Origin of the sequence: Streptomyces sp. 35G-GA-8, from assembly GCF_023534745.1 — a bacterium.
Lineage (GTDB): Bacteria > Actinomycetota > Actinomycetes > Streptomycetales > Streptomycetaceae > Streptomyces.
This window is the reverse complement of record NZ_JAMHJQ010000010.1, coordinates 227359-284070: the sequence shown is the minus strand read 5'-3', so window position 1 is coordinate 284070 and position 56712 is coordinate 227359. Positions and strand designations below refer to the sequence as shown.

The 56712-nt window shown below is 70.1% G+C and carries 48 protein-coding genes and 1 pseudogene (2 of these 49 cut by a window edge); 24 read left to right on the top strand and 25 right to left on the bottom strand.

The window, feature by feature from the left end:
- The 3 genes from M1203_RS24470 to M1203_RS24460 all read left to right on the top strand — a co-directional run.
- Nucleotides 1–340: the 3' portion of a cell wall protein gene (locus M1203_RS24470; RefSeq protein WP_249951938.1), read on the top strand. Its footprint begins 278 nt before the window's first position; the window shows 340 of its 618 coding nt (coding positions 279–618); its start codon lies off the left edge, out of view; it ends in the stop codon at nucleotides 338–340.
- 29 nt (nucleotides 341–369) lie between these two features.
- Nucleotides 370–1272: a MauE/DoxX family redox-associated membrane protein gene (locus tag M1203_RS24465; RefSeq protein WP_249951937.1), complete on the top strand. Its 903-nt coding sequence runs from the start codon at nucleotides 370–372 to the stop codon at nucleotides 1270–1272.
- Nucleotides 1273–1736: 464 nt separating this feature from the next.
- Nucleotides 1737–2195 carry a hypothetical protein gene (locus tag M1203_RS24460; protein WP_249951936.1) on the top strand — a complete coding sequence of 153 codons (459 nt, stop codon included), beginning with the start codon at nucleotides 1737–1739 and terminating at the stop codon, nucleotides 2193–2195.
- A gap of 76 nt (nucleotides 2196–2271) precedes the next feature.
- Here M1203_RS24460 and M1203_RS24455 read toward each other — a convergent pair whose 3' ends face one another.
- Nucleotides 2272–3513: a saccharopine dehydrogenase family protein gene (locus M1203_RS24455; RefSeq protein WP_249951935.1), complete on the bottom strand. Its 1242-nt coding sequence runs from the start codon at nucleotides 3511–3513 to the stop codon at nucleotides 2272–2274.
- A 157-nt stretch (nucleotides 3514–3670) separates the two neighbouring features.
- On the opposite strand from M1203_RS24455, the gene M1203_RS24450 reads away from it, so the two are divergent.
- The 4 genes from M1203_RS24450 (at nucleotide 3671) to M1203_RS24435 (ending at nucleotide 7292) form a co-directional block, all read left to right on the top strand.
- Nucleotides 3671–4381, top strand: a complete 711-nt coding sequence (locus M1203_RS24450) for a TetR/AcrR family transcriptional regulator (RefSeq protein WP_249951934.1) — start codon at nucleotides 3671–3673, stop codon at nucleotides 4379–4381.
- A gap of 150 nt (nucleotides 4382–4531) precedes the next feature.
- A complete protein-coding gene (locus M1203_RS24445) occupies nucleotides 4532–6007 on the top strand; it encodes an FG-GAP and VCBS repeat-containing protein (protein ID WP_283958965.1) in 1476 nt (491 codons plus the stop codon).
- 221 nt (nucleotides 6008–6228) lie between these two features.
- Nucleotides 6229–6609, top strand: a complete 381-nt coding sequence (locus M1203_RS24440; protein WP_249951933.1) for a VOC family protein — start codon at nucleotides 6229–6231, stop codon at nucleotides 6607–6609.
- A 233-nt stretch (nucleotides 6610–6842) separates the two neighbouring features.
- Nucleotides 6843–7292 (top strand): spore-associated protein, encoded by a 450-nt coding sequence (locus tag M1203_RS24435; protein ID WP_249951932.1) that lies wholly within the window; start codon nucleotides 6843–6845, stop codon nucleotides 7290–7292.
- A 188-nt stretch (nucleotides 7293–7480) separates the two neighbouring features.
- Here M1203_RS24435 and M1203_RS24430 read toward each other — a convergent pair whose 3' ends face one another.
- Complete coding sequence (locus tag M1203_RS24430) at nucleotides 7481–8038, bottom strand: dihydrofolate reductase family protein (protein ID WP_249951931.1); 558 nt, start codon at nucleotides 8036–8038, stop codon at nucleotides 7481–7483.
- A 166-nt stretch (nucleotides 8039–8204) separates the two neighbouring features.
- On the opposite strand from M1203_RS24430, the gene M1203_RS24425 reads away from it, so the two are divergent.
- Nucleotides 8205–8756 carry a YciI family protein gene (locus tag M1203_RS24425; RefSeq protein ID WP_249951930.1) on the top strand — a complete coding sequence of 184 codons (552 nt, stop codon included), beginning with the start codon at nucleotides 8205–8207 and terminating at the stop codon, nucleotides 8754–8756.
- 159 nt (nucleotides 8757–8915) lie between these two features.
- On the opposite strand, the gene M1203_RS24420 is transcribed toward M1203_RS24425, so the two are convergent.
- Complete coding sequence (locus tag M1203_RS24420) at nucleotides 8916–10493, bottom strand: DUF1349 domain-containing protein (protein ID WP_249951929.1); 1578 nt, start codon at nucleotides 10491–10493, stop codon at nucleotides 8916–8918.
- A 113-nt stretch (nucleotides 10494–10606) separates the two neighbouring features.
- Here M1203_RS24420 and M1203_RS24415 point away from each other — a divergent pair, with 113 nt between their 5' ends.
- The 4 genes from M1203_RS24415 (at nucleotide 10607) to M1203_RS24400 (ending at nucleotide 16090) form a co-directional block, all read left to right on the top strand.
- Nucleotides 10607–11761 (top strand): HAMP domain-containing sensor histidine kinase, encoded by a 1155-nt coding sequence (locus M1203_RS24415; protein ID WP_249951928.1) that lies wholly within the window; start codon nucleotides 10607–10609, stop codon nucleotides 11759–11761.
- A gap of 4 nt (nucleotides 11762–11765) precedes the next feature.
- Entirely contained in the window at nucleotides 11766–12440 is a 675-nt protein-coding gene (locus tag M1203_RS24410) for a response regulator transcription factor (RefSeq protein WP_249951927.1), read from the top strand.
- A 282-nt stretch (nucleotides 12441–12722) separates the two neighbouring features.
- On the top strand, nucleotides 12723–13445 hold the full coding sequence (locus M1203_RS24405; protein ID WP_249951926.1) for a dienelactone hydrolase family protein: 723 nt from the start codon (nucleotides 12723–12725) through the stop codon (nucleotides 13443–13445).
- Between the two features lie 587 nt (nucleotides 13446–14032).
- A complete protein-coding gene (locus tag M1203_RS24400; protein WP_249951925.1) occupies nucleotides 14033–16090 on the top strand; it encodes a SpoIIE family protein phosphatase in 2058 nt (685 codons plus the stop codon).
- Nucleotides 16091–16200: 110 nt separating this feature from the next.
- Here the strand turns inward: M1203_RS24400 and M1203_RS24395 are convergent, their stop codons facing one another.
- Nucleotides 16201–16665, bottom strand: a complete 465-nt coding sequence (locus M1203_RS24395) for an SRPBCC family protein (RefSeq protein WP_249951924.1) — start codon at nucleotides 16663–16665, stop codon at nucleotides 16201–16203.
- A gap of 55 nt (nucleotides 16666–16720) precedes the next feature.
- Between M1203_RS24395 and M1203_RS24390 the strand changes: the two genes are divergently transcribed.
- From M1203_RS24390 to M1203_RS24375, 4 genes are all read left to right on the top strand, one after another.
- Entirely contained in the window at nucleotides 16721–17320 is a 600-nt protein-coding gene (locus M1203_RS24390) for a TetR/AcrR family transcriptional regulator (protein ID WP_249951923.1), read from the top strand.
- A 130-nt stretch (nucleotides 17321–17450) separates the two neighbouring features.
- A complete protein-coding gene (locus M1203_RS24385) occupies nucleotides 17451–17999 on the top strand; it encodes a PadR family transcriptional regulator (protein ID WP_249951922.1) in 549 nt (182 codons plus the stop codon).
- Nucleotides 17989–18804 (top strand): ABC transporter ATP-binding protein, encoded by an 816-nt coding sequence (locus tag M1203_RS24380; RefSeq protein WP_249951921.1) that lies wholly within the window; start codon nucleotides 17989–17991, stop codon nucleotides 18802–18804. The genes M1203_RS24385 and M1203_RS24380 overlap by 11 nt, the downstream gene beginning before the upstream one ends.
- A gap of 2 nt (nucleotides 18805–18806) precedes the next feature.
- Complete coding sequence (locus M1203_RS24375) at nucleotides 18807–20582, top strand: FtsX-like permease family protein (RefSeq protein WP_249951920.1); 1776 nt, start codon at nucleotides 18807–18809, stop codon at nucleotides 20580–20582.
- A 125-nt stretch (nucleotides 20583–20707) separates the two neighbouring features.
- On the opposite strand, the gene M1203_RS24370 is transcribed toward M1203_RS24375, so the two are convergent.
- The 10 genes from M1203_RS24370 to M1203_RS24325 all read right to left on the bottom strand — a co-directional run bounded on the left by M1203_RS24370 (nucleotide 20708) and on the right by M1203_RS24325 (nucleotide 36765).
- Nucleotides 20708–21904 carry an ROK family transcriptional regulator gene (locus M1203_RS24370; protein ID WP_249951919.1) on the bottom strand — a complete coding sequence of 399 codons (1197 nt, stop codon included), beginning with the start codon at nucleotides 21902–21904 and terminating at the stop codon, nucleotides 20708–20710.
- A 121-nt stretch (nucleotides 21905–22025) separates the two neighbouring features.
- Complete coding sequence (locus M1203_RS24365) at nucleotides 22026–25154, bottom strand: glycoside hydrolase family 38 C-terminal domain-containing protein (protein ID WP_249951918.1); 3129 nt, start codon at nucleotides 25152–25154, stop codon at nucleotides 22026–22028.
- On the bottom strand, nucleotides 25147–27135 hold the full coding sequence (locus tag M1203_RS24360; RefSeq protein WP_249951917.1) for a DUF2264 domain-containing protein: 1989 nt from the start codon (nucleotides 27133–27135) through the stop codon (nucleotides 25147–25149). The genes M1203_RS24365 and M1203_RS24360 overlap by 8 nt, the downstream gene beginning before the upstream one ends.
- A complete protein-coding gene (locus M1203_RS24355; protein WP_249951916.1) occupies nucleotides 27132–28763 on the bottom strand; it encodes a substrate-binding domain-containing protein in 1632 nt (543 codons plus the stop codon). The genes M1203_RS24360 and M1203_RS24355 overlap by 4 nt, the downstream gene beginning before the upstream one ends.
- Nucleotides 28764–28765: 2 nt before the next feature.
- Nucleotides 28766–29710 carry a carbohydrate ABC transporter permease gene (locus M1203_RS24350; protein WP_249951915.1) on the bottom strand — a complete coding sequence of 315 codons (945 nt, stop codon included), beginning with the start codon at nucleotides 29708–29710 and terminating at the stop codon, nucleotides 28766–28768.
- A complete protein-coding gene (locus M1203_RS24345) occupies nucleotides 29707–30684 on the bottom strand; it encodes a sugar ABC transporter permease (protein WP_249951914.1) in 978 nt (325 codons plus the stop codon). The genes M1203_RS24350 and M1203_RS24345 overlap by 4 nt, the downstream gene beginning before the upstream one ends.
- A gap of 125 nt (nucleotides 30685–30809) precedes the next feature.
- On the bottom strand, nucleotides 30810–31766 hold the full coding sequence (locus M1203_RS24340) for a hydroxyacid dehydrogenase (protein WP_249951913.1): 957 nt from the start codon (nucleotides 31764–31766) through the stop codon (nucleotides 30810–30812).
- 135 nt (nucleotides 31767–31901) lie between these two features.
- Nucleotides 31902–34934 (bottom strand): glycoside hydrolase family 38 C-terminal domain-containing protein, encoded by a 3033-nt coding sequence (locus M1203_RS24335; protein ID WP_249951912.1) that lies wholly within the window; start codon nucleotides 34932–34934, stop codon nucleotides 31902–31904.
- Between the two features lie 68 nt (nucleotides 34935–35002).
- Nucleotides 35003–36106, bottom strand: coding sequence for a Gfo/Idh/MocA family protein (locus M1203_RS24330; protein WP_249951911.1), 1104 nt, complete (start codon nucleotides 36104–36106; stop codon nucleotides 35003–35005).
- Nucleotides 36091–36765, bottom strand: coding sequence for a ThuA domain-containing protein (locus tag M1203_RS24325; RefSeq protein ID WP_249951910.1), 675 nt, complete (start codon nucleotides 36763–36765; stop codon nucleotides 36091–36093). The genes M1203_RS24330 and M1203_RS24325 overlap by 16 nt, the downstream gene beginning before the upstream one ends.
- A gap of 888 nt (nucleotides 36766–37653) precedes the next feature.
- Between M1203_RS24325 and M1203_RS24320 the strand changes: the two genes are divergently transcribed.
- Nucleotides 37654–39318, top strand: a complete 1665-nt coding sequence (locus tag M1203_RS24320) for a glycosyl hydrolase family 28-related protein (protein ID WP_249951909.1) — start codon at nucleotides 37654–37656, stop codon at nucleotides 39316–39318.
- Between the two features lie 96 nt (nucleotides 39319–39414).
- On the opposite strand, the gene M1203_RS24315 is transcribed toward M1203_RS24320, so the two are convergent.
- The 4 genes from M1203_RS24315 to M1203_RS24300 all read right to left on the bottom strand — a co-directional run bounded on the left by M1203_RS24315 (nucleotide 39415) and on the right by M1203_RS24300 (nucleotide 44813).
- The gene (locus tag M1203_RS24315) at nucleotides 39415–39828 is read right to left on the bottom strand and encodes a Dabb family protein (RefSeq protein ID WP_249951908.1); all 414 of its coding nucleotides are present in this window, start codon (nucleotides 39826–39828) and stop codon (nucleotides 39415–39417) included.
- Nucleotides 39825–40052 (bottom strand): hypothetical protein, encoded by a 228-nt coding sequence (locus tag M1203_RS24310; RefSeq protein WP_249951907.1) that lies wholly within the window; start codon nucleotides 40050–40052, stop codon nucleotides 39825–39827. The genes M1203_RS24315 and M1203_RS24310 overlap by 4 nt, the downstream gene beginning before the upstream one ends.
- Before the next feature lie 240 nt (nucleotides 40053–40292).
- Nucleotides 40293–40952, bottom strand: a complete 660-nt coding sequence (locus M1203_RS24305) for an MSMEG_1061 family FMN-dependent PPOX-type flavoprotein (protein ID WP_249951906.1) — start codon at nucleotides 40950–40952, stop codon at nucleotides 40293–40295.
- Between the two features lie 195 nt (nucleotides 40953–41147).
- Nucleotides 41148–44813: a hypothetical protein gene (locus M1203_RS24300; RefSeq protein ID WP_249951905.1), complete on the bottom strand. Its 3666-nt coding sequence runs from the start codon at nucleotides 44811–44813 to the stop codon at nucleotides 41148–41150.
- 243 nt (nucleotides 44814–45056) lie between these two features.
- Between M1203_RS24300 and M1203_RS24295 the strand changes: the two genes are divergently transcribed.
- Nucleotides 45057–46205 carry a helix-turn-helix domain-containing protein gene (locus M1203_RS24295; protein WP_249951904.1) on the top strand — a complete coding sequence of 383 codons (1149 nt, stop codon included), beginning with the start codon at nucleotides 45057–45059 and terminating at the stop codon, nucleotides 46203–46205.
- 38 nt (nucleotides 46206–46243) lie between these two features.
- Here the strand turns inward: M1203_RS24295 and M1203_RS24290 are convergent, their stop codons facing one another.
- Together M1203_RS24290 and M1203_RS24285 are read right to left on the bottom strand one after the other, a co-directional pair.
- Complete coding sequence (locus M1203_RS24290; RefSeq protein WP_249951903.1) at nucleotides 46244–47179, bottom strand: SDR family NAD(P)-dependent oxidoreductase; 936 nt, start codon at nucleotides 47177–47179, stop codon at nucleotides 46244–46246.
- A gap of 65 nt (nucleotides 47180–47244) precedes the next feature.
- A pseudogene (locus M1203_RS24285) lies at nucleotides 47245–48131 on the bottom strand (SDR family NAD(P)-dependent oxidoreductase).
- 71 nt (nucleotides 48132–48202) lie between these two features.
- On the opposite strand from M1203_RS24285, the gene M1203_RS24280 reads away from it, so the two are divergent.
- The gene (locus tag M1203_RS24280; protein WP_249951902.1) at nucleotides 48203–49132 is read left to right on the top strand and encodes a LysR family transcriptional regulator; all 930 of its coding nucleotides are present in this window, start codon (nucleotides 48203–48205) and stop codon (nucleotides 49130–49132) included.
- A gap of 48 nt (nucleotides 49133–49180) precedes the next feature.
- Here M1203_RS24280 and M1203_RS24275 read toward each other — a convergent pair whose 3' ends face one another.
- The gene (locus M1203_RS24275; protein WP_249951901.1) at nucleotides 49181–49942 is read right to left on the bottom strand and encodes a DeoR/GlpR family DNA-binding transcription regulator; all 762 of its coding nucleotides are present in this window, start codon (nucleotides 49940–49942) and stop codon (nucleotides 49181–49183) included.
- Nucleotides 49943–50329: 387 nt separating this feature from the next.
- Here M1203_RS24275 and M1203_RS24270 point away from each other — a divergent pair, with 387 nt between their 5' ends.
- Complete coding sequence (locus M1203_RS24270; RefSeq protein WP_249951900.1) at nucleotides 50330–50476, top strand: hypothetical protein; 147 nt, start codon at nucleotides 50330–50332, stop codon at nucleotides 50474–50476.
- 25 nt (nucleotides 50477–50501) lie between these two features.
- Nucleotides 50502–51134: an HAD family phosphatase gene (locus tag M1203_RS24265; protein ID WP_249951899.1), complete on the top strand. Its 633-nt coding sequence runs from the start codon at nucleotides 50502–50504 to the stop codon at nucleotides 51132–51134.
- A gap of 109 nt (nucleotides 51135–51243) precedes the next feature.
- Here M1203_RS24265 and M1203_RS24260 read toward each other — a convergent pair whose 3' ends face one another.
- Both M1203_RS24260 and M1203_RS24255 read right to left on the bottom strand, forming a co-directional pair.
- Nucleotides 51244–51894 carry a tetratricopeptide repeat protein gene (locus tag M1203_RS24260; RefSeq protein ID WP_249951898.1) on the bottom strand — a complete coding sequence of 217 codons (651 nt, stop codon included), beginning with the start codon at nucleotides 51892–51894 and terminating at the stop codon, nucleotides 51244–51246.
- A gap of 134 nt (nucleotides 51895–52028) precedes the next feature.
- Entirely contained in the window at nucleotides 52029–52868 is an 840-nt protein-coding gene (locus tag M1203_RS24255) for an SDR family oxidoreductase (RefSeq protein WP_249952013.1), read from the bottom strand.
- A 91-nt stretch (nucleotides 52869–52959) separates the two neighbouring features.
- On the opposite strand from M1203_RS24255, the gene M1203_RS24250 reads away from it, so the two are divergent.
- A complete protein-coding gene (locus tag M1203_RS24250) occupies nucleotides 52960–53331 on the top strand; it encodes a helix-turn-helix domain-containing protein (RefSeq protein WP_249951897.1) in 372 nt (123 codons plus the stop codon).
- 69 nt (nucleotides 53332–53400) lie between these two features.
- Here M1203_RS24250 and M1203_RS24245 read toward each other — a convergent pair whose 3' ends face one another.
- Together M1203_RS24245 and M1203_RS24240 are read right to left on the bottom strand one after the other, a co-directional pair.
- Nucleotides 53401–54309, bottom strand: a complete 909-nt coding sequence (locus M1203_RS24245) for a M56 family metallopeptidase (RefSeq protein WP_249951896.1) — start codon at nucleotides 54307–54309, stop codon at nucleotides 53401–53403.
- The gene (locus tag M1203_RS24240; protein WP_249951895.1) at nucleotides 54306–54674 is read right to left on the bottom strand and encodes a BlaI/MecI/CopY family transcriptional regulator; all 369 of its coding nucleotides are present in this window, start codon (nucleotides 54672–54674) and stop codon (nucleotides 54306–54308) included. Before M1203_RS24240 ends, M1203_RS24245 begins: the two co-directional genes overlap by 4 nt.
- A 321-nt stretch (nucleotides 54675–54995) precedes the next feature.
- Here M1203_RS24240 and M1203_RS24235 point away from each other — a divergent pair, with 321 nt between their 5' ends.
- Nucleotides 54996–56033: an NlpC/P60 family protein gene (locus M1203_RS24235; RefSeq protein ID WP_249951894.1), complete on the top strand. Its 1038-nt coding sequence runs from the start codon at nucleotides 54996–54998 to the stop codon at nucleotides 56031–56033.
- 567 nt (nucleotides 56034–56600) lie between these two features.
- A protein-coding gene (locus M1203_RS24230) for a hypothetical protein (protein WP_249951893.1) crosses the window boundary here: on the top strand, nucleotides 56601–56712 show its beginning. It continues 227 nt past the right edge of the window; only the first 112 of its 339 coding nucleotides appear in the window; its start codon is at nucleotides 56601–56603; the stop codon falls past the right edge of the window.

Genomic DNA, 56712 nt, shown 5'->3' with positions numbered 1-56712 from the left:
CCGGGCCGCCACCGCCGCGGCGATCGAGATCGGTGACGGGCTCTACGCCCGTGGTGTGCCGATGCCCGATGGCACCATCGCCGCCGACGCGGTGTGGGTGAACATCGTGAACCTCGACACCCGGATCCGCGGCATCGCGAAGAACCGGCTCCACCTCGCCCACGGTCAGCACGAAGTCGTCGGCAACGTCCTTCCGGACACCACGAACGCCTCGTACGCGGGCCGCGCGCTTACGTCCGACCTGTCCCGGTTGCGCATCGGGCAGAGCGCCCAGGTTCTCGGGGCCTGGCGGCCGTCCGACAACTCCGTGGATGTCGTCCGTATCTCGGTCGGGCACTGAACAGCGGGAGTGAGGTGGAGGACGGAGAGATGCTCTCACTGACAACGGGCCTCGCCCCGCTGGTCCTTGCCGGTCTGCTGGGCTGGACGGGTGGGGTCAAGCTGTTCGGCCGCCGCACCGCGCTCCAGGCACCCAAGACGGCGCTGGCCCGCATGCTGAGCAGCAGCGAGCGAGCGGCGATGGCGCTGCGCGGTGTCGGCGCCGGAGAACTGCTGATCGCCGCAGGGCTGCTGGCCCTACCGGCGAACCCGGTGCCGGGCGTGGCCGCCGCCCTTCTGGGCGCGGGCTTTCTCGGCTATCTCTGCTACGGACGGGCACTCGCCCCCGAGTCCTCGTGCGGCTGCTCGGCGAACGAGGACACGCCGATCACCTGGCGCGCGTTCGCACGCGCCGGGGTGGTGCTGGTGGGCGGTGTGGCGGCGGCCGTGGCGCACGACAGCTGGTGGTCCACGGTCTCCGGGCAGCCCGCCGGGTCGCTGGGATTGCTGGCCGCCGCCGCGCTCGTACTGATCGCGCTCTCGGCGGATCTCGACCGGTGGTGGCTGCTGCCGCTGCGTCGGGCGCGGCTGCGTGTCTTCGGGCATCCGCTCTTCGGCACCGGGGCGGGAGACCGTGTGCCGGTCGCCGCGAGCGTCGAGCTACTGGAGAACTCCCTTGCCTGGCAGGCGGCTTCACCCGTGGTCCGGTCGGCTCTGCTGGACCACTGGGAGGAGGACGGCTGGCGCATTCTCCTGTTCTCGGGTGTGTACGGGACTGCGGAGGAGGCCCGGCCGGTCTCCGTGGTGTTCGCACTCGACGCGACATTCAGCCGCGACACTCCCGGCGATCCCGTCGTCCGCGTCAGTTTCGTCGACGCGGACAGCGGGGAGCCGGTGGGAGCGGAGCTGCTGAGCGCGGTGCCGTCGCGGAAGGCCCTGCCGCTGGCTAGCTGACGCGGCCTCAGAGCGGTCATGGAGGGGATCCGGGGGCGTCCCATACGCTCGCGGGTCCCTTCCCGTGTTCGCAACTGATGATCGGCGTCCGGCCGGCCTGCTCGCGGCCGGCCTGCTCGCCGACCCGAACGGCCGACTCCACGAACTGGTACGCCGCCAGCTCACCCACTGATCACATCGACCACCGCACCGGCAGCGGGGCAACGGCTGTCCGCCCGCCCCCGGTTGACGACGGACGCGGGTCGGGTGCGCGGCGGATCACGCCGTCGATGCCGCGACCCTCCAGGAAGCGGGCTGATACGGCGACGCGCCTGGCCGGCGAGCCCCTGCCGCCATTACCTCGCACGTAATCGACGCCTCCCGCTTCACTCGGCACCCTTGCGGTACCGGAACCCGGGCGGCGCACTCCGTCCGGGTACCGGCTCCCCGCCGGCCCGTATGACCTCGATGGAGGCTGTCCCGCCATGTCCGCAACTCTGCTCTCCGGCATCGCCCGCACCACTGAGCCGCAGACGATGCTGCGCCGGTTCCTCGCCCTTGACGCCTTCACCACCGGCGCCAACGGACTGGCGTACGTCGTGGCGTCCGGGCCGCTCGGTCGGCTCCTCGGGGTCGATGACACCCTCCTGCTCGGCCTGGGCGTGTTTCTCGCTCTGTTCGGGGCCGGAGTCGGCTTTCTCGCCACCCGTCGACAGCCGCCGCGGCTACCCGTGAAGGTGGTCGTCGAGGCGAATCTGCTGTGGGCCGCCGTCAGCATCGCCGCGCTCGCGCTCTGGCTCGACCCGACCACGGCCGGCGCCGTCTGGATCCCGGTGCAGGCGCTGACCGTCGCCGGTTTCGCTGTCCTTCAGTGGTCCGCGCTGCGCGCCGCCACGATCGACGCCGGGAGGAATCCGCTTCCGCGGGCGCGCCAAATGGGCTGATGTCGAACCTGAACCGCGTCACGGGCCCCGATCGAAGCCTCCGGAGCCGCTGCCCCCCTCCGCTCGCGGTGCCCGTTCAGTCCTGCTGCTCGGACCCGTGCTCGCGGATCCCCCACGGGGAGCCGTACGCGGTCAGCAGGTCCAGGAACGGGCGCGGCGGGAGAGCCTCCGGGCCCAGGACGCCGGCGCCCGCCCACACCCCGCCGGCCACGAGCTCAAGTGCGACAACCGGGTTGACCGCGGTCTGCCACACCACGGCCTGGGAACCGTACGTCCGCATCGACCACTGGTTGTCGACCACGTGGTACAGGTACACCTCGCGCGGTTGGCCGTTCTTGACGCCCTTCACCCAGGTGCCCGCGCAGGTCTTGCCCGTCATCCGCTCGCCGAGCGTGGCCGGGTCCGGCAGGCAGGCGGCGACCACGTCACGCGGGGAGACCCGCACCTGCGCGCCGTCCGCGTCGCGGACCGTGACCGGCTCGGTCGCGTCCAGGCCCAGCGCGTGCAGGGTCTTCAGCTTGTCGATGAAGTCGTCCCCCAGCCCGTACTTGAAGGTGACCCGCCGGGCGTCCACCCAGCGCGGCACCAGCAGCACCTCCTCGTGTTCGACGTTGACGCACTCGACCGGGCCGATGCCGTCGGGGAAGTCGAAGACCTCCGGTTCGCTGAACGGTTCGGTGGTGAACCAGCCCCGCTCGCGCTCGTACACCACCGGCGGGTTCAGACATTCCTCGATGGTCGTCCAGATGTTGAAGGACGGGGCGAAGTCGTATCCCTCGACGGTCAGATTCGCTCCGTCGCGGATGCCGATCTCCTCGATCTCGTCGAACAGTTCGTCGGCCGCGTACCGGGCGAAGACATCCGACAGCCCGGGTTCCACCCCCATGCCGACCAGCGCCAGCCGGCCCGACTTCCGCCACGCGTCGGCCCGCGCGAACTGCTCGTCGCCCAGCTTGACCCCGCACCGCGCGTACGGTTGCGCGGCGTGCGGCCGGGACAGCGACATCGCCATGTCCACGTAGTGGCTGCCCGCCGCGAGAGCGGCCTCGAACAGCGGCATCACGAAACGCGGATCGGTGGCGTTCAGCAGTACGTCGCACCTCTCCTCGGTGAGGAGGGCGATGACCGCGGCCTGGTCGGAGGCGTCGATACGGCGTGCGACGAACCGGCCCGCACGGTCGTCCAGCGCCGCCACGGCCGCCTCGGCGCGCGCGAGGTCGTAGTCGGCGACCACGAAGTGGCCGAAGAAGTCCCGGCGGGCCGCGATCCGGGTGATCGCGGTACCGACGCCACCGGCGCCAACAAGCAGAACACGCATGACGAAACCTTCCCTCGGTGAGGTACGCGCGGTCCGCGCCCCATGGGAGGGGATGAAAGCCGGGCGCACGAGTTAAGGTCAATGGTGTTGGCATAAGGACGCCATACCGGCCCGGCGGGGCGGGACCGTCCGTCCTGCGGCACGAGAGGCAGACACGATGGCCAAACAGGTGGTACCCGAAGAGGCACGCAGACGGCGGCGCCCCACCCGGCAGGGAACCGTCCTGTCCGAACGGCTGATCGTCGAGACCGCCCTGCGAATGCTGCGCGAACACGGCAGCGCCGGGCTCTCCGTCCGCCGCCTCGGCACCGCACTCGGCGCCGACCCCAGCACCCTCTACCGGTATTTCGACGGCATGGACGGCCTCACCCTCGCCATCGGCGAGGAACTGATCGGCCGAGCCCTCGACGGCTGGACCGCCACCGGGGACTGGCGCACCGACCTGCGTGAACTCGGCCGGCGCATCCACGGCGCCTACCTCGACCATCCGCAGGCCGCCATGCTCACCGCCGGTCGGGTGACCGGCCGCGCCCGCGAGATCGCCGCCGACGAGACAGTCCTCGGCATCCTGCGCACCGCCGGCTTCCCCGACGCCGACGCGGTCCTGGTCTTCCACGCCTTCATCGACCAGAGCCTGGCCTTCGCGGCCCTCGACGCCGGCACCCTCGCCCTGGCCGAGACCTCCCGTACCTCCGACGAACGGCAATGGGAGTCCACCTACGCCCGGCTGCCCGCCGAGAAGTACCCGCACATCGCCGCAACCGCCCAGCTGCTCGCCGCACGCATGAACCACAGCGCCTACCCGGTCGCTCTGGACATGCTGCTCGCAAGCGCGGACAGCCGGCTCCAGGCGCTGCACGCCGGCTGACCGAGCGAGTGGCCGACCGCCGACCGGGTCCGTGTACGTGTCGGAGTTGCCGACCGGCCACGACCGCGTGATCACCATGCCGGTCGAGCTCGCCGACCTGCTGCTCAAGCCCGGCACAACCATTCGTGGGCGGCCCAGGTCCAACTCCGCATGAGGAAACGACTTGTCACGGCCCTGGCTCTGACGGCGGTAGCCGGCTGCGGGGGCCCCGGGGTCGTACCCGACTCCACCGTCTCACCTGGCTTGACGCGGACGGCCACGGCCCCGGAGCGGCCCCCGGCCGACCCCGACACCGCCGGGGCCCACGCCGACCCCGACACCGCCAGGACCCACGCCGACCCCGACACCGCCGGGGCCCACGCCGACTTCGACGGCGACGGGAAAGAGGATCTCGTCATCACCGAGACCTCGGCCACGGTCAACGGTAAGTACGCCGCCGGCTACGCGGTCGTGGTGTACGGCTCGACGGCCGGCGCCGACACCCGGCGCCGCCAGGTGATCACCCAGGACAGCCTCGGTCTCGGCAAGGCGGGCGCTGGTGGCCGCTTCGGCGGCGCCGCCATCTCGGCCGACCTCGACGGCGACGGCCGCAGCGATCTGATCACGCAGGCAGGCAGCAACACGGTCTTCGTGGTCTGGGGCGGAAAGAAGAAGCTCTCCGGAGCGGCCGAACTGACCGGCGCCACACCGGTCGCCGGCGACTTCGACGGTGACGGCCACGCCGACCTCGTCACGAGCGGAAGCACGGGCTCCGAGGCGACGGTACGGTTCGGCCCGTTCACCCGGGCGGGCGAGCCCGCCCGTACCAAGCCGCTCGACCTCACGCCCGACACCTCGTCGTACTACACCCCGCGGCCCACCGGCGTCGGCGATGTGAACGGCGACGGCAAGGACGATCTGGTGGTCACCTGGTCCCACGTGTTCGGGGACGAGATACCGACCCCCCGTGCCACCGTCGTGTACCGCGGAGCGGCCGATGGCGAACTGATGAAGGGCCCGCGTCTCAAGGACGCGCGCGGCAAGGACATGTACGGCTCGGTCACCCTCACGTCCGACGTCAACAAGGACGGCTTCGCCGATGTGATCGTCAGCCTCACCTGCGAGACCATCGGCGATGTGGCCGTGCCCGAAGGCGGCAGCAGGCTGATGGTCGCATACGGCGGAAAGACCGGACGGAGCACCGGCCTGAAGCCCACGACGATCAACGACAGGACAGTGGGGCTGCCCGGCAATCCGGTCTCCTCCGGCTGCGGCTTCGGGTACGCGCCGGCGACGGGTGATGTGAACGGCGACGGCTACGCCGACGTCGCGTTCAGTGCTCCGACCGGGGCCGACCGGGACAACAACACGGTGACCCTGGTGCTGCGCGGCGGACCGAAGGGCCTGACCGGCACGAACGCGAAAAGCACGGACCTTCCGATGGGGCCCACGGCGATCCAGGACCTGAACGGCGACGGCGCGGCCGAACTGGCGGGCGGCACCTGGTCCGCGAGCGGAGGGGACGACACGGTGCGGATCCTGTCCGGCGGCCCGTCCGGCATCAGCACCTCCGGACCGACGCTCATCGGGTCCGCGGATCTGGGACTGGAGCCGACACCGGGATACAGCTTCGACTTCGGTCACTGAAACAGCCGGCCGCCGCTACGGGGCCACCGGCCTGTCATCCGAAGGGTCTTTTATGGCCAACGGCCTTGCCCGGTTGCCCGGACAGGGTCGGCCCGGAAATCTCTTCGCCCGTGCTCGCCTCGTCCGGTACGGTCGCGGGGTCGTTTTCACCGCTGGGAGCGCATGAGGTTCGTGTATGGCCTCCCGCCCCGGCAACTCCCGGGCTGAGGGCAGGTTTCGTCATGGCATGTCGTATCGGTGAGCTCGTACTCGGTTGTCGCGACCCCGAGGCGCTGGCGCGGTTCTGGTGCGAGGTCCTGGACTTCGTCGTGCTCGATCGCGAGGACGACGGCTCGTTGGAGATCGGGCCCCGCGAAGGGTTCGGTGGGCCGCAGCCGACAATCTTCCTCAGTCGCAGGGACAAGCCGGAGGAGGCGAAATCCCGGCTGCACATCGACGTCAACGCCACCGACCGCGATCAGGACGCCGAGCTCGAACGCCTCCTGAAACTCGGTGCGCGCCCGGCCGACATCGGCCAGACAGGGGAGGAGTCGTGGCATGTTCTGGCCGACCCCGAAGGCAATGAGTTCTGCCTGCTCAAGGCCCGCCTCAACCCCCTGTGATGCCCATCGGCCGCGCGAGGACTCCCTGATGCCCTCCCACAGCGCCGCCGCACGTGCTGGTCGCTCACCCCGGCCCCGAACGTGCTCTCCCGCTCTTGCTCCCCCGCTGCTTGTGCTCCTCGCGTCCGTCCACAACGGCGTCACCGTCAACGGGAATTCGGCACAACCATCCGTGCCGCTCGCGGGTCACATCAAGTGGGAGCAAACCGCTCTCGGAGAAACAAGGGGGAAATATGAGCATCGCGCGCAATATCGCGGCCGTCGGGGCATTAACCGCACTGGCGGCGGGCGCTACGACCGCGTTCAGCACGACCGCCTCCGCCGCACCCAACGTCACACCGCAGGGCGTCTGCGGCAGCGCCTACAAGACCGTGAACTCGGCGCCCGTCGGCTCGCTGGGCACCGTGTACCTGACGTACAACTCCTCGAACGGCAAGAACTGCGTCGCCACCATCCGCGCCAACCCCGGCACGGCCAAGTACATGTCCGCGTACATCTACGTCCCCGACACCGACGAGTGGGCCGGGGATTCCGGGAACTACACGTCGTACGCGGGACCCTCCTACGTCTACGGCAAGGGCCACTGCGTGAGCTGGGGCGGCAACATCGACAACGTGTACGTGTCGGTGGAGAACTCCAACTGCGGCGCCCTGAAGGAGCACCGGGTCACCGAGATTCGCTGATCCGGCTCATCACCCGGCCGCGGGTCCCGCGTCGTCGGCCTTCCGCAGTTCGACCGTGAAACCGCTGTCGTGGACGCGAGATCGCGGCACCAGCCCCCGGGAATCCGCGAGGATGCCCGGGGGCTCTCGGTGAATCTCGCCTGACCGGGCCGGTTCCATGACCGGCCGCGGCCCGGTTCCGGTGCGGCTCAGCTGGTCCGGTAGCGCGCGTAGATCAGTCCGCTGCCGAAGGCACGCTCCTCGACCAGCGTGAGATCGAGGCGCACGCCGTCGGGGAAGAACCGCTTGCCGCCGCCGACCACGCTCGTGGTGATGAACAGGTGGTATTCGTCCACCAGGCCGGCCGCGATCGCCTGGGCCGCGAGGTTCGGGCCGTCGACGGTGAGGTCGTGATCGGCCTCGGCCTTGAGCCTGCGCACCGCCTCCGGGTCGAAGGTCCGCTCGATCCTGGTTTTCGCGCTGGACACCGACTCAAGCGTCGTGGAGTACACGATCTTCTCCGCGGCCTGCCAGTCGCGGGCGTACCGCAGGATGTGCGGCGGCTGGTCGGGCTCGGTGTGCGCGGTTTCCCAGTAGAGCATTGTCTCGTACATCCGTCGGCCGTAGAGGTACGTGCCGACGGGGCGGAAGAGGTCGTTGATGAAGGTATGCACCTCCTCGTCGTCGGCCCCGGTGCCGAGGCCGCCCTCCGCCGCCTCGGCGTAGCCGTCGAGCGAGGTGATCATGGAGTAGATGAGCTTTGCCATGCGTTTCCTTCGGTTACGAGCGCGTCAGTCTGCCGGCGGTTCTGGAGGCTGTGACCTCCGCACGACCCGGAACTCATCGATCGGCCAGCCGGCCGGGAGGCTCCCGAGTAACCGTCGCAAGGAAAGTCGCTCGACCTGGATGCCTCCTTGAAGAGATCCTCTGGGCATGGAGTTCCTCTGCTACCACCGTGACCGGCCAGGCTCCGCAGCGCTGCGGCACGAGCTGCTGGAAGAGCATTGGTCCTACATGGACCAGTACGCGAAGGAGATGATCGCCCGGGGCCCGACCCTCGCCGACGACGGCGACACTCCCACCGGAAGCGTGCACATAGTCGACCTGCCCGATCCCGCCGCCGCCCGCGCGTTCGCCTTCGACGAGCCGAACTACCAGGCCGGCGTCTATCGGGACGTGCTGCTGCGACGCTGGCGCAACACGCTGGGACGCACCATGTGGGACTTCTCCGGCGGCCGGACCGGCGGCAACCGGTACCTGGTGCTCGGCCTCGGCACAGGGCAGGCCGTGGATCTCGCGGTGCCGCCCGCCCGGGACGATCTGATCGCTTACGGGCCGTTGTTGTCCGACGACGGTGCCACCTGGCTGGGCACGGCGGTGCTGCTCCGAGCACCCGACCCGGAGACGGCACGCGCCGTTCTGACCCCGGACCGGTACGCGGACATCGAGGTGCACAACTGGCAGTTCGGCGGACGCCCGTCATGAACCGAGGAACTGGGGACTGAGGAACTGGGGACTGAGGGGCTGAGGGCTGGGCCCGGGCCGGGCCGGGGCGCCGGTGTACCGCGGCGTCGCGGGCGAGACCGCCGGGCGGACCCGGGACCAGGCACCGTCCGCGCGGGCTCCCGCGTGGTTCGGCGCGGGTCACCTCCAGTCCGCCGGCCGCTCGGCCCGCTCACCGCCTTGCGGGAGGCGGCTGAGAGCGAGCCCCAGAAGCATCACCGCGTACGCACACAGCACGGCGATCCCGCCCCACCACGGAAGCGGGAAGTACCCGGCGGAGGGCGCGTAGTGGGCGACGACCTGCGGGTGTTCGGTGAGGGTCTGCTGGACGGCGAAGCCGGCGGCCGGAGTGACCCGCAGCAGCCACTGTGACAGGCCGTCGGCCAGCAGCGGGAAGGAGGTCATGACGTACGGGACCACGATCGTCAGGACGGCGACGAGGATCGCGAGCCAGGCGCGCCGGAACAGGGCGCCGAGCGCGAGCGCGAGCACGGCGGCGAGGGCGAGCACGGCGGCTGTACCGAGGACGACCCGCGCTCCGGTGAGCGCGGACACGTCGATGACGGAGATCCCGTTCCCCTTCAGGATCGCCACGCCGACCGGGACCACGACGCCCACGGCGAGGAGACCCGTCACGAACGTGACGCCTCCGACGACGACCGCCTTCGCCATGAGCGTTCGTCGGGTGACCGGCACAGCACGCGCGGGCACGCGCCGGTACTCGGAGGTGACGAACCGAACGGCGACCACGAGCACGATGGCCAGTCCGATGGCCAGTCCGCCGAGGGTACGCTCCACCGGGCGGCCGGCGCCCTCGGAAACCGCCGGCCCGATGTCGCCTGTGCCGGTGACGGTGAACGTGCCGTTCTCCTCGACGGCCCCGGACGCCTTGTGGTCCTTCTCCCAGTCAGTCTGGTTCATCTCGCCGACGGCTTCTTCGCTCCAGCCCCCGGTGGAGGCCGCGCCCTGGAGGCCGACGTTGTCGAAGACGGCGCCGGCCTGCGTGAAGCGCACCTGTTCCGTGGCACCGCCGAGGCCGACACGCCGTAGCGTCAGGTCGCCGGGAGAGGTGGCGAACATGCCGACCCGCACAGTTTTGGGCAGCCCCGACAGCTTCGCCGCGCCGACCTTGGTCCACCGTTCGCCGTCGGTGGACTCGTAGCCGGTGATGGTGTCGCCCGACCGCGTCAGCCGCAGCCAGCGCGGCGACGTGGCCGAGACCCCGCCGTCCTTGCCCGCGATGTCGTGGTGGTAGTCGTACTGCATCCGCACGCCGTGGCTGCCGGTGAGCATCAACGCCGCGTAGGAGGACCCCTGTTGGACGCCGTCCTTGATGATGATCCCTGCCTTGGCCCAGGGCACCAGGCCCGGGACGATCTGGTCATGGTTCGGCGGCGGGTAGGTGATCGTACCCGTCATGGAGGTCATCCGGACGGTGATGCTGCCGCTCTCGCCGAGATCGCGATGCAGGAAGGAGAACTGGTCGTTGACGACGGAGCCGTCCGGTCCGATCGGTTCGGCCGGGCACGGGCCGTCGCAGGACGCGTGGTTGCCGAACGCGTAGAGCAGTCCGAAGGCGATGACGACGAGAGCCGCGGCCGTCATCGCGATCAGCCGGCCCGGACGCCGGAAGCCGGTCCACTCCCGCCGGAGTGATTCGTTGGTCGTACGTTCTTTGGTCGTAGGTTCGTTGGTCGTGGGTTCGTTGGCCGTATGCATGGATCCGGTTCTACGGATTCGGCCGTGACAGGGTCCGAACCACCCCTGTCATCTCGCTGTTAGGTGCGGTGGGACATCCTGGGTCCGGTCGGACCTGAGTGGGGGAGAGGACCATGGGCAAGCTATGGAGCGGGACCGTCGGACGGCGATTCACGATCCTGTACGCCGCGGGATTCCTCGGATCCGGCATCGTGCTGCTCGCCCTGACCTTCCTGATGTCCGGTAGCCGGTTGACGAGCGTCGCTCCTGAACAGCCCCCGAGCGGTCCGTCCGATCTCGCCACCGCCGAGCGGCAGATCCGGGATCTGGGGAGGCAACTCGCGGACGTGCATGCGCAGCAGAACCACCAACTGCTGGTTGGCTCGCTGATCGCGCTGGCGGTGATGGTGGGCGTCTCACTCCTGCTCGGCCGGGTCCTCGCCGGCCGGGTGCTGCGGCCACTGCGGCTGATCACCGCGGCGACACGGCGGATCTCGGCGGAGAACCTGCATCAGCGGCTCGCCGTGGCCGGACCCGTCGACGAGGTCAAGGAGCTCGCCGACACGGTCGACGGTCTTCTGGAGCGCCTCGAAGCCTCATTCGTCGCGCAGCGCCGTTTCGTCGGCAACGCCGCGCACGAACTGCGTACGCCGCTGGCCACGATGCGGGCGTCACTGGATGTCGCCGTCGCCAAACCGGAGCCCGCGGCGCAGACCACCGCACTCGCCGACCGGTTGCGGACCGAGCTCGACCGGGTGGATCACCTGCTGGACGGCTTTCTCGTGCTCGCACGGGCGCAGCACAGCACGTTGGCCGACCGGACCCCCGTGTCGCTCGGCGAGCTGGCACAGGAGGCGCTGGCCGCTCGGGCCGCCGACATCACCGCGAAGACGCTGACTGTCGAATTCGAGGTGCGGCCGAACGCCTGGACACGGGGCAGTCCGGCGCTGCTGTCCCGGATGGTGGAGAACATGGTCGACAACGCGATCGTCCACAATCAGGAAGGCGGCTGGATCCGGATCTCCACCGAACACGACGACACCGGGACACGCCTCGTCGTCGAGACCGGCGGACGCGTCCTCGACCAAAGCCGGGTGGACCGGCTGACGCAACCGTTCGAGCGGCTGGGCGCCGACCGGACGGGGTCGGAGGGGAGCTCCGGCCTGGGGCTGTCGATCGTCGCGGCGATCGTCGAAGCGCACGGCGGCCGCCTCACCCTCCTGGCCCGGCCGGAGGGCGGCCTGTGCGTTGCGGCGGTGCTGCCGTCGGCAGCCGGTCGGGAAGGGTGACATCGTGAGGGTTCTGGTCGTGGAGGACGCCCGGTCGCTCGCCGAAGTCGTCGCCGAGGGGCTGCGGGACCAGGGGATGGCCGTCGACGTCGCGCACGACGGTCTGGCCGCCGCCGCCAAACTCGATGTCAACGCGTACGACGTGGTGGTCCTCGACCGCGACCTGCCCCGCATCCACGGCGACACGCTCTGCCAGATGATCACCGAGCGGGACGATCGCGCGATGGTGCTGATGCTGACCGCGGCCGGGGCGCCCGGCGACCGGGTCAGCGGTCTCACCCTCGGCGCCGACGACTATCTCGCCAAGCCCTTTCACTTCCCCGAACTGGTCCTGCGCATTCGGTCCTTGGCCCGCCGCAGGCCGACCGCCCGGGCCCGCACGCTGCGCGCCGCCGGCCTCGAACTCGACCCGGTACGCCGGACCGCCCTGCGCGACGGCCATCCGCGGGAGCTGTCCGTCAAGGAGTTCGCCGTCTTGGAGGCGCTGCTGCGCGCCAGCCCGGGTTTCCTGAGCGCCGAGGACCTACTGGAACAGGTGTGGGACGAGAACGCCGACCCCTTCACCAATACGGTGGCCGTCACCATCGGCCGGTTGCGCCGCAAACTGGGCAGCCCGCCGGTCATCACGACGACGCCCGGGGTCGGCTATCGCATCGTCGACGATCCACCCGTCCGATAGGGCAGGGCGCGGCGCTGGTGGTGTCGCGAGGCGGAGGGTGCTGCCTGGGCGGGCACGGTCTTCTCGCGGTCCGAAACTCGATGTTCGTCCGGCCACGGGGCCGCCGCGAAAACCCGTTGGCGGACCACGGTGACCACTGCTACTTTCCCTGAGGCCGTGCGAGAGAACGAGGAGGTGGTACCCGTGAACGCAGTATCGACATGGGTGCTCCCCTCCGGGGTCACGGTCGGGCGATAGGTCGTCCGGGAGCGCCGTTCACGAGCACTCCCGAAAGGCACGATCATGCACTTCACTTCCGAGCAGCGCCTCGACGAGGGCGTCCTCGAACGCGAATTCTCCCTCGGCGAGATCCCCGGCACTCTGTGGACGCCGGAATCCGCCGCACCGGTCCCGCTGATCCTGATGGCCCACAACAACGGCCTGCCCAAGGCGGAACCCCGGCTGGTGGCCCGGGCCCGGTACACCGCGGCGCGCGGCTACGCGGTGGCCACCATCGACGCCGCCGGGTGCGGCGACCGTCCCCGTTCCGCCGCCGACGAGCAGGCCCGTGTCGATCTTCGGCGGGCGATGCGGGCCGGTGAGCCGGTCGACGGGATCTTCGAGTCGTTCATCGGCCCGCTGGTCGAGAACGCGGTCCCGGAATGGCGGACCACTCTGGACGCCCTCCTTGAGCTGCCCGGGATCGGCGGCCCGGTCGGGTACTCGGGGTGGGCCGCCCTCGGCATTCGGCTGGCGGTGGTCGAGCCGCGCATCGCGGCGGCCGGTTTGTTCGCCGGGGGGTACGTGCCCCTCGCCCAGCGCGAGGAGGCCCGGCAGGTCACCGTTCCGCTGCTGTTCCTGCTGCAGTGGGACGACGAGGGGAACCCCCGGCAGCGCGCCCTGGACCTGTTCGACGCCTTCGGCACCAAGGAGAAGACGCTGCACGCCAATACGGGCGGGCATACCGGCACCCCGTGGTTCGAGGTCGAGGACGGGGACCGTTTCTTCGGCCGGCACCTGAAGTGAGGCCGAGCCGCCTGACGGACAGCGGACGGTAGGCGGCGCCGGCCGGAATGCCGTCATCGAGGACGGGTCCGGGCCCTCCTCGATGGCGGTGGCCGGCAGCCGCGCGACTGCCCGATCGCGAACGGTGCGAACCGGCCCCCGTCCCCGCGTCGGACGACCGGCGAACCGGCTCCGACCGGTGGGAGCGGCCCCGGTCCTGACCACTCCGGACGGGACCGCGAAACCGTGAAAGGCGGCGTGGCGAATCCCTGAGCCGGTGAATGCCCTCAGAGGCGGGATTCGCGGACGCTGTGCCGTCATACCACCGTGGACGTATTGTCCCTATATGTGCGATATTCGGTGCGACTGGTGCGGTGCCCCTCCCGCGCGGTGGGCGGCGCACGGCCGCCGGCGCTGCCGGCCCGCGCACCGGCAGGCGGCCTGGCGTACATGCCGCCGTTGGCAGGGCGCGGCCGAGGCCAGGACAAGGTTGTCCGTAACCGGTGAGGTCCTGGTCCTTGAGGTCCTGGCATCCGCTACGAGGGCCGGGTAGGGGCATGCGTTCGCCCTCCGGCTCCGTACCCGGTAAGGGGCGTTTGGAAGCCCTCATGGCTGACGTGATGCGTGAGACCGGCGCATCGATCGGCCTGTTCTACCTGCTGCCGCCCGGCGAACGACTGCTGCGGCTCGCTCTGATGTGCGGTGTCTCCCGGGAGATCGCCGCGCCCTGGGCCCGCGCCTGCGTGGACTCGTCGACCCCGGTCGCGGATGCCATGCGCCATGGGCATCTGGTGTGGCTGGACAGCCAGGAGGAGGTGGCGCGTCGCTACCCGCAGCTGGGCCTCGTACTGCCGTACGACTTCATGCTCGCGGCGGCCCCCTTCACCAGCGGCACCCAGGTGTGGGGCGGCATCGTGCTGCTGTGGCCCGTCAGCCACCCGCCACGGCTCAGCCCGCATCAGCGTGAAGCGGTCACCACATGCTGTGGGCAGGTGGCGGATCTTCTTGAGCGGGCCGCGGACGACGGCAGTCCGCTGCTGCCCCCCGAGGAACCCTGGTCGCTTCCACCACCGCTCAAAGAGGCCGATCCCGACCGGGTGAGGGCCGCGCTCGACTTCACCGAACGCCTCCCGGTCGGCTGCTGCACCATGGACCTCGACGGCCGGCTCACCTTCATCAACTCCGCGGGTGCCGAACTGATGGGCGCCGACGCCGCCTCGCTCACGGGGAATCGCCCTTGGGAAGTACTGCCCTGGATGCACGCCCCGGTCTGCGAGGACAGCTACCGGGCAGCGGTGGTCACCTGTCGGCCCACCTCCTTCACCGCCGTGCGCCCCCCGGGCACGCCACTCCTCTTCCAGCTCTACCCCGACGACAGCGGCATCAGCGTCCACATCACGCCCTCCACGCGGGAGACGGTCGCCGCGCGGACTCCGGCATCCGACGAACCGGTCGGCGCGATGGCGCTGTACCACTTGACGCACCTGGCGGCCGCCCTCGCCGAGGCCGCGAGTGTCCATGACGTGATCGAGGCCGTCGCCGACCAGATCGTGCCCGCCTTCGGCCCCCAGGGACTGGTCCTCATGGTCGCCGAGGAGGGCCGGCTGCACATGATCGGCCACCGCGGCTACAGCACCGAGTTCCTCAGCCCCTTGGACGGTATGCGCCTGACCACCCGCACCCCGACCACGCAGGCACTGGCCACGGGGGACCCCGTCTTCTTCTCCACCTTCGCCGACTTCCAGCGCGCCTACCCCGAGGCGCCCCGCTACAAAGGCAGGAGCGCCTGGGCCTTCCTGCCGCTGACCGCCTCCCGCCGCGTCATCGGGTCCGTCGCTCTCTCCTACGACCGGCCCCGCATCTTCGTCCCCGCCGAACGCGCCCTTCTCACCTCCCTCGCCGGACTGATCGCCCAGGCCCTGGACCGCGCCCGCCTCTACGACGCCAAACACGCCCTCGCCCACACCCTCCAGACCGGCCTGCTGCCCCACGCACTGCCCCATGTCCCCGGACTGGAGGTCGCCGCCCGCTACCAGCCCGCCGGCCACGGCATGGACATCGGAGGCGACTTCTACGACCTCATCCACGCACCCCTCGCCACCACGGCGGCGATCGGGGACGTCCAGGGCCACAACACCACCGCCGCCGCCCTGATGGGACAGGTCCGCACCGCCGTCCACGCCCACGCCGCCGCCGGCACACCCCCTGGCGACCTCCTCACCCGCACGAACCGCCTCCTCACCGACCTCGACGCCGGGCTGTTCACCAGCTGCCTGATCGCACACCTCGATCTCGTCCACCACTGTGCCCACCTCGCCACCGCCGGACATCCCCCACCCCTGCTCCGCCATCCCGACGGACACACCGAAGTCCTGCGCCTGCCAACCGGACTGCTGCTCGGCATCGACCCGGACGCCGACTACCCCACCACCGAGATCCCCCTCCCGCCCGGCGCCGTACTCGTCCTGTACACGGACGGCCTCGTGGAAATCCCCGGCACCGACATCGACGACACCACCAACGCCCTCGCCCAATACCTCACACACGCCCGGATCCAGAACCTGGACGACCTCGCCGACGACCTCATCCGCCACGCCGAACGGTCCGCCCCACGCCGCGACGACATCGCACTCCTGCTCATCCGCCCCCACCCAACCGGCGACTGACGACGCCACACCACCTCTCAAGCCCTCGGCCGGCCGCTGGGCCGGCGTCGCCGTCATGGGTGTGCTGCTCGTCCACCAGCTTGTGACAACAGGGCGGAAATGTACCGACGTCAGGATCCGGCGGTGGGCACGTGGCGGGCCAACTCGGTGGCCAGGCGCTGCATGACCGTACGGTTGGCGCGTCGCATCGTGGCCCGGACGACGGGGGCCAGCAGGCGGTCGGTGAGCGGGGCGCGCTCCCAGGCGTACGTGAACGACACCCGGCTTCCGCCGGTCCGCAGCGGTTCGATGGTGTAGGTGCCCTGGGCCAGCCGTCGGCCGGCCGCGCTGACGTTCCGTTCGACGATGCGCCGCGGCGGGTCGGCCTTCACGACCTCGATGGCGACGTCGGTCTTCTGGCCGCCCAGCGAGGCCCTGACCGTGGCGCACGATCCGATGCCGCGGTGCGGGCCGCTGTAGCGCCATCCGGTCAGGTAGTGGTCGGTGAATCGCTCGTGGTGAGCCATGACATCGAGGAAGTCGTAGACCTGCTCGGGGGGCTGCGGAACGTCGATCGACACGGTGAGAGACTTCATGTACCACACGGTACACAGGGCATGTACCAATCGGTACACTCGCGAAGAGGTGAATATGGACGGCTCACGTCCCGAGGATGAGGCTGCGCCCGGCACGGACGGGGACCGGCGTTCTCAACTGGTGAACGCGGCCGTCGACTACGTCGCGGCACATGGCTTCGCGGACCTGAGCCTGCGCGGCCTGGGCGCCGCGATCGGTGTCAGCCACCGCATGCTGATCCACTACTTCGGCTCCAAGGAAGCGCTGCTCGTCGAGATCGTCCGGACCTCGGAGCGGCGCCAGCGTGATCTGCTGTCCCAATTCCGCCTGGAACCGGGCCTCTCGCCCTCCGATGCCGCGAGACTCCTCTGGCGGCAACTGACGGACCCCCAACTGGCCGGTCAGGAGCGGCTCTTCTTCGAGATCTGCGGGCACGCGCTGCGGGGCCGCCCCGAAACCGCCCTGTTCCTCGAAGGGTTCGTGAACGACTGGCTGGAGCCGCTCATGGCCGCCGAGGTCGCCGCGGGTGCGGACCCCGCCGTGGCCCGGAACCGCGCCAGACTGGGACTGGCCACCGTCCGCGGTCTGCTGCTCGACCTGCTCGTCACCGGTGACCGCGCCGGTGTCGACGCGGCGATGGAGGAGTTCCTCCAGCTGTACTACGGCTCGGAGTGACGTAGTCACCGATCAGGCAGGCCGGGCTGGACGGCAACCACTGTTCCACCCCCCCCCGGCGGCTGTGGGCTGGTTTGACGCACTCAATGGATAACCGCTATCTATTGCTTGTCGTGAAGGAGGGTGGGCCGTGCGGGATGTGGTGCTGGCGTTGCTGGTCAAGGGGCCGTCGCACGGGTACGAGTTGCGCGGCCGGCTGGCGGTGGCACTCGGACCGTTGGGGCAGACACTGAACGCGGGGCAGATCTATGTGACGCTCGGCCGGCTTGAGAAGGCGGGGCTGGTCGTTCTGGAGCGGGAGGATGTGCCGGTGCGTGGCCCGCGGCGCAAGGTGTACGCGCTGACGGCCGACGGGCGGGAGCGGGTGGCCGCGTGGCTGGCCGAGAGCGCCGGACCAAGAGCGGATGTGACGGAGTTTCATCTGAAGCTCGTGGCCGCCGCCGAATCGGGTCTGGCTGATCCGCTCGTGCTCGTGGACGGGCGGCGCCGGGAGTTGATGCACAGCCTCGCCGAAGCCCAGCACGCCGCTCTCGCTCATGACACGGACTCGGAGGCCGGACTGCTCCTGGAGGGCATCGCCCTGCGGCTGCAGGCCGATCTGCGCTGGTTGGAAGCGTGCGGGCGGACCTGGTCGGCCCGCGCTTCACGTGGGGAAAGCGGAGGAATCGATGACGAGTGACGTGTGGGACCGCGGATCCGGTGACGGGCGTGCGCCGGTGCTGCGGGCCGTGGGTCTGGCGCGCGTGTACGGGGAGGACGAGGGGCTGGTGCGGGCCGTCGACGAGATCGATCTTGAGGTGCCCGTCGGGCAGACGCTCGCTGTGACGGGGCCGAGCGGCTGTGGCAAGTCCACGCTGCTCCAGCTCCTGGGCGGGCTCGACCGGCCCGATGACGGTGAGGTGTGGCTCGGCGGACAGCGCATCGACCGCCTTGGCGAACGGGCACTGGCCAGGCTGCGGCGCCGCGCCGTTGGTTTTGTCTTCCAGGCCTACCACCTGATGCATGAGCTGAGCGCGGCGCAGAATGTCGAGCTGCCCGCGCTGCTGGCCGGCGCCTCGCCGCGTACCGCCCGCATCCGTGCCGCCGAACTCCTCGGTCAGGTCGGGCTCGCCGGGCGGGCCCGGCATCTGCCCGCCGAACTGTCCGGCGGACAGCGGCAGAGGGTCGCGATCGCCCGCGCGCTGGTCAACAAGCCGCTGGTCGTTCTCGCGGACGAGCCCACAGGCAATCTCGACAGCGCCGCGACCCTCGACATCCTCCGGCTCTTCGACGAGCTGCGTGCCGCGGGCCAGAGCCTGGTCATGGTCACCCATGACGAGCGCGTCGCCGCCACGGCGGACCGTGTGGTCTCCCTGCGTGACGGGAGGCTGGCCGACGACACCCGCCTGGACGGCCCCGGCCACGGGCACGGCGGCGGCCATGGCCACGGGTACGGGCACGGTGGCGGCACCGGGCTCGGGGCGCTGCTCGGCTGGGAGGACTGACCATGGGACATCTGCTGCTGATGTGGCGTCTGATCCTGCACGACATGCGCCGCCATCCCGGCGAGGCCCTCATGTTCCTGCTCGCCGTCGGCGTCGCCACCGCCAGCCTGACCCTCGGGCTGGCGACCAACAACGCCGTGACCACCGGATATCTGAAGACCCGCGAGGTCACCGCCGGCCCCGACATCACCGCCATCACAACGGCCGCGGACCCGTCCGGCCTGGCCGAACGCCTCGCGGACACGCCCGGCGTGGGCGCGCAGGCCGACCCGGTCTTCGCCTTCGACACCACTGTCCGGGCACACGGCCGGACCGCGCGCTCCTCGGTCGAGGGGCGCGAGACCGCACCGTCGGCCGTGGACCGGCCACTGGTGACCTCGGGCAGCTGGGTGCGTCCCGGCGGCGCGGTGGTCGAACGCGGCTTCGCGCAGGCAATCGGCGTGCGCGTCGGCGACCGCGTCACCATCGGCGAGCGCGCCTATCCGGTCGTCGGGACCGCGATCAGCGCGGCCACGCCGGTGTATCCGTGGAGCAACTGGGCCCAGGGGCCCGGGCCGTCCGACCACGGCGGCAGGATCTGGCTCACCACCGCCGACACCCGCGCCGCGGCCGGTGAGAACCCCGGTGTCCACCTGATCCACATGAAGCTGACCGACCCCACCGCGCCCCTGCGATGGCGCGACACCGTGTTCGCCCCCGACAACCGGGGCGAGTCCTGGGTCAACACCCGCAGTTGGCAGACCGTCCTCCAGACGGACACGAACATGATCAGGGCCACCCAGCCCGCCCTGGTCGTCGGCGGCTGGCTGCTCGCCGTCGCCGCGCTCGTCACCCTCGCCGCGCTCGCCACGACACGCTCCGCCCGCGACAGCCGGCGTGCCGGACTGCTCAAGGCCGTCGGCGCCGGACCCGGCTCCGTCACCGCCGTACTGCTGGCGCAGTACCTGCTGCTGACCGTCCTGGCCACCGCGCTGGGACTGACCGCCGGGACGCTGGCCGCACCGCGTGTGGTCGATCCCAGCGCCGGGCTGCTCGACACCGTCGGCCCTCCGGACGCCGTCACCGTCACCGGCGCGGTCTTCCTCGCCGTCGTGGTCGCCGTGGCCGGTGCGCTCGGCCCTGCCGTTCGCACCGCGCGCACCAGCACCGTCCACGCCCTGGCCGACCCGGCGCACCTGCTCACGCACCACCCGCACCTGAACGCCGTGACGGCGTATCTGCCCACGTCACTGCTGCTCGGCATCCGGCTGCTCGCCCGCCGGCCCGGCCGCGCCGTCCTGGCCTCGGCCGGCACGGCGGCCACCACCATCATGGTCACCGCGATGCTCGCCTGGCACACCGAGCTCGGCGCGGCCCCCGCCCACAGGCGGTTCGGCCCCATCGAGGTGCGGACCGACCAGACCGGCGAGGTGCTGCTCGCCGTCACCCTCGCGCTGGTGACGTTGTCCGCGCTCAACACTGTGCTCCTGGGCTGGAGTACCGCGGTGCAGGCCCGGCGCGCGCTCACCATCTCCCGTACCCTCGGTGCCACACCCGGCCAGGTCGTCACGGCGCTGTGCGTGGCGCAACTCCTGCCCGCGGTGCCCGGGGTGGCGGCGGGTATTCCGGTCGGGCTCGGCCTGTACTGGCTCTTCGGCACGCAGATCACGCCGCCGGGATCGTGGCTGCTCAGCGCCGCGCTCGCCGTCCTGCTGGCCGTCGCGGCGTTGACCGCGCTTCCCGCGTGGATCCACACCCGTAAACCCGCGGCGCGCGTCCTGAACGCCGAGACCGCGTGACTGTCCGCCCCCGGACCGTCGCTCCCGACAGGGGATGCCTGGCCCGCGGACGGCGCGGGCCAGGCTCGACAGTGCGTACGCCGTCGCCGGACCCACCGGCACCGAGCCTTGGGGACACGGTGGGTTCACCCCAGCAGCAACGACCTGGGCTGTGCGGAGAGGGCCTGGTCGAGGACCAGGGACGCCGCTCCCACCGCGGCCACGTTCTCGCCCAGCGTGGTGGAGACGACCGTTGTCGGATGGGTCGCCCTGACGAACGGGGAGCGTGCGACCATCGGCTCGATGGTCGCGAGAAGACGCCGGGCGAGCACGAGCCACGTCGGTCCGCCGAAGACGATGGTGTCAACGTCCAGGAGCGTCGCCGCCGCGCAGACTCCCCGGCCGATGCGGATGGCCAGGCGTTCGATGATCCCGTCCGCCTGTGTGTCCCCCTCGGCGGCGAGCCGCGCCAACCGCTCCAGACCGCGCTGGGCATCGGCCGGATCCAGCACCGTGTACTCGGCACCGAGCACGCCCAGTGCGATGGCCTCGTCGACGAGCGTCCGCGTGGAGCAGGCCGCGCCGAGTCCGCCGACTTCGCCCGCGTTCCCCGAGACGCCGCGCAGCACGGTGTCGTCCACCACCAGCCCCATCCCCGAGCCGGTGCCGAAGTAGAAGAAGAGCAGGTTGCGGCTCGCGGTGGCCGCTCCGGCCCAGCGCTCCGCGACGACCGAGGCCGTGACGTCCTTGTCGAGGAGCGCGGGCAGACCTGTCGCCTCGCTCAGCCGGTCGCGCAGCGGGTAGCGGCCCCAGCCGGGCAGCTCCGGAGGATCGACCACCCAGCCGGCGGACGCGTCTATCGGCCCCGGCGCGGCGATGCCCAGGCCCAGCACCCGCGCGTTGTCGATCCCCGACTCCGCCACGAGCGAGCGTACCGAGGCGGCCATGTCCGCCACGATCCCGTCGGTGTCACCGCCGCTCGGCGTCCGACGGCTGCGATGGCCCACGACCGTGCCGAGAAGATCCACCAGGACGCAGGTGATCACGGCGGGGTCGAGGTGGACCCCTACGGCGTAGCGGGATGTCGGGACGATTTCGAGGAGGGTACGGGGCTTCCCGCTGCCGGTGTTCTGCTTCCCGGATTCACGGGCCACCCCCTGGTCGAGCAGTCGGCGCGTGATGTTCGAAACGGTCTGCGCGGACAGGCCGGTGGCCCCCGCGAGTTCGACCCGGCTCAAGCCCGTTGGGTGCCTGCGAATCGCGTCCAGGATCACCGACTCGTTGAAGTCCCCCATGCGCGGCAGATTGGTGCCGCGCCTGATCGCGTGTTTCTCGTGTCTCACCGTGGTCAAGGTGTCTCTCCCGGCCTCGGGCGAGCGGCGGCTGTGCCGCGCAGCCGCCGCTCCGGAGGCAACAGATCGATGGATGGGTACGCCGCGGGGGCAGTGCGGGGGGCGACCCCGCTCAGACCTCCGTCGGGTCGAGTGACCCCGTCTGTTCCACGGCGGGACGCAGACGCAGGGTGCGGATCTGGAAGGGCCGGAACGTGAGGTTCACGGTCCCGTCGCCGGACGTGCCTGCCAGCTCCTGTTCCGGCTGCTCCAGCAGGTCGCAGTCGAAGGCCGCGGCGAGCGGGAAGCCCGCGGACAGACGGGCCGGGACCGCTCCGCCGCACGCTTCGTAGAGTCGGACCACGATGTCGCCGCTGCGGTCGTCCGCGAGCTTCACGGACTCCACCACCACGTCGGTGGTGTCGACCTCCACCAGGGATCGGGCGTCGGCAGGGGCGGGGCGCAAGGGCAGGTTCAGGGCGTAGCCTCCGGCGATCGCCTCCTCGATCCCCGCCCCGGCCAGCAGCGCGTAGCTGAAGCTGTGCCGGCCCCGGTCGGCCTGTGGGTCGGGGCTGTGCGGGGAACGGAGCAGGGAGAGCCGCACCGTCGTGGTGGTTCCGCCGCCGTCCCGTGTGTCGCGGCGGACGTCGTGCCCGTAGGTGGAGTCGTTGAGCAGGGCGGCGCCCCAGTGCCGCTCGCCGACGTGCACCCAGCGGTGCGCCCACAGTTCGAAGCGTGCCGCGTCCCAGCTCGTGTTCTCGTGTGTGGGCCGCTGCACATGACCGAACTGGATCTCGGCGCTCTCGCGTTCCGCGTGTACGTCGAGCGGCCAGGCCGCCTTCAGTACGGTGTCGCGCTCCTGCCAGTCGATGTCGTTGCGGACGGTCACCTGCCGGCTCTCGGCGGCGATCTCGATGTGCTGGACGAACCGCGAGGATCCGTGGGCGCGCTCGACCCGCACCGACGCCAGCAGCGGTCCTTCGTCCACGAGAGTCACCGACTCGGCCTCGTCCAGGTCGCGCACGGTGTCGCGGTAGTACGAGTCGATGTTCCACGCCGACCACAGATTGGGGTCGTCGGGGTGGAGCTGGAGGAGATTGCCGGCGGCGCCGGGAGCGATCGCCTCCCGCCGCGCCGTGTGGTCGTAGACCGAGGTGAGCAGGCCGCGCCGGTCCACGACGACGGTCAGCACCCCGTTGTCGAGGACGAAACCACCGTCCTGGGCCGTGGCCGTGACGGTGCCACGGGGCGCGTCCGCGGTGCCGCCCGAGGCGAGGGGGGCGACCTCGGCGAGGATCGCCGTGCGTCCGTCCGACAGGCGCTGCGCACCGGCGAACTCGCCGTCGGCGACGTCCGCGAGGACCGCGACCTCGCGGCGTGCGTACGGTCCGGCGTTGAGGAGCGCGGGACCTCCGGGCAGGTGGCCGACCGCGTCGGCGATCAGCGATTCGAGTTCGGCGTGGATCTCCGCGTATTCGCGCTCGGCCTGCCGGTGCACCCAGGCGATGGACGAGCCGGGCAGAATGTCGTGGAACTGGTTGAGCAGGACTCGCCGCCACAGCGATTCCAGACGCTCGTACGGGTAGGGCGCGCCGGCCCGGACGGCCGCGGTGGCGGCCCAGAGCTCGGCCTCACGCAGCAGTGCCTCGCCCCGTCGGTTGCCGCGCTTGGTGCGGGCCTGGCTGGTGTAGGTGCCGCGATGGTTCTCCAAGTACAACTCGCCGCGCCATACGGGCAGTTGGTCGCGTTCGGCACGGGCCTTCTCGAAGAACGTGTCGGGCGCCTCGACCACGACCTTGGGCGAGCCTTCGAGGTCGCGCAGTCGGCGGGCCTTCTCCAGCATCGAGCGGGTGGGCCCGCCACCGCCGTCGCCGTAGCCGAAGGGGACCAGCGAGCGGGTGGCCACCCCCTTGTCCGCGAAGTTGTGCTCGGCGTGGGCGAGTTCGGCCGCCGTGAGGGACGCGTTGTAGCTGTCGACGGGCGGGAAGTGGGTGAAGATACGCGTTCCGTCGATGCCTTCCCAGTCGAAGGTGTGGTGCGGGAGCTTGTTGGTCTCGTTCCAGGAGAGCTTCTGGGTGAGGAACCACCGGGCGCCGGCCAGCTTGGCGAGCTGGGGATAGGCGGCGGTGTATCCGAACGAGTCGGGCAGCCACACCCCGTGCTGCTCGATACCGAACTCCTCCGCGAAGAAGCGCCGCCCGTAGACGAGTTGGCGGGCCAGTGCCTCACCGCCGGGGAGGTTGCCGTCGGCCTCGACCCACATGCCGCCCACAGGTGCCCAGTTCCCGTCGGCCGCCGCCTTCTTCATACGGGCGAAGATCTCCGGGCGCTGTTCCTTCATCCATGCGTACTGCTGCGCGGAGGAGCAGGCGAAGACGAGCTCGGGGTACTCGTCCGCCAGCGTGGTCATGTTGGTGAATGTACGCGCGCATTTGCGGACGGTCTCCCGGACCGGCCACAGCCAGGCCGAGTCGATATGGGCATGGCCGACCGCGGCGAGGGTGTGCGCCGAGGCGTGCGCGGGCCGGGACAGCACATCGGCGAGTGCGCGCCGGGCCTCGGCCGCGGTGTTCGCCACATCGCCCGGGACGATGGCGTCGGCGGCGCGGCGCAGGGCGTGCAGGATCTCGTGACGTCGGGAGGAGCCGGCGGGCAACTCGTGCATCAACTCGTCGAGCACCTCGATGTCGTGGATGAGGTGCCATACGTCGTCCTCGCGTACCGCGATCTCGGCCTGTTCGAGCCGGTAGATGTGCGCCGTGCCCGCGGTCTCCGGCGATCCGTGGTGGATGTGCAGGCCGGCGCTGGCGACGATGGGCGGGTTGGCGGCCAGCTCGATCAGCAGGTCGACCCGGTCGCCGCCGGTGGCGGAGTCGGCGAGGAGCACGGTGCGGCTGTACGGATGCAGGCCCTGGAGCGGGGCGCCCTGACTGTCGTGGACCAGGCCCTCCGCCTGGCCGCCGGGCCCCTTCGTCAGATCGAACCCGAGGTCGAAGACGGCCTCGACCCGGCGCCCCGACCACTCCTCGGGAATCTCCGCGCTCGCCCGCATCCAGGTCGTCGCCCAGGGGCCGCCCCAGGTGTTGCCGAGCGTGAAGGGCTCGTAGTCGGCGTGCAGGGCGTCGGCCACGGGGACGGGTTCGCCGTCGACGTACCAGGCGCTCAGGGTGAGGGGCCGCGCGGCGCTGTAGAGGGCGGGGCGGATCACTCGATCGAGGAGCTTGCGGATCCGGGTCTCGATGATCCGGCGGTCGTCATGCACGGTGCTGGTCCTTCCAAAGGCCGTACGTGGCGGGGTTCTCGGGGTCGGGAGCGGGCAGCCGGACGGTGTCCCGCGCGCCGTCCGGCCAGGCCACGTCCACGAGCAGGGTGGTGCCCTGGGCCCGGGTGGTGACCTGGGGCAGGGCGGCGGGGTCCGTGCCGCCGAGGTGGACGAGGGCGACGTGAACGGTGCCGTGCGCGACGGGTCCTTCGGTCTCCACGACGGGGGTGGCGGAGGCGGGGCCGAGTGCGTTGGTGTCGGCGCCGGTCACGACGGAGGCGTTCGGGAGGCCCTGTGCGCCGATGACGAGGGAGACCAGGCCGTCGGCGCCCTCGACCCGGGCGGTTCCACCGTCGACGGGACCGGCCTCGGACGCGGGCCGCGGATCGACAGCGAGCGCCCAGCCACCGATACGCAGCACATGTCCGGTCCCGGGGTCGCCGTCGACGCGTACGGCCCGTACCTCGACCGAGCCGCGCAGCACGGAGCCGACGGTGATCCAAGGGCCGAGGGTGTAGTCGGTGTCGGGGCCGCCGAACACATCCCACGTGGCGTCGTCGAGCCAGTGCGCGCGGGAGCGCGAGACGGCCGTGGCACCGTCGATGGAGATCCTGGTGGCGGGGCGCCGGTGAGAGGCGCGGCCGGCCGCGTCCAGCAGCACGACCGCGTTGTCGAGCGGGTCCGCCGTCGCGCTGCCGCCAGGGACGGTGGGGTCGCCGGGGGTCTCGGGCGCGGTGTGGGTGGAGTAGGCGAAGCGGGCGTAGGACGGGTCGTCGGCGTGCGGACGCGCCGGGTCGGCGTGGTCCCCGCCGTGGTTGACGACACGTACGACGCCGTCCGAGGCGGTGCCGGAGACGAGCCAGCCGGGCGTGGCCAACGCCTGCCCGAAATCGCCCTGTTCAACGGCGAGCGGGGTCGACTCCTCGGTCCACACAGGGTGGTCGGCCGGCAGGGCGAGCCCGATGAAGCCCTTGCTCGCCCAGTACGGGGACGCGGGGCCCGAGTAGCTCTGGAGAACACCGCGGAAGGGCCGGTGCCAGCCGAGCGTGAGCAGCCCCGCGTCGTTGACGGCCCCGTGCTCGGTGAAGTGGTCGAGCATCCGGGTCGCGATCGCCCGGGTCTCTCCCGGCGCCAGCGGGGTGGCGTCGAAGAGCGCGCCGGTCCACACCGGCGCCAGTGCCGCGTGCCGGTAGGTGAGCGAGCGGCCCTGGATCAGTGGTGAGCCGTTGGCGCCGACGAGCAGCCGCTGGTCCAGCAGGAACCGCCGCAACCGCTCCCGGTAGCGGTCGAGCAGCCCGCTGGGCGCCGCGTCGCCGAGGATGCGGCAGAACCACAGCGGGTACAAGTGCATCGCCCAGCCGTTGTAGTGGTCGAAGTTGCGGTGCCCGGCGCCGGTGAGGCCGTCCGAGTACCAGCCGTCGCCCGCGTACCAGCCGTCGGTGAGCGCGATGGTCCTGTCGAAGTCCTGCTGGCGCCACTCACCCCCGACCGTACGGGCGAAGGCCTCGGTGATGCCCTGGAACCAGATCCAGTTGTTGCCGGGCATCAGATTGCCGACCATCGGGGCCAGCCAGTTCAGGATCCGTTCCTTGACCACCTCGTCGAGGCGGTCCCAGATCCATGGGCGGGTCTCGTGCAGCGCCAGCGCGATGGACGCAGCCTCGACCTTGGCCTGGTTGCATTCGGCGAAGGACGGCCAGCGGTCCGGGTTCTTCGGGTCGGTGCCGGCGGCGAGGCCGGCCGCGTACCACCCGGCGAGGTCGTGGGGGTCCGCGCCCGCCGCCCCTGCCAGCCGGAAACCGGCCAGCAGGAACGTGCGGGCGAACCCCTCAAGGCCATCGCTGTGCGCGCCGTTGTGGCTCGCCGTACCGGGCAGGTGGATCAGCTCGTGCCCGGCGGCGGCGTAGGGCCGTACGGCGAGCAGCATGCGATCCGCGGTCTGTTCCCAGTGGGCGCGGGCCTCGGCGGGGGTGCGGTTCATCGGTTGCGGGCCTCCCACGCCTGCTCGTACTCGGCACGCATCTTGTCGCCCGCCTTCTGCCGCCAGTTCTTTATCGCGCCGTCCCACTCACCGAGGGAGTTGCGGCCCTGCATGATGCCCATCCGGAGACTGTCGAGCGTCGCGAAGAACAGCTTGGACATCTTGGCGTCCGTCGCCGAGTACAGCGCCTCGGCCGGGTTGGGGATCAGCTGCGTGACGGCTTCCTTCTGGAAGGCGTACTGGTCGGGCACGATCTCCGGCTTCTGCGGGTAGTAGAGCGTGAACGGCGAGTCGGTGGCGAAGATCGTCGGCAGATAGGTCTCGGCCGTGCCCTTCGGCGTGGGGATCGGGTCCGATCCCTTCAGGGTGTGATCGGGGCCCTGCACGCCGTACTTGCGCAGCAGATATCCGTCGGTGCCGAAGGGGGCGGCGAGGGCGTTCATGGCGCGCAGGATCTGCTGGATGCGCGCCTTGGGGGCCTTCTTGATGATGAGAGTGGCGTAGTTGGCGCGGCCCTGCCACTGGCCACCCTTGGTGCTGTCGTCCCAGTCGGGCGGCAGCATGTAACCGATGTCCAGACCCTTGGAGACGGGCCCGTACGTGGTGTAGAGGTCGTTCCACGCCGCCGGTGCGTCGGGGTGCATCACGATCTGGCCGTTGCCGAACCACTCCTTGAACTTGCCCTTGATGGCGAAGGCGTCGGGGTGCATGACGCCGGCCTTCTTGAGCTGGTTGACCGCGTCCATGGCCTGCTTGCACTCTTCCATCTCGAAGTGGTGCGTGAACCGGCCCTGGTCCTCACGCCACCAGTTGGGCGCGCCCAGCATCTGCATCACGAGGTTCCACGTGGTGGTGGGATCGCCGAGGGCGTACTGGTGGGCCTTCGGGTCGGTGATGTCCTTGCAGAGCTGGACGAACTCGCGCCAGGTCTTCGGGTTCGGGTCGAGGTCCTTCTTCTCGAACAGGTCGAGCCGGGTGTAGACGGGGCCGCCGGAGACCGGGCGGGGCATCGGGAGGGCGTAGATCCCGCCGTTGCGCACGCAGGGGCGCCAGGAGTCGGTGGGGATGTTGGCGAGGTACGGATAGTCCCGGATGTTGTCGCCGGACAGGTGCGGGGTGAGGTCCTCGAAGAGGGTGTACAGCATGTCCGGGGTGGCGGCGCTGTTCTGGTCCGGGGGCAGCATCAGCATCGCGTCCGGCAGGTCGCCCCCCGCGAGGGTCACCGCGAACTTCTGCGGATAGTCGTTGACCGGGGTGATCGCGAAGTTGATGTCGCAGCCGATGTACTTGTTGAGGGCCTGCCACATGACGTTGCTCTCCACCGGCGGCGGCACCGGGTTGAAGATCAGGTTCATGATGGTGATGTCGGGGCCCTTGGCGGGCGGGCCGTCCGGGAAGGCCTTGGGGGGATCGGCAGGGAAGTGCTGGTAACCGGCGGAGACGCCGTCCTGCGTGGCGGGCATCGAGGTGGGCACGCCCTTGTACCTGATGTACGTGGGCAGCTCCGCGTTCGCGTTGGCCAGATTGGCCGGCCTGGGCTTGAAGTCGCCGCAGCCGGTGAGGGCCAGACCGGCCCCGACGCCGATGGCCGAGGCGAGGAAGCCGCGGCGGTTGAGTGTTGGCTTCATGGTCATCCCTTCACCGCTCCGATCATGACGCCCTTGTTCATATGGCGCTGGACGAAGGGGTAGACGAGCACGATCGGCACGATCGACAGTACGAGGATCGCCGCCTGCAGCGACTGGGCGGGTGGCACCGGTACCCCGGCGGCGACATCCAGCTGGCCGCCGCTGAGTGAGGCATTGTTGACGACGTAGGTGCGCAGCACGAGCTGCATGGGCCACTTGGCCGCGTCGTTCATGAACAACAGGGCGTTGAAGAAGGCGTTCCAGTACGTCACGGCGTAGAAGAGGCCGATGACGCCGATGGACGCCTTGGACAGCGGGATCACGATCTTGGTCAGGATCGACCACTCCGACGCGCCGTCGATGCGGGCGGCGTCGATCAGCTCACGGGGCAGGCTCATGAAGAAGGAGCGCAGCACGATCACGTTGAACGCGTTGACCATGGTGGGCAGGATCAGCGACCAGTAGCTGTTGATCAGTCCGAGCTGCTTGACCATCAGATAGGTCGGGATGACACCCGGCACGAACAGCAGGGACATCAGCAGCAGCATCAGCACCGGCTTGTGCCCGAAGGAGCCGGGCCGGCTCAGCCCGTACGCCAGCAGGATGGAGGTGGCGAGGCTGAGGGCGGTGCCCACCACGGTGACCCCGACGCTCACCATCATGGCCTGTGACACCAGGCCGCCGGAGAGCAGCGCCGAGTACGACTCGAAGGTCGGGCTGTCGGGCCAGAGCACGAAGCCACCGGCCTTGGTGATCTGGTCGGGGGAGGCGATCGAGGTCGAGATGATCGCCAGGAAGGGCAGCACGACCAGGAGCACGCAGATCAGCAGGAACAGCGACTTCAGAGCGCGCCACGGCGGGGTGCCGGGGCTCTCGCCGGGGATGGCGCTGTAGGACCTGCGCGAGGTGCCGCCGCGTGCGGGGCGGGTGGGAGACAGCGTTGTCATGACCGGTAGACACCTTCTTCGCCGAAGAGATGGGCGACCTTGTTGGCGCCCAGCACGAGCAGGATCCCGATCACGCCCTTGACCAGGCCGACGGCGGCGGCTACGCCCCACTGTCCGCCGACGACGCCGTTGTTGAAGACGTAGGTGTCCAGCACCTCGCTGCTGTCCAGGCCGACGGCGGTCTGCTGGAGCAGGATCTGTTCGAAGCCGACGGACAGGGCGTCGCCGAGCCGGAGGATGAGGAGCAGGATCACCAGGCCGCGCAGAGCCGGCAAAGTGACGTGCCAGGTCTGCCGGAAGCGGCTGGCGCCGTCCATGGCGGAGGCCTCGTAGAGGTTGGTGTCGACGCGGGAGAGTGCCGCCAGGAAGAGGATGGTGCCCCAGCCGGCGTCCTTCCAGATCACCTGGGAGGTGATGAGCGTCTTGAAGAAGTCGGGGTTGCCGATGATGTTCCAGGTACCCAGGTCCTGGGCCTGAAGGAACAGGTTGAGCATGCCGGTGCCGCCCAGCATCTGCTGGAAGAGGGCGACGATGACCACCCACGACAGGAAGTGCGGCAGGTACAGAACGTTCTGCACCCACTTCTTGATCCGCTCGCTGACCAGGCTGTTCAGCGCGAGCGCCAGCACGATCGGCACGGGGAAGACGAACACGACCTGGATCAGGGTGAGTTCCAGGGTGTTGACCAGTGCCTTGAGGAACTGGTCGTCGCCGTTGAAGATGACTTCGAAGTTGCTCAGCCCGCTCCAGGGACTGTGCATGATGCCGATGAACGGCTGGTAGTCCTGGAAGGCGATGATGTTGCCCAGCAGCGGGATGTAGTGGAAGAGGAGCAGCACCACGATGCCCGGTATCAGAAACCAGAACAGGGCCATGTCCCGGCGGTTGCTGGGACGCAGCCGCCGTAGTCCGCCCTTGTCCGTCTGCCCGGCCTTTTCGGCCGGGCGGGCGGCGGGTTGGTCAAGTGTTGTCATGATGTGAAGCCCTTTCACCGGGAGAGGGGCGTCTTCGGCCACTCCCGGGGTCAGCAGGTCATGCGGAAGTTCGAGCGGCGGACCGGCCTCCTTGTCTGTTCCGGAGTGTGTGCTCGCGCGGCCCGTCAGGCGAGGCGGGGAAGCGCTTCGCGGGTGACCTCGCCGAGCAGCGGCCGGCCCGCCACCCAGCGGGCCACCTCGGCGACCGCGTACTGCCCGAGCCTTCGTACCTCGCTTCCCTGTGCGCCGGCGATGTGCGGGGTGACCAGCACATTCGGCAGTGACAGGAGCGGGTGGCCGGCGGGCAGGGGTTCGGGGGAGGTCACATCGAGGTATGCCTCCAGTCGGCCGGAGGCGCATTCGGCTGTCAGCGCGTCCGTGTCGACGATGGCCCCTCGGGCGGTGTTGATGAGCGCGCCGCCGTCGGGGATGAGCGCGAGCATCCTGGCGTCGAGCAGGCCCGTGGTCCCGGGCAGGAGCGGGGCGTGGACGCTGACCACCGCCGACCGCGCGCAGAGATCGGCGAGCTCGACCCGCTCGGCGCCGAGCCGGCGCGCCTCCTCGTCCGTGACGTACGGATCGCTCAGCAACACCCGGAAGCCCGCGTCGGACCTGGCCAGTTCGGCGATCACCCGGCGCCCGATGCGCGAGGCACCGATGATCCCGACAGTGAGCCCGTCGGCGCCCGAACGGTCGGCGAAGTCCGGCCATCCGTCCGCGTAGCCGGCCGCCATCGTCAGGGTCCGGCGCGCGGCGAGCGTGATCAGGGCGACGGTGCAGGAGGCGACGGGACCGGCGTTGGCGTCGGCCGCCGATGACACGACGATCCCGCGTTCCCAGACCGCCTCGCTGACGATCGGCTTGACGGTGCCCGCGGCGTGCATCACCGCGCGCAGGTGGGGTGCCTCCGCCAGGACGTCGGCCGTCAGACGGGGACAGCCCCAGCCGCTGACCAGGATCTCCGCGTCGGCGAGCGCGGCTCCCAGCTCGGCCCCGGACGCGTCGGGGGCGAGTCGGACCAGCGCGGAGAGCCGGGCGCGCTGGTCCTCGGGGAGCACGAGCTCCGCGGTACCGGGATTCATGACGCATACCGCCCTTGGGCGTTCAGGGTGTCCGGCTCTGGCTGTCATGAGAGGGGCCTCTTTCGCTACGTGCTGATAGGTACTCATCTGTAGGGGATGTATGAGGATGGGCCGCCGTCCCGGTGCGGCCCATCGTCAGGCGCGCGGCAGACGCAGGGTCACCATCTGGAACGGACGCAGGGCGAGTACGACACCGCCGTCGGCCGCGGTCGGCTGCTCGGCGTCCGCCAGCGGGCGTTCGAGCAGATCCGTGGGGAAGGCACGGCCGGTGGCGAAACCGTCGACACGGACGGTGGCGCGGGCCCGGCCTCCCTGTGCCTCGTAGAGGCGTACCACCAGGTCGCCGCTGCGGTCGTCGGCCAGCTTCACGGCACTGACCACGACGGCGTCGTTGTCCACGGTCACCAGGGGCGCGACCGCCGTGGTGGATCCGGTGACCCGGCGCTCGGGCAGGTTGGCCCGATAGCCCTCACGGATCGCGTCGCCGATGTCCGCGCCCGGCACCAGCGCGTGCCGGAACCGGTGGACGCCCTGATCGGTCTCGGGATCCGGGTAGCGGGGGGCGCGCAGCAGCGACGCGCGCACGGTCGTCGTCGTGCCCGCGTGGGCACCGGTCCGTACCGCGCGGGTCACATCATGGCCGTAGGTCGCGTCGTTGACGACCGCGACGCCCCAGCCCGGCTCGTCGACATGCACGAAACGGTGGTTGCACGCCTCGAACTTGGCCCACTCCCAGCTCGTGTTCTGGTGGGTGGGCCGGTACACGTGCCCGAACTGTGTCTCGGAGGCGTACCGGTCGGCCTTCACATCCAGCGGGAAGGCCAGCTTCAGGAAGCGCTCGGTCTCGTGCCAGTCCACCTCGGTGGCGATGTCGAGCCGCTTGGCGTCCGCCGGGACCGACAGCAGCTGAGTGACACGGGACGCCCCGAAAACGCGCTCGACCCGCACCGAGGTGCCCTCGACACCCAGCTCGGCCACCTCGGTGAGGTCACTGCCGACGTTCCGGTAGAAGGCGTCGACGTCCCACGCGTCCCACTGGTTGGGGAAGTCGGGGTGGAGCTGGAGAAGGTTGGCCGCCTGCCCGGGCGCGACCGCCTCCCGGTCCGCGACGCGGTCGTACGCGGAGACCACGAGGCCGCGCCCGTCGATCTCGACCCGCAGCATCCCGTTGTCGAGGACGTACCCTCCTCCTTCGCGGGGGACCGGGGACACCACGTCGGCCCCCGCGGTCCGGGCCGAAGCGCCCCCGGCGGGAACCGAACCGCGCCCGTGCGGAGCCGAGTTGAAGACCAGCTCGCTGCCGCCCGACGCGTCACCGGCGAGCGCGCGCTGCGCACCCGCGATGATGCCCTCCAGCTCCCCGGCGAGCCGCGCGTAAGTCTCGCGTGCCTCGCGGTGCACCCAGGCGATCGACGAGCCGGGCAGGATGTCATGGAACTGGTGCAGGAGCACCGTCTTCCAGATCCGGTCCAACTCCTCGTAGGGATACGGCATCTCCGTGCGCGCCGCCGCCGTGGCGGCCCACAGCTCGGCCTCCGTGAGCAGCGACTCGCTGCGGCGGTTGCCGCGCTTGGTCCCCGCCTGGCTGGTGAGCGTGGCGCGGTGCAGTTCGAGGTAGAGCTCCCCGACCCACACGGGCGGGTCGGGGTACTCGGCCTCGGCCTTGGCGAAGAAGTCGGCGGGGGCCTCCCACTCGACCCTCGCCGCACCCTCCAGACTGCGCATCCGTGCCGCCTTGGCGACCATCTCGCGCGTGGTCCCACCACCGCCGTCCCCGTAACCGGTCGGCGCGAGGGAGCGGGTGGCGACGCCCTTCTCCTTGAAGTTACGTGCCGCGTGGGCGATCTGACGGCCCGCCATCTCGCAGTTGTACGAGTCGACCGGCGGGAAGTGGGTGAAGACGCGAGTGCCGTCGATGCCCTCCCAGGAGAACGTGTGGTGCGGGAAGGTGTTGGTCCGGCTCCACGAGATCTTCTGGGTGAGCAGTCGCGTGGCGCCGGCGGCCCTGATGATCTGCGGCAGGCCCGCCGCGAAGCCGAAGGTGTCCGGCAGCCACGCCTCGTCGCTCTCGATGCCGAACTCTTCCAGGAAGAAGCGTTTGCCATGGACGAACTGACGGGCCATCGCCTCGGACCCCGGCATGTTGGTGTCGGACTCCACCCACATCCCGCCGGTGGGTACGAACCTGCCGTCCGCGACGGCCTTCTTGACCCGGGCGTACACCTCGGGCCGATGCTCCTTGATCCAGGCGAACTGCTGCGCCTGCGACATGGTGAAGACGAAGTCGGGCTCCTCTTCGAGGAGCGCCGTCATGTTCGACGCCGTACGGGCCACCTTGCGGACCGTCTCGCGCAGCGGCCAGAGCCAGGCGGAGTCGATGTGGGCATGCCCGACCGCACTGATGCGGTGCGCGGCGGGCGCGGCGGGCGCGGCGAGCACTCCGGCGAGTTCGTCACGCGCCGCCTGGGCCGTGCCGTTCACGTCCTGAAGGTCGACGGCGTCCAGGGCGCGGCCGACCGCACGCAGGATCTCCCAGCGGCGTGCGCCGTCGACGGGCAGCTCCACCATGAGCTCGCCGAGGACTTCCAGGTCCATGACCAGGTTCCACACCGTCTCGTCGAAGACGGCCAACCGCATCTCCCCGAGCACGTACTGCGGCGCCTCGCCCGCCGTCGCCTTGTCGCCCATCGGCGTCGGCTGGAACGGCACCCCGCTCGCGTCGAGGTCGGGGTTGGAGGCGGCCTCGATGCGCCAGTGGACCTGCTCCCCACCGGTCACCGGTGAGCCGACGCGGATGTACGCGTTGCGCGGGTGGAGTCCCTTGACCGGGGTGCCATCGGGCCGGTAGACGAGGCCCTCGCACTGGAATCCCGGGGTCCGCGGGGTGAATCCGAGGTCCAGTACGGCCTCGACGGTACGGCCCGACCACTCGGCGGGGACGGTGCCGGTGACCTTGAACCAGCTGGTCCCCCAGGGCAGGCCCCACGGTGTGCCGGGGGCGATGGGGACGGTCGGTGCCGCCAACCCCTCGGATACGGGCACGGGCTCGCCCGCGGTGGACCACATCTCCACGGCCAAGGGTGTCGTGACGGGGTGGACAGCCGGCCGGATGCGTTCCCTGAGGACGCGTTCCAGACGTGCTTCGACCAGCTTCCGGTCGTCATGCATGAAGGGGGTCTCCTGTTGCTGCGAGCGTGTGGGGGCAGTCGAGAGTGGTGCGGTCGGACAGGCGTTGCTCAGGTATCGGCGGCGGTCACCGGGGCGGGGCGCTCGCAGGTGCTGGTCACCGGGAGTGCGCGGCCCTGGTCCGCCGCGTCCATGAGGGTGAGCATGGTGTCCAGGACGTGTGCGGCGAGTTCCGCCGACGCGCGGTGCGGACGCCCCTCGGACAGGGCCTCGGCCAGATCGACGAGACCGGTGCCTCGCCCGGCGCCCGGGTAGCCGGCGGACGGGGGCAGGGTTTCCCAGCCGTCACCGCGGTGGATCTCCACGGCACCGTCGAAGTTGTTCGGGTCGGGCACGGACAGCGAGGCGTCAGTGCCGTGCACCTCGATGCGCGGCAGCCGCGCGGCGCGCACGTCGAAGCTCATGACCAGGGTGGACAGGGCGCCTCCGGCGTGCTCCAGGACGCCGGTGATGTGGGTGTCCACCTCCACCGGGAAGGTGTGCCCCGCGCGGGGACCGCTCCCGATGGTCCGCCGCGCACGGGGCCGGGACGACGCTCCCGTCACCCGGACCACCGGGCCGAGGAGGTGGACCAGGGCCGACAGATAGTACGGCCCCATGTCGAGCAGCGGGCCACCTCCCGGGCGGTAGTAGAACTCCGGGTCCGGGTGCCACCTCTCGTGGCCCGCGCCGGTCATGAAGGCGGTGGCCGCCACGGGCCTCCCGATCAGGCCGTCGTCCACCGCCTTGCGCGCGGTCTGGGTCCCGGAGCCGAGGACGGTGTCGGGCGCGCAGCCCACCCGCACTCCCGCCTCGCGCGCCGCCGCCAGCACGGCGTCGGCCTCCTCGCGGTTGGCCGCGAGGGGCTTCTCGCCGTACACATGCTTGCCCGCGCGGATCGCCGCCAGGGCGACGTCCGCGTGCGCGGCCGGAATCGTGAGGTTGAGAACGGCGTCCACGTCGTCCCTGGCCACCAGGGCGGCCACGGAGGGCAGCACGGCGACTTCTTCCCCGGCCCGCGCCTGTTCCGCGACGGCCCGCGCGCGGCTCGGGTCGAGGTCGGTGACGGCGGTCAGCCGCACGGATGTCAGGCTCCGCAGGGTCGAGAGGTAGGCGCCGCTAATCTTTCCCGCGCCCACGATGCCGATGTTCAACGGCTTCAGCGGCTCGCCCACAGCAGTCCCCTCTCGGTCAGTGCCCGGACTTCCGGGACGTCGAAATCGTCGGGCTTGTGGCCGATGGCCGAGACGAAGACCCGTCCCGCGCCGGAGGTCCTGGTCCACACGGCGGGCATCACCGTGGGCCGGTCGTGCAGCTCGTCCGGCGGGAAGGTGGTGGTGGCGAGGACATCGATGTGCGGGTCGGTGAGCACCCAGTACTGCTCGGTGTGCACGGTGAAGTCGTCGAGCCCCGTGATGACGGGGTGGTCGGCGCGTTCGGGCAGCAGGTGCACGGTGTGGTCGTGGAAACCCGGTGGGTGCATCACGAACGTGCCACCGGTCAGCAGGTGGTAACCGTGATCGTGGAAGGAGTCGATGATGCCGCCGTGCCAGCCGGCGAGCCCGGTGCCCGCCCGCACCGCGGAAGCGAGACCGGCGCTCTGCTCACGGGTGAGGGTCCCCATGGTCCAGCACTGCACGATCAGGTCGGTGGCGGCCAGGCGCTCCGCGTCCTCGTACACCGCGAGGTTCTCGGAGGTCTCGACGGTGAATCCCCGCTCCTTGAGGAACGGGACGAATGCGTCGCTGATCGTGACGGGCTGATGCCCGTCCCATCCACCGCGGACGACGAGTGCTCGTCGGTTGTCGCTGGTCAAGGTGATGCGCGCTCCCATCGGCGCCGCACGGCAGCGTGCGGAGATCGAGGTCGGGGTGAGGTTGCCCAACAGGCCGGGGCGAGGCAACTGCCTCTCTTCGGGCCCAGTTGAACCGGCTGCGGACTGAACGTATGAACGGCACGAAAGTTTGTCAATATGTTGGACGAAGTTGGGGTAGGGCTATCTGATGGCCCCCCTTTACGGCGAGCGGGGCGGGCGGTGATCGCCGCGAAACCGTGCATATCACCAGCAATAGGGCATGCCGCCGGGCGGCCCGCAGTTCGCCCGGAGGGTGCGCGGAGGACCCATCGGGCCTGCTCGGCGCTCCCGCCGCCGGACCGCTTGACGCATCGCCGTCCCGCAGGCGCGCCTCAACTCCTCACTCTGAGGCCCGAACGCCTCGCCAAGGCCCGCTCGATGCGCCTGCGTTCGGGCTGTCGAACGTATTGACTAACACAACTCGATGGATTTACATGACGACGCGGCCAACCCGTCGGCCGCACTTCCCCCCATTCCGATCAAGGTGCCGGCATGACCTGGTGTGCCCAGAGGTCGCGGGGCCTGCCGTGTCGGGCGACTTCGGCTCGTTCCAACAGGGCGCATCGGTGCGGCTGCGCACCGAGGGCGCGAATATCGGGCGCCACGGGCGAGCACCTGCTCGCCGGCCCGCTGATCCCGCCCTCTCGCTGATCCGATCAAGTATCTGTCGTCAATCCATTCAAGAGGTGACACATGCACCGGAGAATCCGACGAGTCTCCATGCGGCTCTCTGGCATCGCCATGCTGGCCGCCGGGTCTCTGTTCGTCATTCCAGGCGCCCAAGTGCACGCGGAGGCGGCAACGGGGGATGGGGCAGCGGAGGGTGCCGCGAAGGCGGTTGCCTCGGTCGGTGCCACAACGCCCTTCGTGACGGTCGAAGCCGAGTCCGGCAGTCTCGGGGGCGGCGCCGCGGTCCGCTCCATCAAGCCGGGAGACCCCGCGCCGACCAAGGCGTCTTTGGAAACCGAAGCCTCGGGTTATGCGCTGGTCGAGCTGAGCAGCACCGGTGATTCTGTGAAAATACGGAACAAAACAGGCAAGAAGGCCAACACTCTGGTGGTTCGCGCCTCGATTCCTGACGCGCCGGAAGGCGGCGGCATCACCGCGTCGCTGAACCTGTACGTGAATGGAAAGTTCCGCCAGGCGATCACGCTGAGCTCCGCGCAGGCGTGGAACTATCGCGAGGCGACCACGAACCCGGACGATCCCAACGCGGGCGGGATGCCCTACCGCTTCTACAACGAGTTCCCCGTCTGGGTCACGGGCGCTCCCATCGCCCCGGGCAGCACCATCACACTCCAGAAGGACGCCGCCAACACGGCGGCCGTCTACGACATCGACTCCATCGACCTGGAGAACGTCGGGGCCGCACTGGCCCAGCCGGCCGATTCGCTCTCCGTCGTGAGTTATGGCGCGGACCCGGACTTCTCGAAGGATTCCACGGTCGCCATCCAGGACACGGTGAACGCCGCCCGGCAGCAGGGCAAGTCGGTGTGGATCCCCCAGGGCAAGTATCTGACGAACAGCCTGGTGTCCAAGCCGCTGGACTTCACCGGCGTGACGGTGCGGGGAGCCGGGATGTGGCACACCACGCTCTACCGCAAGGTTCCGCTGCCGGCCAACTCATGGCGCTCGCAGATCCTGGTGGGCTCGGGTACCACGGTCACCGATCTCCAGGTCGACACGAACGCCATCTGGCGAGGAGTCGGCGGCACCGGCGGTTCGGACTACGGATTCAACGCCAGCGGCGCGGGCGGCTGGCTGCTCGACCGGATCTGGACGCGGCACATCGACGCCAACTGGCTCTCCGGCACCGGCGGTATCGCCCGCAACAGCCGCGCCGCGGACACCTACGGTGACGGATTCAACATCAACAACGGCAACACGAAGAACCCCGACAAGCTCGGCCTCAACATCACGGTCCAGAACAACTTCGCCCGGGGCACCGGCGACGACTCCTTCGCGGTCTACTCCGACTCCGGCGCCGCCGGGACCAACGGCCAGCTGAGCGGCGCGAAGGTCCTGAACAACACCGCGATCGCCCCCTGGTGGGCCAACGGCCTCCGGATCGCGGGCGGGCGGGACATCGAGATGAAGAACAACCTCGTGAACAGTGTGTCGTCGAACAGCGCCCTGGACATCGGCGTGTTCGGCGATACGGGACACCCCTTGGAGTCCGCCACCGTCAGCGGAAACGTCCTGCTCGGCGGCGGTGGCTGGAACGGCGTCCGGCACGGTGTGCGGATCAGCTCTCCCACGAGCACCTCGCTGTATCCGGACGCCTACACGAACGTCACCCTGACCAACAACATCCTGCGCGGAGCTCTGCGAGCGGGCCTTTACATCGATCTGAAGCGTGTCAACACGACCCTGAAGAACAACACCATCGACGGTCCGGCGACCCAGGGAATCTGGATCACCTCGGGCGTCACCGGCACCGGGACCTTCACGGGTAACACGGTGCGGAACCTGCGCCCGGGACAAGAAGCGACCCGGAACGACTCGGCGTCCACGTTCAAGATCACCGGCTGAGAGCCCCCGCTCGCAGTCCCGGGGCAACCCAATAGCGAGGCGCCCGCGGTCGGCCGGTTCTCCCGGTCGGCCGCGGGTTTCGAAGGTGACGGGCCCTCAGGCAGGCCCCTCCGGAGCACTGCTGCCGCTGTACGAGGGCAGATCGGCGACCATCTTCCTGAGGACCGGGTCGCCCGCGAAGCGACGCGCGTGCAACTCGGCGGTCTGCTGCGCGATATCCGGATCGTCACTGTCAGTTGTGTCATAGGACACAAAGGTCTCCACCAGCGGCAGACCGATCCGGTCGGTGTGCGCGTGCGAAGGCGCCATCAAGTACTCCCAGTACCCGTTGAGGCCCTCCAGAACGAAGACGGCACCGTACTCGAACTCCCCGCCCACATCCCTGCCGACGACGTACCGCACCACCGCGTCGATCGAGTGGCCTTGGTTGCGCAAGCTGGCCAGGGCCTCCTCGCGCTGCTCGGGCGTCGCGCCAGCCTTGAAGGTGAAACGGTTGTGATGGTAGATCATGTCGCTCTCCCAGCGGCCGAATCGGACCAGTAACTGAGCAGGGCGGACACCGCCTGATCGGCCAGGTGCAGGGCGCGGTCGAATCCGACGTCCTCGATCGACCCGATCCCGGCGAGCCCGTGCAGCGCGCCCCACAGCAGGTCGCAGGCGTCCTCGATGCGGACCCGCTCGGCCTCGGCCCCCGCGGCCCATGCGCGGATGACCTGCCCGGTGAAGGCGAGCACGTCGGCGGCGGACCGAGGCGTCCACGTCCGTGCCGGGCCCGCCCGACACCAGTTGGTACATTCCCGGCCGCGATCGAGCGAACTCCAGGTAGGCGGCCGCCGCCAAGTGCGGCCCCCGCGAAGCCGGTTCACCGGCCACCGCGGTCCTCATCCGCTCCAGCAGGGCTCTCAGCGACGAAGCGAGGCGTGGCGGCCTGGGGGGTTGGCCGGCGGGTGATCCGGCAAGCGCGGGTCGGCCGCCTACTCGTACCGGTACTTCAGCGAGTCCGCCTCCACCTGTTCGATGTCGGCGATCGTCAGTTCCGGCATCCGCAGCTGGGCCAGCGTCACCTCGGCCGAGGTCGGCTGGGCGTCCGCCGGCAGCCACTGCTCCGGCTTCCAGGCCCCGCTGCGCAGCAGCGACTTGGGGCAGTGCGGGTAGACCTCCTCGATCCCCACCACCAGCGCACTGGCCGGCGGCTTGCCCACGGCGGTCAGCTGCGACAGCAGCTCCGGGCGGGTGGAGACGCAGGCCCGGCCGTTCACCCTGAGCGTCGTGGTGCGCCCCGGGATGACGAACAGCAGCCCCGCCCGTCCGGTGGCGATGACGTTCTGGAGGGTGTCCAGACGCTTGTTGCCGGTCGCGTCCGGTATCGCCACCGTCCGAGGGTCCAGGACGGCGACGAACCCGGCGGGGCCGCCGCGCGGGGAGACGTCGCAGTTGCCCTCGGCATCCGCGCTGGCGACCAGGACCAGTGACGAGAGACCGATCAGCTGCCGGGTCTGCTCGGTGAGTTCGGTCATCTGCTTCCGCATGGCCGCGTCGCTGGGGAGCGCGTAGACCCGGCGCAGCGTCTCCTGGTCGGACACGGCGTCGAGGCGGAGCGAGTCGAAAGCGCTGTCGGCAAGGGGCGTCGTCATGCCCTCGACTGTAATCGGCCGCACCTTCGGCCTTCGAAAGATGCGGCGTGCCATCGAACGCAATCACGGGACCCGCCTTGGCTTTACCTCCGGACCGTGAACAGCCATACACACTCAATTCCCTCCTTGACGAGTGGAGCGCCTTTGTCAGCGAGATCGGCCGCGCGTCGGAGCAGATGCCGGGCGCCGGGCGCGTCACGCGCAGGTGCCTGCTACCGGCGATCCGTGCAGGAGTTGAGGCCAGCGGTGGGTGTTGCTGGCCTGGCAGATGCGTTGGGCGATCTGTCCGGTGTCGAGGTTCCATAGGCGTAGCTCGCTGCCGCTGCCGCCGTTGCTGCGGCGGGTGGAGCGACTGACGCTACTGGCGAGGGTGTTGCCGTCGGGGCTGAGCGCCAGGCCCGTGACGTTGTCCGTGTGGCCGCGGAGAATGGCCTCGGTGCGTCGTGCACGGACGTTCCACAGACGCAGGGTCCGGTCGGAGCTCGCGGTGATCAGGTGGTTGCCGTCTTTGAAGGCGACTGAGGAGACAGCGTCGCTGTGGTCGGTGAGGGTGGCTCTCACTCGGTGGGTTGCCGTGTCCCAGAGTTTGGCGGTGTGGTCGGCGCTCGCCGTGGCGAGCGTGCGGCCGTCAGGAGCGAAGGTCAGGGCGTGGACGGCGTCTTTGTGACCGGTGAGGACTGCGCTGGTCCGGCGGGTGTTGATGTCCCACAATCGGAGGGTGCGGTCGGCGCCGGTGGTGGCGAGTGTGCGGCCATCGGGGCTGAAAGCTACGGCGAAGACGGCGTCGGTGTGGCCGGTGAGGACGGCCACGACGCGCTGTTCGGCCACGCTCCACAGTCGTACGGTGCGGTCGTAACTGGCCGTGGCCAGGATTCGGCCGTCGGGGCTGAAGGCCACCGCCAGCACGGTGCTTTGATGCCCCCTCAGAACCGCCGTCTGCCGGCGGCTGGACGTGTTCCAAAGCCTGACGGTGCGGTCGGTGGCGGTGGCGGCCAGGGTGTGGCCGTCAGGGCTGAAGGCAACGGCATAGGCTGAGTCATCGGGGTCGGTGAGCGTCGCCGTCTGCTGTCGCCGGCCGACATCCCACAGCTGGACACGGCCATCCGACACAGCGGCCAGGGTGCGCCCATCAGGGCTGAAGGCTTCCTTGCCGGTGTATGCGCCGCCGTCGAATTCGTCGACGGGCCTTCGGCTGACGGTATTCCACAGCCCGACCGTGCCGTCAGCGTCGGCAGTGACCAAAGCGCGGTCGTCGGGGCTGAATGCCAGAGCGTGGTAGAAGGCGGAATCACCGCCGAGGGTGGCGGTCGTCCGTCGTGTGGTGGGGTTCCACAGTCTGACTGTGCCGTCGGTGCCAGCCGACGCCAGCGTGCGGCCGTCCCGGGAGAACGCCACCGCGGCCACGGAGTTGTTGTGGCCGTTCAGGACCGAGACCTTACGTTGCGCCGCGATGTCCCACAGACGAATGGCGTTGTCGTCGCCGGCCGAGGCCAGGGTGTGCCCGTCCGGCGAGAACGCCACCGCGCGCACGGCGTCGGCGTGCCCGGAAAGGACGGCGATGATACGGCGCGATGCCGTCCGCCAGAGCCGTACGGTGCGGTCGGCGCCGGCCGTGGCCATGCTGCGTCCGTCCGGCGAGAACGCCACCGCCAGGACCGCTTGGGTGTGCCCGGAGAATGCGGTGATGGTTCGGCGTGACGCCGTCTCCCACAGGTTGATCGTGCCCTCGCCGCCGACGGTCGCGAGGATACGTCCGTCGGGGCTGAAGGCCAGGGCATTCACAGCATTGGTGTGATCGCTGAGGGTGGCTGTTTCCCGCCGCGTCGAGGGGTCCCACAGCTTGACGCCGCGGTCGGCGCCGGCGCTGGCGAGGACGCGCCCGTCGGGGCTGAAGGCCAGGGCATTCACCGTATCGGTGTGACCGCTCAGCGTGCCGATCAGTCGCCGTGACGCGGTGTCCCACAGCTTCACGCTGTGATCTTCACCCGCCGACGCCAGGACGCGTCCGTCAGGACTGAACGCCACCGCCCGCACGCTTTGCGCGTGCCCGGTGAGCTGATTGGCCCCGTACATACCGTAGGCGCTGATCAGACTACTGCGGGCCTCCATGGTCGGAGCCCGTCGAAAGCCCTGGAGTGCCAGCAGCATCGCCTCTTCGGGCCGTGCCACCTGACGGGAATCGCTTATGGCGGCCAGTTCCCGGGACATGGCGACGTCACGCTGCTCGTTCGCCGCTCGCTGCGCGCCCACTGCCCAGATCGCGGTCGTGGTGGCCACCATGAGCAGAACACTCAGCAGTGCCACAGCCTGTCGTCGCAGCGTTGCTCGACGCCGTACCGCCGCGCGTTCGGCGGCGGCCGCTGTCAGACCGGCATCGAGGAACGCCTGCTCCGCGGCCGTCAGAGAGTCGCGATCCAGTCCGGTGGCCTGTTCCAGGCGCACGCCACGGTACAGCGCTCCGCTGTCCCGGCTCAGCCGCTCCCAGGCGGTGGCCTCCTCGGTCAGCCGGCGGTGGACACGCAGTCGCTCGCGGTCCTGCTCGATCCAACTGTGCAGGCGGGGCCAGGCGGTGATGAGGGCCTCGTGGGCGATCTCGACGGTGTCACCGTCGCGGGTGAGCAGCCGGGCCCGCACGAGTGTCTCCACGACCGGCCAGGTCTCCTGGCACACGGGGGTCTGCAGTTCCTCCGGCTTGGCGGGCCTGCGGGTGTCGGGGGTCCCCTCGCCCGGGGTGACCAGCCGCAGCAGCAGGCGGCGGGCCGCCGCCTGCTGGGCCTGGGTGAAGCGGCCGTAGACATCCTCCGCGGTATGGGCGACCGCACTCTCCAGACCGCCGGCCGCTTCATATCCGGCTGTGGTGAGGGTCTTCCCGCGGCGGCGACGCCAGGTCTCCAGCAGCACGTGCGACAGGAGCGGCAGTCCGCCCGGGGCGTCGGCGACCTCCTTGATGAGCCGGGCGGTCAAGGCGCGCTCCACGGTCAGTCCCGCGGCGGCGGCCGGTTTGACGATGGCTTGACGCAATTCCGCCGGGTTCATCGGGCCGGTCAGCAACTGGGCGTCACGCAATGCCTCGGTCAGATGGCGGAGTTCCGCGCAGCGGCCGTAGAAGTCGGCGCGCACCGCGATGAGTACGCGTAACCGATTTCCGGGGTCCTGGGAGTTCAGCAGCAGGTTGAGGAAGTCGGCGCGTTCGGCGGGGTCCTGGCAGAGCGTGAAGAGTTCTTCGAACTGGTCGACGATGACGAACACATCCGCACTCGGATCGTCGGGTGCGCTGTCGCTGGGATCAAGGATGCGGGCGTGCGCGCGGGCCGGGTTCGGGCCAGGGGTGAGAATACGGATGGCGGCCGGGCGCAGGTCCGCGTTCTGGGTGTGCTGCAAGGAGGGGATGAGGCCGGCGCGCAAGAGGGAGGACTTTCCGCTGCCGGACGGGCCGAACACCGCCGCGAAGCGCCGCCGGCGCAGCAGAGCCAGCAGATCGGAAATGAGCTGGTCACGGCCGAAGAACTTGCTGCTGTCACTGATGTCAAATCGTGCCAGACCCTGGTACGGCGGTTTGGCACCCGCCCCGTCCTGCGCTGTTACGTCGATGACGGTTTCTTCCGCGGTCTTTTTCCAGCGTTTCTCCCATTCCAGCGCATCGCCCCCACACGCCCGCACGTAGGCCAGGGCCACCGGAAGAGTCGGCAACTGCTCACCCGCGGCCGCCTGTGACAGCGTCGTGGCCGAGTACCCGGCCCGCTGGGCCAGCACCCGATAGGCGATTCCGCCCGCCTCCACCCGCAGCTTGCGCAGCTCGAACGCGAACCGTTGCACCGGACCCGCACTCGGATCCACCGGCACCTCATGACGCCCCGCCATATCTCCTCCGCCGAGTGTCCCCCTGCCATGGGCCACGCTAGAGATCCCGGCACTCGCGGAAAAGATCGTGTCCGGCCATTGATTGGCCGCCCGCCAGCGCTGCCAATCAATGCGTCAGCTGCTGAACTCGGTGATGCGAGCAGCTGCGAGGCCGCTCCGGGGGAGCACCGCTTGCTTCGCTGTGGGGGCGAACAATCACCGGCCCCCACAGCGAAGCAAGAACTGTCAGGAATGGAAACTTCGATGGACAGAGGAACGGTATTGCTTCCAGCTGAGACTTCTGCCCGCCAAGAGGCGCGTGACGGCAGAAGTGACCGTAGTGCCGCCGGCCTGCCCACCTCTCCCCATGTCACGTTCGACCCGCAGAGGAATCGGCCACCGGGGCTGGGAATGCTGGTGACAGAGTTCGACACGGCGAGCGTTGCGGCACCGGATCGTTTCGGTCTGTTCGCCGAAACCACTAGCCGCTCCCATATGCACAACCGGCTGCGCAGCGACGATCAGGACGACTTCCGGGCCAGGATACGGAGCGTGGAATTGGGGGAGTTGCAGATATCCACGATGTCCCTCTCCCATCTGGAGGTCACGCGGACCGCGAAGCTGATCCGGCAGTCCGACCCCGAGGTGTACCAGATCAACTATTTTCTGCGTCAAAAGGGAGTTCTCTCTCTGGCCGGAGCCGACACGGCGCTGCGTGAAGGTGATCTGGTGCTGATGGACTCCAGCCGTCCCTACCATGGAGATGTCCGCGCCACCGGGGACGGCTGGTCGCATGTGACCGTGCAGTTCGCCCGAAGGCTGTTGCCGCTGCCGGAAAAGACTGTGCGGCACCTGCTCAATGTCCCGATCAACGGGCTCCACGGCATGGGCGGGGTCTTTACGCGCTGGCTGAGCGACCTCAACAGACGCGTCGGCGAATTCACGCCGGAGGACGTCCCCACCCTCGCCTCGGTCACCCTGGACCTTCTGGCGTCCACGATCGCCCGCTGCCTGGAGGCTGAGGAAGCACTGAGCCCGGAGACCCGCCGGATCGCCCTGCGAGCCCGCGTCAATACGTACATCGAGCAGCACCTCGCCGACCCCGGCCTGACGCCGCAGACGATCGCGGACGCCCACCACATCTCCCTTCGGCACCTCCAGCAACTGCTCGCCGAGGACGACACATCGCCGGCGGCCTGGTTACGCCACCGCCGTCTGGAACGCTGCCGCTTCGATCTGGCCGACCCCCGCCTGGACGCTCGCCCGATCCGGGCCGTCGCCGCCCGCTGGGGCTTCACCGACGCGGCGCACTTCAGCCGCCTGTTCCGGGCCGCCTACGGGATACCGCCGCGCGACTACAGAGACCTGCCGCCCGGGGCGCGCGCGAATCGTCAACACATCTGCGCGATATGACATCCAGAGCGCGACACGCCCCAGGGGCAGCCGGCGTGCTACGAGGACTTCGCGCGGGCGAGCAGGGCCTGTGACAGGTCCCACAGGCGCCGGGCGTTGTCCGGGTCGACGGCGTAGCGGGCGACGCCGTGCAGCGTGCCGGAGCGCCGGTCGACGACCTCGGTCTCGTCGCAGTCGACGAAGTAGCGCCCGCCGATGCCTTCGAGGTGGGGCGAGGTGGCGAGGAGGACGGAGGTCGCGGCGCCCTGCTCGACGGTCTTGATCAGTTCGGCGGGTACCCGGCCGCTGCCCCGGCCGCCGGTGTGGCGCTGAAGATTCGTGTAAATGGCGCCGGGCATCAGGGCGTTGGCGGTGATGTTGTCGTCGGCCCAGCGGCGCGTCGCCTCGACCGCGAAGAGGACGTTCGCGGTCTTGGACTGACCGTAGGCCAGCCACGGGTCGTAGGGACGGAAGGCGAAGTTGACGTCGTCCCATACGACGGGGGATTGCTGGTGACCGGTGGAACTCACCACGACGACACGGGCGTTGCCGTCGGCGGCCAGCGCGTCGTGCAGTGCGGTGGCGAGGGCGAAGTGGCTCAGGTGGTTGGTGGCGAACTGCCGCTCCCAGCCCTGCTCGGTGTACTGCTCGGGACAGGCCATGACGCCCGCGTTGTTCACCAGTACGTGCAGCGGGCCCTGCCAGGAGGCGGCGAAGGCGGCGACGGATCCCGGATCGGCGAGGTCGAGCTGTGCGACCCGCACGTCCTGATTGCCGGTCGACGCGGTGATGTCCTTGGCGACGCGTTCGCCCGCGGCCGTGTCGCGGACGGCGAGGGTGACGCCCGCGCCGGTCCCGGCCAGGGCGCGGGCGGTCTCGGCTCCGAGGCCCGACGAGGCGCCGGTGACCACTGCCCGGCGGCCGGTGAGGTCGATGCCTTCCGCCACCTCGGCGGCCGTGCTGGAGAAGCCGAAGGGGGTGGTGATGGTGCTCATGAGTGAACTCCTTGCCGTGTACTGCGGTGCGTTCGGAGGTGGGTGTGGCGGCCGGCTCTGTGCGTTCAGGGCGTGACCAGGCGGTCCTGCTCCACCGGGGGCGTGCCGTCGTGCCAGTCCAGGGCTTTGCCGGACCGGACGAGTTCGCCGTAGAGGGCGGGGTCGACATGGTCGGAGAAGACCAGGTCGAGTACGGCTTCGGCGGCCTGGGCCGGCGACTGTGCCTGGCTGTAGTCGCTGAACCAGGGGCGTGAGGTGGCGGTGTCGACCATGCCGGGGCACACGGCCGCGATGAGCGTGCCGGTGGCGAGGTCATGTTCGCGGCGCTCGGCGGCGAGCGCGCGGACGGCGGCGACCTGGGCCACCTTCGAGGGCACGTTCAGCCAGACGGGCCAGCCCGCCTCCTGTGCGGTGCGGTGGTGGATGGCACCGCGCCACGATTCGACGGCGTACTCGACCTGGTCGAGGCTCGCACCGTCGAAGAGGTGGTGCAGGCGCGCATCGAGGTGGCCGAGGGTGCCCAGGCTGCTCGCCACGACGAGCAGTCGGCCGCCCTGGCGCAGGACGGGGCCGAAGACGCGCAGCATCGTGTGGGTGGCGGTGTTGGACACGTCGATGAACTCGTCGGCGCGCTCGGCCTGCGACTCCTCGGGCACCAGCCGGGCGACCGCGTTCGAGATGACGACATCGACCCCTCCGTACCGGGAGCGGAGGTCATCGGCGAGGCGGGCGGCGGCCTCGGAGTCCGTGACGTCGAGGACGCGGCCCTCGACACGGGCGCGGCTGCCGGGAGCCGGCCGGCCTCGCGGGCGGCGTCCGTCACGCGCTGGTGGTCGCGGCCGGTGAGCAGGACCAGGTCGTCCGGTTGCATGCGGGCCGCGAGCCCTTCGACGAAAGCGCGGCCGAGTCCTTGGTTGGCGCCCGTGACAAGGGCGATACGTGAGCTGCTCATGCGTTCCACGCTAAGAACGCCCCGCTCATGAGTCCAACGAAAGTTCAGCACGGCTAGTATGCGTAAACGTCATGGACTTCACCGATGTGTCACTCACCGCGCTGCGCGTCTTCCGCGCCGTCGCCGAGCAGGGAACCTTCACCGCGGCCGCCGCGTCCCTCGGCTATACGCAGTCGGCGGTGTCCCGGCAGATCGCCGCGATCGAGCGGGCCGCGGGCGCGGAGCTGATTGAACGGCGCCGCGACGGCGTACGGCTCACCACGGCCGGGCGCCTCGTCATGCGCCGCGCGACGGTCGTGCTCGACGAGATCGACGCCACCGCGCGCGAACTGTCCGGCCTGCCCGGGCAGGCCGCGACGGTGCGTCTCGGCTGGCTGCCCAGCGCCGGTGCCGTTCTGGTTCCCCGCGCCCTGGCCGCCCTGCGCGATACGGACCCCGGCATCCAGGTCGTCGGCCGGGAGGGCGGCACGCCGGCGCTGGTGCGCGCCCTGCGCGCCGGCAGTCTCGATCTGGCCCTGCTCGCCTCCGCTCCGCCCTTCCGGCCGCCGGACGCCGAGTCGCCCCCGCTCGTCCTGCGGACCCTCACCGAACGCGCCCTGTGTCTGGCCGTGCCCGCGGCGCATCCGCTGGCCCGCGGCGACTACATCGACGTGGCCGACCTGCGCGGGCAGCGCTGGATCGCGAGCTCCGCCTCCGGCGAGGACCGGCTGATGGGCGTGTGGCCAGGACTGGACGAACGGCCCGAGATCGCCCACACGGCCCGCGACTGGCTCGCCAAACTCCAACTCGTCGCCGCGGGATGCGGATTGACCACGGTGCCCGCGGCGCTGGCTTCCGCCGCACCACAGGGCGTCCGCATCCTGCCCGTCCGCGGCGGCCCCCAGGAACAGCGACGCCTGCTTCTCGCCCACCCTCCCCGGACGCCGACCGAACCGGTGGCTCGGGTGGCAGCGGCCTTGCGCGCGGCGGCGCTCAACTCCGGTACGTATGACAGCTCTTGATACGGCCTCGCGGTCAGATCCTTGGGTTCACTCGGTCTTTCCTTGGGTTCACACGGTTTTGACGACGATGCCCGTGTCTTCGAGTGCGGTGACCTCGGCGGGAGGTGCCGAGGTATCGGTGACGAGGGTGCGCAGGAGGGTGGCGGGGCCGACATAGGCGTAGGCGGTGTGGCCGAGTTTGCTGCCGTCGGCGGCGGCGATGACGCGTCGCGTGGAGGCGATGCCGGCCTTCTTCACGGCCGCGTCATCGAGGTCGTAGGCGGTCAGGCCCTCGGACGCGCTCAGACCGCAGCAGCCCATGACGGCGGTGTCGAAGCGCAGCGCGGCCAGGGACGCGAGCGTGAGGGGGCCGGTGAGGGCTCCCTCGGCGGACCGGGGCCGGCCGCCGGGCACCATCAGCGTGGCCGGGCCCGGGCCCTCTCCGAGTACGTGGATGGCCTGCAAGGAAAGGGCCATCACGGTGACCGGACGTCGGCGAAGCAGGTGTGCGACCTCCAAGCAGGTGGTGCCGCTGTCGAGGAGGACGCTCTCACCGTCGGCGATGAGTGAGGAGACCTCGGCCGCGATGCGGCGCTTGGCGTCGACGGCGTCGTGAGCGCGCAGGGCGAAGGGCGGCTCCTCGCCGCGGAGCAGCAGGGTGCGCGCGCCGCCACGGACACGCGCCAGGACACCTTGCTCGGCCAGCGTGTCGAGGTCGCGCCGGATGGTCATCTCGGAGGCGCCGGTCAGGCCGGCGAGTTCCTGGACCGTGGCACTGCCCGATTCCCTGACGGTCTGCGCGATCAACCCGTGCCGGTCTGCGTTGCTCATGCTGCGATTGAACACCACCCGGAACGAACAAGCAACGTGTTCATAAGGTGGCCTATCAATCATCTGGATTGTTCGTTACGGTAGTCGTCATGAGCTATTCGGTGCGGTCCGCCAGAGTTGCGACCTTTGTGTACTTCGTTCTCTGCGGCACGATGACGGGCACCTGGGAAGGCGTACGGCCGTCCCGTCATGTCGGCCCTTCCACGCCACGTTCTCGGCGGGCGGTGCCCTCGCCGCGCTCGTCGGAGCGGCAACGGCGAGTGTGGGCCTGAGCCCTGCCGCCGGCCGTACCCACCGCCACCGGCACCGCGGCCGACGTCGAAGAGGCCGAGCAGGCGCCGGGCGGCGAGCACCGCCGCCTTCGCGTACGGCACCTTCGCGGCGACCATGACCATCGGTCGGCTGACCCACCTCGTCGCCCTGAACCACGCCTTCGTTCTGCTGACCCTGCTGTGTGCGAGCACCGCCGCGGCCGCCGGGATCCTGCGCACCGGATCCGGCCGCGCGCGCGAGACGGCGACAAGCAGCCACTGACCCCCTCGGGATCCGGAGGAACACCATGCCCACCGACCGAAGAATCCTGCTGTTCGACCTCTTCGGCGTCCTCGCCCGCCATCAACGCCTGGGCGCCCTGGGCAGGATGGCTGCCCGCTGCCACGTCTCCACCGACGCCTTCACCACGGCCTACTGGGCGTGCCGAGGCCCCTACGACGCCGGTCGGCAGTCCGCGAGCGAGTACTGGACCGCCGTACTGCGATGGCTGTCCCGGCCCGTCGACGCCGGCACGATCGAGGAACTGCGCCTCATCGACATCGACAGCTGGTCACGCGTCGACAAGCGGATGGTCGCCTACGCCCGGGCCCTCCGCGGCGCCGCGGAGGTCGCCCTGCTGTCCAACATCCCCGCGGACCACGCGGACGTCTTCCTCGCCGAGCAGCCCTGGCTGCGGGAGCTGGACCACGTTGCCTTCTCCGGGAAGATCAAGGTGGCAAAGCCGGACCCGGCGGCCTTCCACCACTGCGTCATCGCCATGCGGGCCGCCCCGGCCGAATTCCTCTTCATCGACGACCGCGAGGAGAACGTACGCGCCGCGCAGGCCATCGGAATGAACGGACATGTCTTCACCGGTCGCGACGAGTTGGCAGCAGCCATCGGAGCCTGGTTGCCGACCCGGCGATCCACGCGGAGATGACACCGCTGTCGCGGGCGCGACCTGGACTCCGGCGGGCCGTTCTTCGCGGGCTGGAGCGACCGCCCCTACGCGGTCAGCACTTCACGCGTCTGACGGCCGCAGCGCTTCGTCAGGCGGAGTCGAATCCTTGACGAGCTGCCGTCACCCATCGCAGGACCCCCTTCGATCCAGTTTCCTCGGCCAGCTCCGTGGCCTCATCGAGCAGCGCTGCCGCGTCGCCCTGTCGAGCCTGCTCTGCGGCGAACTGGGCAAGTGTGATCAGATTTGCGGCTACTCCCGGCAGAAAACCAATCTCGCGACGAAGGCGGGTGGACTCCTCCAGGCGTGCTCGCGCCGCGTCCAGCTCTCCAGCCATGTGCTCGGCGAAGCCGAGGTGTCGAAGCGCGTAGGACATGGTCAGCCTGTCGCCGGCCGCGGTGGCAAGATCGAGGGCACGGATGAAGGCAGGCAAGGCGCTCTCCGTATCATCGCGGACCACTTGGTGGAAGGTGCCCACCCAGAAGAGCGCCTCGCCCTCGCCTCGCACATCACCGACCCGCTCGTACAACACTGCCGCACGTTCGAAAAGCTCAAGCTCCCGTGCGTCTTCGATCCGCTCCTCCAGGAACCGGGCATGAACGAGGCGGCCACGCGCGAGGGCGACATCGGCCTCAACGCCGTCGAGACCGAGATCGGCGACGGCCGGCGCATCACCGTCACCACCGAAGACGGCGCGTTCATAAAGGAGTTGGGCCTGCTCGATTCGTGTGTCAGTGGTCATGCGATGATTCTACGATCGCGGGTCCGTGCGTCGCTGATCATTTGCCACGCCGCTACCCGACCTCCGCGACCGCAAGCCGCTCCCGACCTCGTACGGCTCGTCACGCCGGTTCAGAACACTCGAAGGCGAAGCTCTCAGCGGAACGCGGCGACGTTGTCGGCGGCCCAGTCGGCGAACGAGCGCGGGGCGCGGCCGAGGATCCGCCGCACGTCCGGGCTGACGCGCAGTTCGGCCGGGCTCGGAGAACCGAGGATGTCCAGGGTGTCCTCGGCGAGTTCCGCCGGCAGGCTCTGGGTCATGGCGGCCTTGGCCTCGTCGCGAGTGAGGTCGTGGAACCGCACCGGCGAGCCCAGTGCGGCGGCGATGGCCTCCGCCTGTCGGCGCGGTGTGATCACCTCCGGGCCGGTCAGCTCGTACACACCGCCGTTGTGCCGGTGGTCCAGCAGGCAGGCCATCGCGACGTCGGCGATGTCCGCCGGGTCGATGATCGGCACCCCGATGTCGCCGAAGGGCGCGGCGACAACCCTCTGCGTGCGGATGGACTCGGCCCACCACAAGGCGTTGGAGGCGAAGCCGCCCGGCCGCAGGATGGCCCACTCCAGGCCGGAGTCCCGCAGCGCGTCCTCCACCGCTCGCATCGTGATCCGTGTCGGGCCGAAGGGCCTGGTCGCCACGCCTTGCGAGGAGAGCAGGACGACCCGGCGGACCCCGCCGGCCGCGGCTTGGGCGATGACGTCGGCCGGCCTGGCCCCGGCGGCGTGCAGGTCGCCTGACAGCAGCAGAAACAGTGCCTTCGCCCCGGCCAACGCGGGCTCAAGGCTGGGCGGCTCGGTCAGGTCGGCCACCACATGGCGGACACCGTCCGGTACTGCTGCCGCGTGCCGCGACACCGCCGTCACCTGCTGGCCCGCCTCGGCCAGCGCCCGCGTCAACGGCCGGCCCACATTCCCGGTAGCCCCGGTCACCACGATCATGATCAGCTCCTCGTTCGATGTTCTCTGCGGCATTCACGCTAGGAGTTCGGCTCACTTTCGGTAAGGACATACCTGAAGGTAAGCTCGTCACATGACGGTAGGCGCGCAGTTCACACGGACCGAGCCGGGCGAGCGGTATGACGTGTTTCACACCGACTGCCCCGCGCGCGACATGGTCGACCACGTGACCAGCAGGTGGGGCGTCTGGGTGCTGATCTCCTTGCGGAGCAACGACCTTCGGTTCTTTGAACTGCGCGAGAGCATTCAGGGCATCAGCGAGAAGATGCTTGCCCAGACCCTGCGCGTGCTTGTCCAGGACGGCTTGGTCTGGCGGAAGGTCGAGCCGACGACGCCGCCCCAAGTCACCTACGGGCTGACCGAGTTCGGCCAGGAGGTCGGCGAGCCGCTGACGGAACTGTTCGACCGGATCACAGGGCGGCTGTCGCAGCGCAGTGCGGGTTAGCGATACACCGACACCGAAGTCACCGAACCCGAGCCGAATCGTCTCTTCGCCGAGACGCGGCGGACCGGCTCAGATGGTGGGCCCGCAGGCGAGAAGCAGGGGGAGCAGCGGCGCCGTGAGCGACGCCGCCACGATCCCGAGCCCAGCGGCGCGGTGTGGCTTGGGCTGCGGGGCGAGGACCCGGTGAAGGCGGATCAGGGCGCTGGGGCCGCCCGCGCTCAGCGCGGCCCGCGGCCCTGCCGCGACTTCGCACATCGCGGTGGCCAGGTCCTCCCGGGAGTGGAAGCGCAGCGCACGGTCGTCCGCGATCATTTCCAGTAGCAGCGCGGTCTGTTCCTTGGCGTGCCGGGCGAGCGGCAGGCCCGGGAAGGCGCGGGCGAACGCGTCGATGACCATGTGGAGCAGGTGGTGGCGGCCCACGAGGTGAGCCTGCTCGTGTTCGAGGACCGCGCGCAGTTGCTCGTCGGAGAGGACGTCCAGCGCGCCGCGGGTGACGACCACGCGCCGACAGCGTCCGGGCAGGCAGTACACGGCCGGCACATCGTGTTCCACGATCGTGGCTCCGTACTCGGGAGCCGGGCTGCCGACGAGGGCGAGCATGTCGAGTTGACGCTGTCTGGCGCGGCGGGACCAGCGCGCGGTGCGCAGCAGCCAGCCCAGGGGGAGCAGCACGATGGCCGCCGGGGCAAGGAGGGTGACGGCGTCCCCGGGTGCCGGTGTCGCGTCGCCGGACTGGGCGTCCGCGGTCACGCCGCAGGCGCTGAGCAGCCCGACGAGCCCCTGATGCACGTGCTGTTCGGTCAGCACCACGTGGTAAACGATGAGTGCGACGGACACGATGAAGGTCGCCATCAGGCCGTGCCAGGCAAGGACCGCGACCGTCGGGGCGCGGTGGGCCCACCGCGCCCGCGCCAGTGCGCGCGGCGCCACGACGCCCACCAGAGCCGCGTACGCGGTCAGCGCCACGGCCGTGATCATGTCTCGTTCCGCCTCTTCGCCGTGCGAAGGGCCGCCCGCAACGCGTCGGCCTCCTGGGGCGTGATCTGCTCCACGAAACTGACCAGGGCGCCCGCGGGATCCGGGTTGCCGCCGAGAGCCTCCTGCATGAGGGCCGCCGTGTACTGCTGGCGTGTGCAGGTGGGTTCGTACACCCAGGCGCGGTTCTCCTTCTCGCGCCGGAGCATGCCCTTGCGGTACAGGATGTCGGCCACGGTCTTGACCGTGCTGTAGGCGATGGGGCGCTTCTTGTTCAGATCGGTGAGCACGTCGCGCGCGGTCGCCGGACGGCCCCAGGCCCACAGACGGTGCATGATCTCCGCCTCCAGCTCACCCAGCTGTCGCACAACCCCTCCCTCCGCTCCGGGCGTTCGAAGGTCCCGGCACCACTGACCGTTCATCGTAGTCTTCCGCCGGTCCCGAACTGCCCGGTGCGGGGCATACGGTGGCGGCACGCGGCCCCCGGTGTCGGCGCGTGCGCCACGAGCACCGGCACTTGGAACGTGACGACTAATCTGCTTAGTATTCTGGCGTTCCTTCGAGGGCTGGAACCGGACTGACTCCGGCACCCCGGAGGGAGCCGTTCAGTGTTCACAGCGCCTGACTTCGCCAGTACGCCGCCGAGCGCTCTGGGGGGAGGCGGCCGACGAAGAAGGAGCTGGCACACCATGGCGTCCCATCGCCGTCCCAAGCCGCCCAGCCAGGCCCGTACCACCGTGCTCACGGCCACCGCCGCGGCCGCCGTCGCCCTGTCGGCGCAGTCTGCCTCCGCCGATCCGCTGCCCGACCCGAACAAGAAGGGTGTCGAGGCTCAGATCGATCGGCTGTATGAAGAGGCCACGCAGGCAACCGAGAAGTACAACGGTGCGAAGGAGAGGGCGGGCTCTCTGCAGAAGGACGTCGACTCCCTCCAGGACGCCGCCGCCCGCAAGCAGGCGGATCTCAACGGACTGCGCGACCGTATCGGTGCGATAGCCGCCGCGCAGTACCGCAGCGGCGGCATCGCTCCTTCCGTGCAGCTGTTGCTCTCATCCGACCCGGACGCCTACTTGGACCAGGCGTCCCTCGTGGATCAGCTCAGCGCCCGCGAGGTGAGCGACCTGCAGCGTTTCCAGAGCCAGCAGCGTGACCTGCTGCAGCAGCGGTCACAGGCCGCCACGAAGCTGAAGGATCTGCGGGACACCCGCACCGAACTGGAAAGCAAGAAGAAGGAAATCCAGGGCAAACTCGCCCAGGCCCAGAAGCTCCTCAACACCCTCAGCGCGAAAGAGAAGGCCAGGATCGCCGAGGAGGAGGAGCGTGCCAACCGCGCCAGCTCCCGCACGGACCTGGGCAACGAATCCAGCGCGTCCTCACGCGCGGCCGAGGCTTTCGCCGCCGCCAAGAGCCGTGTCGGGATGCCCTATGTGTGGGGAGCGACCGGACCGGGCTCCTTCGACTGCTCCGGCCTGACCTCCTGGGCCTTCAAACAGGCCGGCGTCTCCATACCCCGCACCTCGCAGGCCCAGGCCTCCGCCGGAACCCGCATCAACTCCCTCGGTGATCTCAAACCCGGCGACCTCATCATCATGCGCACGGACCTGAGCCACGTCGGCTTCTACGCGGGCAACGGCCAGATCCTCCATTCCCCCAAGCCCGGCGCCCAGGTCCGATACGAGTCGATCGCACGAAGCGGCATGCCGTTCATGTGGGGCGTGCGCATCTGACCGGCCCGCCCGCGCGGCGTTCAGGGGGGCGACGGAGAGCGAGGACAAGGGTGAGGTGCGAGTGGGCGGAGCTCGCGGTCGGGGAAGGGCTGCCCCCGGTGACGGGGACGGCGGGTGCTTGGGTACGCTGCTAAGCAGATTGGCGGCGAGCCTTCTGTCATCCGTTCGCTCATCCATCCGATTCGTGTTCCGTAGCTGACGATCGAGAGCCGCACCGTCATGCGTCACCCCCTTCCGTCCCGCTCCGCCTCCCCGGCATCAGGGTGGCTGCGGGCTGTCCGGGCGGCCGGGCTCGCCGCGCTGTGTGTGCTGGTGCCGTTGGCCGGCCATGTGCTGTCGCAGGGGCATGCTCCTCGGTGGAGTGTGGTCGCGGTCATTGCCGCGGTTACCGCTCTCGGCGCGGTTGGTCTCACTCGACGGAGGCTCTCGGACGCCCACTTGCTCAGTGCGCTGGCGGGCGCGCAGGTGGCCTATCACGCCGCGTACTCTCTCCCCGGAGCCTGTGGGATCCGACTGGGCGGGGGCGCCCCTGCCGATGGCCTGTCCGGTGCCCTCGAACATGTCGCCATGGCGGGCCCACCGCCCTGGGCCATGGTGGCGGGGCACCTCGTCACCGTGGTGATCGTCGCGCGACTGCTGGGCGTCACCGAGGCGTTGCTCTGGCGGAGCGAGTCGCTGG

What these genes read in the sequence shown, in the direction of transcription:
- M1203_RS24465 (WP_249951937.1), top strand. Translation starts at nt 370, where the DNA reads ATGCTCTCACTGACAACGGGCCTCGCCCCGCTGGTCCTTGCCGGTCTG.
- M1203_RS24460 (WP_249951936.1), top strand. Translation starts at nt 1,737, where the DNA reads ATGTCCGCAACTCTGCTCTCCGGCATCGCCCGCACCACTGAGCCGCAG.
- M1203_RS24455 (WP_249951935.1), bottom strand. Translation starts at nt 3,513, where the DNA reads ATGCGTGTTCTGCTTGTTGGCGCCGGTGGCGTCGGTACCGCGATCACC.
- M1203_RS24450 (WP_249951934.1), top strand. Translation starts at nt 3,671, where the DNA reads ATGGCCAAACAGGTGGTACCCGAAGAGGCACGCAGACGGCGGCGCCCC.
- M1203_RS24445 (WP_283958965.1), top strand. Translation starts at nt 4,532, where the DNA reads ATGAGGAAACGACTTGTCACGGCCCTGGCTCTGACGGCGGTAGCCGGC.
- M1203_RS24440 (WP_249951933.1), top strand. Translation starts at nt 6,229, where the DNA reads ATGGCATGTCGTATCGGTGAGCTCGTACTCGGTTGTCGCGACCCCGAG.
- M1203_RS24435 (WP_249951932.1), top strand. Translation starts at nt 6,843, where the DNA reads ATGAGCATCGCGCGCAATATCGCGGCCGTCGGGGCATTAACCGCACTG.
- M1203_RS24430 (WP_249951931.1), bottom strand. Translation starts at nt 8,038, where the DNA reads ATGGCAAAGCTCATCTACTCCATGATCACCTCGCTCGACGGCTACGCC.
- M1203_RS24425 (WP_249951930.1), top strand. Translation starts at nt 8,205, where the DNA reads ATGGAGTTCCTCTGCTACCACCGTGACCGGCCAGGCTCCGCAGCGCTG.
- M1203_RS24420 (WP_249951929.1), bottom strand. Translation starts at nt 10,493, where the DNA reads ATGCATACGGCCAACGAACCCACGACCAACGAACCTACGACCAAAGAA.
- M1203_RS24415 (WP_249951928.1), top strand. Translation starts at nt 10,607, where the DNA reads ATGGGCAAGCTATGGAGCGGGACCGTCGGACGGCGATTCACGATCCTG.
- M1203_RS24405 (WP_249951926.1), top strand. Translation starts at nt 12,723, where the DNA reads ATGCACTTCACTTCCGAGCAGCGCCTCGACGAGGGCGTCCTCGAACGC.
- M1203_RS24400 (WP_249951925.1), top strand. Translation starts at nt 14,033, where the DNA reads ATGGCTGACGTGATGCGTGAGACCGGCGCATCGATCGGCCTGTTCTAC.
- M1203_RS24395 (WP_249951924.1), bottom strand. Translation starts at nt 16,665, where the DNA reads ATGAAGTCTCTCACCGTGTCGATCGACGTTCCGCAGCCCCCCGAGCAG.
- M1203_RS24390 (WP_249951923.1), top strand. Translation starts at nt 16,721, where the DNA reads ATGGACGGCTCACGTCCCGAGGATGAGGCTGCGCCCGGCACGGACGGG.
- M1203_RS24380 (WP_249951921.1), top strand. Translation starts at nt 17,989, where the DNA reads ATGACGAGTGACGTGTGGGACCGCGGATCCGGTGACGGGCGTGCGCCG.
- M1203_RS24375 (WP_249951920.1), top strand. Translation starts at nt 18,807, where the DNA reads ATGGGACATCTGCTGCTGATGTGGCGTCTGATCCTGCACGACATGCGC.
- M1203_RS24360 (WP_249951917.1), bottom strand. Translation starts at nt 27,135, where the DNA reads ATGAACCGCACCCCCGCCGAGGCCCGCGCCCACTGGGAACAGACCGCG.
- M1203_RS24355 (WP_249951916.1), bottom strand. Translation starts at nt 28,763, where the DNA reads ATGAAGCCAACACTCAACCGCCGCGGCTTCCTCGCCTCGGCCATCGGC.
- M1203_RS24350 (WP_249951915.1), bottom strand. Translation starts at nt 29,710, where the DNA reads ATGACAACGCTGTCTCCCACCCGCCCCGCACGCGGCGGCACCTCGCGC.
- M1203_RS24345 (WP_249951914.1), bottom strand. Translation starts at nt 30,684, where the DNA reads ATGACAACACTTGACCAACCCGCCGCCCGCCCGGCCGAAAAGGCCGGG.
- M1203_RS24340 (WP_249951913.1), bottom strand. Translation starts at nt 31,766, where the DNA reads ATGAATCCCGGTACCGCGGAGCTCGTGCTCCCCGAGGACCAGCGCGCC.
- M1203_RS24335 (WP_249951912.1), bottom strand. Translation starts at nt 34,934, where the DNA reads ATGCATGACGACCGGAAGCTGGTCGAAGCACGTCTGGAACGCGTCCTC.
- M1203_RS24325 (WP_249951910.1), bottom strand. Translation starts at nt 36,765, where the DNA reads ATGGGAGCGCGCATCACCTTGACCAGCGACAACCGACGAGCACTCGTC.
- M1203_RS24315 (WP_249951908.1), bottom strand. Translation starts at nt 39,828, where the DNA reads ATGATCTACCATCACAACCGTTTCACCTTCAAGGCTGGCGCGACGCCC.
- M1203_RS24305 (WP_249951906.1), bottom strand. Translation starts at nt 40,952, where the DNA reads ATGACGACGCCCCTTGCCGACAGCGCTTTCGACTCGCTCCGCCTCGAC.
- M1203_RS24300 (WP_249951905.1), bottom strand. Translation starts at nt 44,813, where the DNA reads ATGGCGGGGCGTCATGAGGTGCCGGTGGATCCGAGTGCGGGTCCGGTG.
- M1203_RS24295 (WP_249951904.1), top strand. Translation starts at nt 45,057, where the DNA reads ATGGACAGAGGAACGGTATTGCTTCCAGCTGAGACTTCTGCCCGCCAA.
- M1203_RS24290 (WP_249951903.1), bottom strand. Translation starts at nt 47,179, where the DNA reads ATGAGCACCATCACCACCCCCTTCGGCTTCTCCAGCACGGCCGCCGAG.
- M1203_RS24280 (WP_249951902.1), top strand. Translation starts at nt 48,203, where the DNA reads ATGGACTTCACCGATGTGTCACTCACCGCGCTGCGCGTCTTCCGCGCC.
- M1203_RS24275 (WP_249951901.1), bottom strand. Translation starts at nt 49,942, where the DNA reads ATGAGCAACGCAGACCGGCACGGGTTGATCGCGCAGACCGTCAGGGAA.
- M1203_RS24270 (WP_249951900.1), top strand. Translation starts at nt 50,330, where the DNA reads ATGACCATCGGTCGGCTGACCCACCTCGTCGCCCTGAACCACGCCTTC.
- M1203_RS24265 (WP_249951899.1), top strand. Translation starts at nt 50,502, where the DNA reads ATGCCCACCGACCGAAGAATCCTGCTGTTCGACCTCTTCGGCGTCCTC.
- M1203_RS24260 (WP_249951898.1), bottom strand. Translation starts at nt 51,894, where the DNA reads ATGACCACTGACACACGAATCGAGCAGGCCCAACTCCTTTATGAACGC.
- M1203_RS24255 (WP_249952013.1), bottom strand. Translation starts at nt 52,868, where the DNA reads ATGATCGTGGTGACCGGGGCTACCGGGAATGTGGGCCGGCCGTTGACG.
- M1203_RS24250 (WP_249951897.1), top strand. Translation starts at nt 52,960, where the DNA reads ATGACGGTAGGCGCGCAGTTCACACGGACCGAGCCGGGCGAGCGGTAT.
- M1203_RS24245 (WP_249951896.1), bottom strand. Translation starts at nt 54,309, where the DNA reads ATGATCACGGCCGTGGCGCTGACCGCGTACGCGGCTCTGGTGGGCGTC.
- M1203_RS24235 (WP_249951894.1), top strand. Translation starts at nt 54,996, where the DNA reads ATGGCGTCCCATCGCCGTCCCAAGCCGCCCAGCCAGGCCCGTACCACC.